A 44,770-nucleotide genomic window follows, 5' to 3' on the forward strand; every position below is an offset into this window, starting at 1 on the left:
CCGGGGGGCCGGGACGCCGGGGGGCCGGGGGGCCGGGGGGCCGGGGGGCCGGGGGGCCGGGGGGCCGGGGGGCCGGGGGGCCGGGGGCTAGGAGAGCCAGGAGTGCCAGGGGGATCGGGGCGACCCGGGGACACGGGGCCACCGGAGGGGGCCGGGAGACCGGAGGGGGCCGGGAGACCGGAGGGGGCCGGGAGACCGGGCGACCGGGCGGGCGGGAGGCCGGGCGAGCGGGGGATCGGGGGATCGGGGCGACCCGGGGACACGGGGGACCCGGGGGACCCGGTCCCCCAGGCAGGCCCCAGGCGCCCCCAGGTCCCCAAAGTCACGGGGTTGCCGGGCCCGCGGGGCACCGGATCACCCGATCACCGGATCACATCACAGGAGCCCGGGCCACGGGATCCCGGGCCGCCGGATCACCGGGATACCGGGCCGCCGGGCCGCGGATCCCGGGCCGCCGGGCCGCGGAGCCCGAGCCGGCGACCGGGTCACCGGGTTCCCGGGTCCCCGGTGAGGTCCAGCCGGAGATCGAGGTGGTGGTCGCCCTCCGCGCGCGGCCGGTCCGGGTCGGGGACCCAGCAGTGGCGGGCGTAGAAGGCCTGGGCCCGGAGGTTGTCCGTGTGCACCCGCAGGACGGCCGTCCGCCGCCCGTCGGCCCGCCACTGCTCTCGGCAGGCCGTGTGCAGGTCGCTGCCGATCCCGGACCGCCAGCGCCCGGGGTCGACATGGAACTGGAGCAGGTCGACCGTGTCCGCGGGCACGCCCCGCACGGTCCGGAAGGAGGCGAGGCCGACGATCCGCCCGTCCTCCACGACGCACAGCACCTGCCCGTCGGTCCGCTCGATGGCGCCCCGCCAGGCCGCCGCCCAGTCGGTGCCGTCGTCCGGGACCCCGTCGGGGTAGTACGCCGCCCGGGCCCGCGCGTGCAGCGCGACGACCGTCTCCGCCTCGGCACGGACGACCGTCCGGATCACCCGGCTCCCCGTCACTCGCTCACTGATCACCCCCCTCAGGACGCGTTTTCGGCCACGCGGGTTCCCCGCTCAGCTGCCGTCCCGCAGATCAGCGGGCCAGTACGGCCGGAATTCGATGTGGTCGTACGTCACCACGCACCCCTCCCCCAGCGGTGCCTGCGCCATGAATCCGACCAGGGCCGCGCCGGTCTCCTGCTCCCCGCCGAGCGTGAACAGCCGCACGAAGGTCCACCGCTCCCCGTCCCGGGACGCGTGGAAGGCGAACGCCCGCCCGGTCCGGCTCACCCGCAGCCACACCGAACTGCCGTCCACGGTGAAGGAGTTGGCGTCGTCGGAGTGGCCCCGGGTGACGACCGTGCACACGGTGGGCACCTCCGGCGAGTACTCCAGGCACAGCTTCGCCCAGGCCCGGTCCCCCACGTGCACGTACAGCACCCCGGCGTCGAAGGCGGAGTTGAAGCCCACGGTGACCCGGGCGATCAGCTGGAAGTCGCCCTCGGGGGCGCCGAGCAGCCGGGGCGCGTCGCAGGCGGGGTCCAGCCCCTCGTCGGTCGGCGGCACGAACCGGTCCTGCCCGGGCCCGGCCCAACCGGTGAGGACCCCGTCCTCGTTCGACCAATGCCCGTCGGGCCCGTATGTGCGCAGGGGGAAGGGAAGTTCGGCAAGCTTGAGATCCATGAGGGAAGTGTCGCAGCGGACGCCCGAAGGGGCGCGGGGAACTGCGCGATCAGCCACAACGCACGCGGCACCCGCAACGGCGCCACCGCATCCGCCCCGCGCGGAGCTACCGCTCGAGCCGCCCGTCGAACCGCCGAGGCAGCCCCAGCGGGTTGCCGTCCCGCAGCTCCACCGGCAGCAGCGCCTCGGGCGCCCCCTGGTACACCACTGGCCGCAGCCACCGCTCGACCGCGGTACCCCCCACGGAGGTCGACGTGGAGGTCGTCGCCGGGTAGGGGCCCCCGTGGTGCTGGGCCGCCGCCACGGCGACCCCCGTCGGCCAGCCGTTCACCAGCACCCGGCCGGCCAGCGGCGTCAGCTCCGCGAGCAGTTCGGGCCCGCGCCCCTGCCCCGCGGCCTCCTCCGCGGACAGATGCACGGTGGCGGTGAGGTTGCCCGGCAGCCGGGACAGGACACTCGTCGCCTCGTCCTCGTCCTCGTAGCGGGCCACGACGGTGACCGGCCCGAAGCACTCCTCAAGCAGCAGGTCGTGGTCGCCCTCGCTCGCCAGCCTCTCGGCCGGGACGGTCAGGAAGCCGGGGCTGACGGTGTGCTCTGGGTCGTCCACCAGCGCGTTCGATATACTGAACGCTGTCTCTGATGCTGAATGGGCTTTCGGAGACTATTTCCCGTCGAACGAAGGGGTCAAGGGCGATGTCGGCTGGAGAGACGGGGGGCGGAGCGCAGGTCAAGTCCGCGGTACGGACGGTCGAACTGCTGGAGTACTTCGCCGGACGCCCCGGTATGCACTCCCTCGCGGCGGTGCAGGAGGCCGTCGGCTATCCCAAGTCCAGCCTGTACATGCTGCTGCGCACGCTGGTGGAGCTGGGCTGGGTCGAGACGGACGCGACCGGCACGCGGTACGGCATCGGTGTGCGGGCCCTGCTGGTCGGCACCTCCTACATCGACGGCGACGAGGTGGTCGCGGTGGCGCGGCCGACGCTGGACCGGCTCTCGGACGACACCACGGAGACCATCCACCTCGCCCGCCTGGACGGCACGAACGTCGTCTACCTCGCCACCCGGCAGTCTCAGCACTACCTGCGCCCCTTCACCCGGGTCGGCCGCCGGCTGCCCGCGCACTCGACCTCGCTGGGCAAGGCGCTGCTGAGCACGTTCTCCGACGAGCAGGTGCGCAAGCTGCTGCCGGAGACGCTGCCGGCGCTCACCGAGCACACCATCACCGACCGGGAGGAGCTCGTCGAGGAGCTGCGCCAGGTCCGCGAGCAGGGGTACGCGGTCGACCGCGAGGAGAACACGCTGGGCCTGCGCTGCTTCGGCGTGGCCATCCCCTACCGCACCCCGGCCCGCGACGCGATCAGCTGCTCGGTCCCCGTGGCCCGGCTGACCCCGGCGCACGAGCAGATGGTGAAGGACGCCCTGTTCGACGCCCGTGACCGGCTGACCCTCGCGACCCGGAGGCTCTGAACGCATGGACGTCGTACTGCGCGCGGTCCACGACAGCGATCTGCCCGTGTTCTTCCGGCAGTCGAACGACCCGGAGTCCCTGCGGATGGCCGCCTTCACGGCGCCCGACCCCGCCGACCGGGCCGCGTTCGACGCGCACTGGGCGAGGATCCGCGCCTCGGACGGCATAGTGCCCCGGACCGTGCTCGCCGACGGGGACGTCGTCGGCCACGCCGCGGTGTACGGCGCGCCGGGCGAGCGCGAGGTGACGTACTGGATCGACCGCTATTACTGGGGGCGCGGCATCGCGACGGCCGCGCTGGGGCGGCTGCTGGCCGAGGTCGGCGAGCGCCCGCTGTACGCCCGCGCGGCGGCGGACAACGCCGGTTCGCTGCGCGTGCTGGAGAAGTGCGGTTTCCGGGTGACCGGGCGGGAGCGGGGGTTCGCGAACGCGCGGGCCGAGGAGATCGACGAGGTCGTCCTCACGCTGGACACCTGACCCACCCGAAGCGGCGGCCCACGCAGGGCCTACCTGGACACAGCCGAAACGTCCCGACCCGGGGACACCTCACCCAACCCGGGGCAGCCCGTCCCGGAGATCGCCGACCCGACCCGGACGGGCGACCGGAACGGGGACCTCACACGCAGCCGACCCCACACGCAGCCGAAGCGACGGCCCGCGCGGAGCGCGCCAGACCCGCCCGAAGCGTCTCGCTCCAGGGACTCCCCCGCCCCGGACGGCGCGTCCCCGGGGGCTGCCTCACCCGGCCGAAGCGACGGCCTACGCCGAGCGCGCCACACCCGCCCGAAGCGTCCCACCCCGGGGACCCCTCCCCCGGCCGAAGCTGCGGCCCATCCCGGAGATTGCCGACCCGACCCGGACGGCACATCCCCGGGGGACGCCGGCCCGACCCCGCCGGCCCGACCCGGAGGTCGCGGACCCGAGTCGGGCGGTGTGTCCCCGAGGCGCCGGCCCCGACCCGGGGAGCGGGCCACGGCGCGGACGGCTCGTCCCGGTGGGCGGGTCCTCCCAGTTGCCGCTCATCCCCGCCGACGTACCCCTCCGCCGTGCGGCGGAGGCGGATCGTCGGGTGGCAGGACGCGCGGGGCGGGGTCGGCGCGGGAGCGTGGAGGCATGACGCAGACAGCTCCCGCCTCCACCCCGGCCGACCATGCCACCGCGACGGTCGGCGCCGACCGGCTGCGCCGTGTCCTGCGGGCGGTCACCGTCGCGGCGTGCGTACCGTATCTGGGCCTGAAGATCGCCTGGATCGCCGGGAGCAGTGTCGGCGTGCCGGAGGGCACCACGCTGCTGGACCACCAGGCCGAGATGGCCGTCGCCAACGGTGTCACCGTGCTGATGGACGCGACGGTGATCGTGCTGGCGCTGCTGCTGACCCGGCCGTGGGGTCTGCGCGTACCGGCGTGGCTGCTGGTGTTCCCGATGTGGGCGGCGACCGGGCTGCTGACCCCGATCATGACCGGGTTCCCGCTCCAGCTCGTCGTGTGGGCGTTCGGCGGGAGCGTGCGGACGGCCGACGAGGGAGGGGAGCCCTTCCTGCGCGAGTGGGTGTTCGGCGTCGTCTACGGCGGGTTCATCGTGCAGGGCCTGGCCCTCGGGGCGCTGTTCGCGCTCTACGCGCGAGGCCGCTGGGGCCATCTGTGGCGGGGCCGGGTCTGGGACCTGCCGCGCGCGGTCGGCACCGCCGACCGGGTCCTCGCCACCGTGGCCGCCGTCGTCGCGCTGCTGCCGCTGACCGCGCACGCGGTGTGGGCGAGCGGCGGCACGACCGCTCTCGCGCAGGGCCGGATCGCCGACCGGACCGCCGACTTCTACGTCCTTCAGGTCCAGAGCGCCGTCCTGCTCGCCGTCGCCGTGACCGGCGGTCTGCTGCTCGCCTTCCGGCGCGGCCGTGCCCTGCCCGTCGGTGTGCCGCTGGTCCTCGCCTGGGTCGGTTCCGCGGCCACAGCCTGCTGGGCGGCCTGGCTGGCGGTCGCTTCTCTGCTCTCCCTCGGCGATGCCGCCCATCGGCCCACGACCGGGACGGTCCTCGCCTACGCTGGCGAGATGATCACCGGCGTCCTCGTCGCGGGCCTCGTCACCAGCTTCCTCACGGCGCGCTCCGCGGCCGCGAACCGGCGTACGCCGTGAGGGCGTTCACCCGGACGCTGTTCGGGCGGCGGGCGCGGCTGCGCTGGATCCATCTGATCCTCGGCGGCGCGCTCGCCATGCCGTACGTGTTCGTCGGACAGCTGATCGTCGGCCCCGCGACCGACTCGCGGTACGTCTTCCACGACCTCCTCCTCCAACTCGCCTCGTTCGCCGTCGGGTTGCCGCTGGCCGCGATCACCTCGCTGTTCCCGCCGACCCGGCCGCTGGAGTCGGGCGCGGCCCGCACGCTGTGCGGCGTCGACGCGGACGGGCTGGCGTACGGGCCCGCGCACGGCTGGGCGGCGAAGGGCCGCACGGCCGCCTGGTTCACACTGCATCTGGGACTCGGCGGGATCGTCTCCGGGATGTCGCTGGCCGTGCCGCCGTTCGCGGCGGTGCTGATCGCGCTGCCGGCCGTTTCCCGACTCGGCGGCACCCGGCTGGGGCTGCCCGAAGTGTTCGACCGGGCCTGGGCGTTGGCGCTGTGCCCGCCGGCCGGCCTGGCGATGCTGGTGGCGCTCGCCGCGGTCGCGGCCGGGTGCGGCGCGCTGCTCGCCCGCTGCGCGCCCGTGCTGCTCGGTCCGGGACCGGAGGACCGGCTCGCGGCGGCCGAGGCCCGCGCCGCCGACCTGGCCGTACGCAACCGGCTGGCGCGGGAGTTGCACGACTCCGTCGGGCACGCCCTCAGCGCGGTCACCCTCCAGGCCGGGGCCGCTCGCCGCGTCCTGGACAGCGACCCGGAGTTCGTGCGCGAGGCGCTCGCCGCGATCGAGGACACCACCCGGCGCACGGTCGGCGAACTGGACGCCGTGCTGGGCGTGCTGCGCGCCGACCACTCCCCCGGGACCGCGCCCGCGCCGACCCTCGCCGACGACCTGGAGGGCCTGCTTCGCCGTACCCGCGCGGGCGGCGCGAGGGTCACCGCCGAGATCGCCGCGGACCCGGCCGCCGTACCGCCGCTGCTGTCCCGGGAGGCGTACCGGATCGTGCAGGAAGGGCTGAGCAACGCGCTGCGGCACGCGGGCTGTGAGGTGCCGGTGCTGCTGCGGCTGGGGGCGGCCGACGGCTGGCTGGAGATCGCCATGGAGAACCCCGTGACCGCGTCCGCCCCCTGCCGCCCGGGCGGCGGACACGGCCTGCGCGGCATCGCCGACCGCGCGCGGCTGCTGGGCGGCACCGCGCGGGCGGGGGCCGAGGCGGGCACCTGGCGGCTGCGGGTGCGCCTGCCGCTGTCGGCGCGCACACCGGAGCCGCGGAAGGGACAGGACAGCGCATGACCCGCACACCGATCCGGATCGTCCTCGCCGACGACGAGCGCATGGTGCGCACCGCCCTGCGCGCGATCCTCTCCGCCGAGCCCGGCCTGGAGGTGGCCGGCGAGGCCGCGACCGGCGCCGAGGCGGTGTCGGTCGTGCGGCAGGTGCGGCCCGACGTGGTGCTGATGGACGTGCGCATGCCGGAGACGGACGGCATCCGGGCCACCGAGCAGATCCTCTCCTCGATGGCCGACCCGCCGCGGATCGTCGTCGTCACCACTTTCGAGAACGACTCCTACGTCTATGACGCGCTGCGCGCCGGGGCGGCCGGGTTCCTGCTCAAGCGGGCGGACGTGGACGCCCTGGTGCAGGCGGTGCGGCTAGTCGCGCACAGCGACACGCTGCTGTTCCCGGCGGCGGTGCGGGCACTGGTGGTCGAGCACGGGCGGGCCGCGGGCGCGCCCCCGGCATGGGTGGCGAGGCTCACCGGCCGGGAGAGCGAGGTGCTGCGGCTGATGGCGACCGGGCTGACCAACGCGGAGATCGCCGGGCGCATGGAGGTCGGTCCCGCGACGGTGAAGTCGCATGTCGCTGCGGTGCTGGCGAAGACCGGGGCGCGCGACCGGACGCAGGCGGTGATCGCGGCGTACGAGGCGGGGTTCCTGAGGACGTCCTGACCCCGTTCAGGAGCGCCGGATGAGAAAAGCGCCGGAAGGGAACGTTCCGGTCGGGTCCGTTCGTCCTGTGATCGGGATGAACAAAACGATCAGGCGTGCGTCGGTCTTCACGCTGCTGCTGGTGTTCGCTCTGCTGTTCAGGGCGACCTGGGTGCAGTTCTACGAGGGCCGGGCGCTGGCAGACGACAAGGACAACCGGCGGAACGCGATCGCGCTGTACAGCGAGCCGCTCGGCGACATCGTCGTGGGCGGCGAGGCCGTCACCGGCTCGGCGCGGACGACGAGCGGCGACCTCAGATACAAGCGCACGTACACGGACGGCGAGCTGTACGCGGCGGTGACCGGCTACAGCTCGCAGGTCTACGGCGCCACGCAGTTGGAGGGCATCTACCAGGACCTGCTGGACGGCACGGACATCCGGCTGAAGAACGTCCTGGGCACGGTCACCGGCAAGCGCTCCGACCCCGGCAAGGTGATCACGACCGTGGACCCGGACGTGCAGAAGGCGGCCTACGAGGCCCTCGGCGGCAAGAAGGGCGCCGCCGTCGCCATCGACCCGGAGACCGGCAGGATCCTCGCGGTCGTCTCCACGCCGTCGTACGACCCCTCCGACCTGGCCACCGGCGACACCTCGGCGTGGCAGGAGCTCCAGAAGGACTCCGACAAGCCGCTGACCAACCGCGCGCTGCGCCGGCCGCTGCCGCCCGGATCCACCTTCAAGCTGGTGGTCGCGGCGGCGGCCCTGGAGGACGGGCTGTACTCCTCGGTCGACGAGAGGACCGTCAGCCCCGACCCCTACGAGCTGGAGCAGTCCGACGACACGCTGACCAACAAGAACCTCTCGGCGCCCTGCGAGAACGCCTCGATCCGGGTGGCCCTGCAGTACTCCTGCAACAACGTCTTCGGCAAGATGGCCGTCGACCTCGGCCAGGACAAGGTCCGGGCGATGGCGGAGAGGTTCGGGTTCAACGACGACGAGCGGGACGTGCCGGTGCGCGCCTACGCGAGCGTGTACCCGAATGACATGGACGAGGCGCAGACCGCGCTGTCCGGCATCGGCCAGTTCGACGTCACCGCGACGCCGCTGCAGATCGCCATGGTGTCCGCGGCCATCGCCAACGGGGGTGAGCTGGTCTCGCCGCACATGGTCTCGCGCATCACCGACAGCAACGGGGACGTGCTGGAGAACTACGACGACAACGCCTCCACCGAGCGGATCGTCTCCTCCTCCACGGCCGAGCAGTTGCAGTCGGCGATGCGGACGGTCGTGGAGGAGGGCACGGGGACGAACGCCCGGATCTCCGGGGTCACGGTGGGCGGCAAGACCGGTACGGCCCAGCACGGCGAGAACAACTCAAGGACGCCCTACGCCTGGTTCACGTCCTACGGGAAGTCGGACGCGACCGGGAAGCAGGTCGCCGTGGCGGTCGTCGTGGAGCAGTCCGACGCGGCCCGCTCCGAGGTCAGCGGCAACGGACTGGCCGCGCCGGTCGCCAAGGCCGTGATGGAGGCCGCGCTGAAGGACTAGTGTCCCGGCAGGCAACTCCGCCCGGGGCGAGCGACGTTGCCTGTTGGGGCACTAGAGCAGCAGCTGCCGCACCGGGTCGATGGCGAAGTACACGAGGAACAGCGCCGAGGCGCCCCACATCAGCCAGTGGACCTCCTTCGCCCTGCCGAGGGCCGTCTTGATGACGACGTAGGCGACGAATCCGGCGCCGATGCCGTTGGTGATGGAGTAGGTGAAGGGCATCACGGCGATGGTGAGGAAGGCCGGGATGGCGATCTCGTACCGGTCCCAGTCGATCTGCTTGACCTGGGTCATCATCAGGAAGCCGACGGCGACCAGGGCGGGCGCGGCCGCCTGGAGCGGGACGATCGTCAGCAGCGGGGTGAACAGCAGGGCGAGGGCGAAGAGGCCGCCGGTGACGAGGTTGGAGAAGCCGGTGCGGGAGCCCTCGCCCACGCCCGCCGCGGACTCGATGTAGGACGTGGCCGAGGAGGACGAGGCCGCGCCGCCCGCCACCGCCGCGGCGCCGTCGATGAGCAGCACCCGGCCGAGGTGGGGCACCTTGCCGTCCTCGTCGAGCAGGCCCGCCTCGGCGCTGATGCCGACGACCGTGCCCATGGTGTCGAAGAAGTCGGACAGGATCAGGGTGAAGACCAGCAGGACGACGGTGATGACACCCACGCCGGGCTCGTCGAAGGCGCCGAACAGGCTGAACTGACCGAGCAGCCCGAAGTCCGGGGTGTCGACGATCTTGTCGGGCCACTCGGGGGTGGTCAGGCCCCAGCTCTTGACGTCGGCCGCGGAGTTGACGGCGATGGCGACCAGGGTCATGGTCACGATGCTGATGAGGATCGCGCCCCTGACCTTGCGTGCCAGCAGGGCGACGGTCAGCAGCACACCGAGACAGAAGACGAGGACCGGCCAGCCGGTGAGCGTGCCGGTGCCGCCGAGCTGGACGGGCACGGTGGTGTTGGCGGCGTCGGGTATGCGGCTGACGAACCCGGCGTCGACGAAGCCGATGAACGCGATGAACAGGCCGATGCCTACGCTGATGGCCTGCTTCAGCGGCTGCGGGATCGCGTGCATGACGGCCTCGCGCAGCCCGGTGACGACCAGCGCGCAGATCAGCAGGCCTTCGAGGACGATCAGGCCCATCGCGTCGTCCCAGCTCATCAGCGGGGCGATCTGGAAGGCGACGACGGCGTTGAGGCCGAGTCCGGCGGCGAGGGCGAGCGGGAGGTTTCCGCCGATGCCCATGATCACGGTCATCACCGCGGCCACCAGCGCGGTGGCGGTGGTGAGTTGGACCGGGTCGAGGGCCTCGCCGTACTTGTCCTTGGCGCTGCCCAGGATGATCGGGTTCAGCACGAGGATGTAGGCCATCGTGAAGAACGTGGCGAAACCACCACGTATCTCCCGGCCGAAAGTCGAGCCACGCTCGGAGATCCGGAAGAACCGGTCGACCCCGTTCGCCGTCGGCGGTACCGGGGTTGGCCGGTCGGTGACCTTTCCTGTTTCGGACATGGCGACACTCCTCGCTGGTGATCGCTGTGCGGATGCTGGCTGGATTGTTCCCCCGTTGAACACGTTTCAGGTTTTCCCCGTGTTACGGAATCGGCGGCATGCCATACGGCGTTCGAGACCCCGCACGGATCGCCGCTACGGTTCCGGAACTCGGCTCGGGCGTACGGCTGTTCGACGACCGGGGAGCCACAGCGAGGAGAGAAGCGCCCGTGGGGACAGTCGTCGACGACGACGCCTCCGTGGAGTTCCATGCCTTCTTCGAGCGGCACTACGCCGAACTCGCGCGCCTCGCAAACCTGTTGACCGTGGAGCCGGACGCGGCCGACGACCTGGCGGCGGACGCGCTGCTCGCCCCGCGGCACCGCTGGGACCGGGTGCGCGCGGCCGACCGCCCGGTGGCGTACGCGCGCGGGGCCTTGCCGGGGCCGGGCGGCGTTCACGCGGCGGCGTCACAGCCGAGGCAGGGGCGGTGCGCAACTCGGCGCCGCCGAAACACCGCCGCGCCCACCCGTGCCGCCCCTAGCGGCACGCATGCCCGCAGCTAGGCGAGACGGCGGCTCACAACCACGTACGCCCCGCAACAGCGGACGTCGGGAAAGCCAAAGCCACCCACGGCGTGACGCGACAGCGGACGGAAGGCCCGAGAAAGCCACACACAGCGTGAAGGGACAGCAGACAGAACGGGCCGGAAAGCCACGCACGGCGTGAGGGGGGCAGGGGACAGAAGGGCGGGAAAGCCGCCCACGGCGGGGAGGGGACGGGGCGGGGGGTGTCCGCCCGCAGCGGCCGCCGCAAACCCCCCTGCACCCCGTAAGCACCCAGAACGGCGGACCGAGGACGGATACCCCCCGGCGCGGCCCCGCACCACCCACCAACAAAGGGCGCTACAACGACCCCCACCGAACAGGAACGGGCCGCCGCAGGCAGGAACAGGCCGCCCCGGACAGAGCCACCGAACAGGAAACAGGCCGCCGCAGGCACCCCCCACCGAACGGGAACAGGCCGCCGCAGGCACCTCCCACCGAACGGGTACAGGTCGTCCCAGGCACCCCCACCGAAGAGGAACAGCCCGCCGCAGGCGCCCCCACCGAGCGGGAACAGGCCGCCGCAGGCGTCACCTCGCCCAGCCCGGGTCCCGCCCGCTCAGCCCCACCGCGCGAGACAACAGCGGCGCCCCCTCCGCGACGGACACAACTGGCCCGAACGCCCCGGCCCCCCGCCCGGCATCCTCCGCCACCGCCAGCAGGAACCCGTGCGCCGACCGCAACGCCGCCCCGTCCGGCTCGTACGCCTGCCCGGTGGCCCGAGCGAGATCCCACCCGTGGATCACGAGCTCGTCCGCGACCACCGCCCCGGCCACCGCCCCCGGCAGATCCACACTCCCGGCCCGAGTCAGCCCCTCCCACGCCCCCGGCTCCCGCCAGGCCACGGCCAGCTCGTCCAGCGCCCGAGGCAGCTCCTCCCGCCACCCCTCCCCCACATCCGGCACGCGCTCCGCAGGACTCGTGTCCGTCGTGGGCCCCAGATCCTTCCGCGCGGCATCCCGAAACGCGACGGACAGCCCGTACAGATGCCCGAGCAGATTCCGCACCGCGTACCCGGGACACGGCGTCTTGTCGGCCAGTTGCTCGTCCCGCACCCCGGCCACCAACCCGGCCACGACCCGCACCTGCGCCCCGAGATCAACGATCGTCGGTTCACTCATGAGCTCCGGCTCCTCCCTGGAAATGGACGCGCCCAGGAACGGACGCGCCACAAGGAAGGACCCCCACCACGCCCGAAACTCATCGCTCCGGACGACCCCCTGCCGTGTCACCCGCCGCTCGGCGTCGAGGTCCGCGTCGGACGCCAACCCGGCGTGATAGAGCCGCAGCGCGTTCGCCCCGAGGTCACGCGCGCGGGCGACATCGGCCCCGAGCGCCTCGGGCCGCCCACCCATCCCCGACACGACAGTGAGGTTCGCGGCGACGACAGCCCCCTCCACCCCCTGCTCGACGAACGGCGTCACCAGCCCGGCCCCGCCCGTGCAGGGCACGACGACCCCGTCGGCAAGCCCCAAGGGGCGCGGGGAACTGCGCCACCGGCCACGACGAGCCCACGGACGGGCACCTGCCAACGGCCCACCACCCCGCCCCCGGTCCGGACACAGGCTCCGTGGACGTCAACGCGCTCGCCGCGCAGCTCGGCGTGGCCAGGAGGACCGTACGGCGTGACCTGCGCGCCCTGTGAGATGTCTTCAGCCCGTCCGGCGCTCGGGGAAGAGGCTCGTTCAGGACCGACCGGGGTCCCAGGGGCAGAGCCCCTGACGGGCGGGAAGGGCGGGGGCGGCGGGGGCGAAATCCAATGGGCCGCAGCCCTCCACCACCCCTAGCATCCCGACCATGCCCCACCCCACCGGCTTCGCCTACGAGACCCACCCCGACGGCACCGTGCTGATCACCCACCACGGCCGCCCCGCCACCACCCTCCGCGCAGACCGGGCCACCCGCTTCCTCGCCGAGGTCACCACCGACCCCCAGCTCGTCATGGCCCGCTGGACCGGAAACTACAAGCGCGGCAACGAACGGACCGCCCGCAACCACCCCCGCAACCGCCACTGACCCGATCGGCCGCCAGGTAAGGGAACGGCAAAACCCCTTCGCTCGTTCAAGGGGCATGACAGCTATGACCCCCGGCTCGAACATCCCGCTGAACGCCGCCCGAGTGACGGTCGACGTGACCGCCCCGGTCCGGCTGGACGTCTCGGGCCTGCTGCTCACCGCCGACGGCAAGGTGCGCTCCGACGACGACTTCATCTTCTACAACCAGCCGGCCGGCCCCGGTGTGACGTACCGCTCCGGCGGCGGCACCGCCCCCGACGCCATCACGGTCGACACCGCAGCCGTTCCCCCGGGCATCGAGAAGATCGTCGTCACCGCGAGCCCGGACGCGGCCGGCCAGAGCTTCCAGGGCATCGAACCCACCGCCACCATCCGCAACGGGGACGACCAGAGCGTCCTGGCCACCTTCACACCCCCGCAGCTCGGCAGCGAGACGGCGCTGGTGATCGTGGAGATCTATTTGCGCGGCGGCGTCTGGAAGGCCCGCGCGGTCGGCCAGGGCTACGCCAACGGCCTGGCCGGCATCGCCATCGACTTCGGCGTCACGGTGGAGGAGCCCGCCGCCCCGGCCCAGCCCGCGGCCCCCGTCCAGCCCGCCGCCCCCGCGGCCCCCGCCTGGCAGCCCCCGGCCGCCCAGGCACCGGCGCCCCCGGCCGCTCCCCCGGCGCCTCCCGCCCCTCCGGCGGCGCCCCCCGCCACCGGGAAGATCAACCTCGACAAGGGCCGGGTCAGCCTCCAGAAGAACCAGACCGTGTCCCTGGTCAAGGGCGGCCGACCGCTGCTCTCCCAGGTCAAGATGGGCCTCGGCTGGGAACCGGCGTACCGGGGCAAGGACATCGACCTGGACGCGTCGGTCATCGCGTTCGGCCCCCAGCGCAACCACATCGACAGCTGCTACTTCGGCAAGCTGACCATCGTGAGCGGCGCGATCCGCCACTCCGGCGACAATCTCACCGGCGAGGGCGGGGGCGACGACGAGGTGATCACCGTCGACCTCGGCCGTCTCCCCCAGGAGGTCAGCGGCCTGGTCTTCACGGTGAACTCCTTCTCCGGCCAGAAGTTCACCGAGGTCGCGAAGGCGTACTGCCGTCTGCTGGACGCCGCCAGCGGTGAGGAGCTCGTCCGCTTCGACCTCACCGGCGCCGAGCCGCAGACGGGCGTGATGATGGCGAAGCTGATCCGCCAGTTCTCCGGCGAGTGGGAGATGACGGCCATGGGCGACTTCGTGAAGGCGCGCACGGTCCGCAACATGGTCAAGCCGGCGGCCCAGGCGCTGTAAGCGGGCGCAGGAGGCCACCGCGGAAAAGATCCACCGCAGGGCAGGGGCGCCCCAGCCAGGGGCGCCCGCCGTGTTCATCCCCGCGGCCGCAGCCCCTCCACGAGCAGGGAGACATACCGTCCGACGCGCACTTCCTGGTCGTCGGCGAGGTCGGAGGCGCTCGCCAGCCCGAGAGCCAGCCGCAGGACGTCCAACGGCTCCACGTCCGCGCGCAGGGTCCCCTCCCGCTGTGCGGCCTCGACGAGCCGCCCGGCCGCTTCCTGGAGGGTGATGCCGCAGACGGTGGCCGCGGCACCCTGGGCGGCGGCCGCGCCCAGCAGTGCCCGCAGTCCGCGGATCTGGATCGTGCCGAGGCCGAGTTCCCGCATCCATTCCGCGAGAGCCTCGCCCGGCGGCAGTCGCTCGCCGATCTCGTCGGCGCGCGCCGCGAGCGCCTCGATCCGGTCGACGTAGGCGGCCTCCAACAGGGCCTGGCGGGTCGGGAAATGCCGGTAGAGCGTTCCTGATCCCACTCCGGCCCGTTTGGCGATCTCGTCAAGCGAGGCGTTCTCGCCGTGCTCGGCGAAGAGTTCGGCGGCGACCCGCAGAAGCCGCTGATGGTTGCGGCGTGCGTCGGCCCGCTTCGGCACAGCGGGCGCGCCGTCCCGGCCGGCCGTTCGGCCCCCCGCTCCCACCTGCGACATTCGGCTGCTCCTCACGGACCGGGGACCGTCCCCGCATCCTATCGCCGCCGTGCCCAGGTCAGGCCCGCGCGGGCCACCTGGTGTCCTCCACCGTACGTGCCGGGCGGAGCCGGGCGAGAGTGCGATCGATACACGTGAAGTACGCCATGATGAATTCCCCCGAATTCGCTGTCGTTTCCGAGGGAGACGCGATGAGGAAGGCGGTGGCTCCGCATATTTCGAGCCGAAGGGAAATGGGCCGGATTCCATTCCCGATCTGTCGCCGACCAACCGGGCACCCGGTTTTTCCGCGGCGCCTCCCGAGTTCTCACTCTAGGAGGACGCCATGGGCTCGGGCGAGTCGATAAGCAACCGTCAGCCGCGCTGCGGAGCAGGCCGGTTGCCGTGCGGTGAAAGTCAGTTCCCTCGCTGGGAGCGGGCCTTGAAGGCGGCCTTCCGCGCCTCCTTGGCGACCTTCTTGTCCGGGTGCAGCCGACCCATCGCCTCCAGCACGTCCGCCGTCGCGGGGTGGTCGACGCGCCAGGCCGCCGCGAAGAAGCCGCTGTGCTGCTCGGCCAGTCCCTCCACGAGCGCCTGGAGCTCCTCGGAGTTCCCCTCGGCGGCGAGCTGTGCGGCGACCGTGTCGACGGTCAGCCAGAACACCATCGTCTCGGACGGCGCGGGGACGTTCGCCGCACCGCGCTCGGTCAGCCACACCCGGGCGAGGCCGCCCAGCTCGGCGTCGTCCAGGACCTCGCGCAGTGCGGGTTCGGCGTCCGGACCGACCAGGGACAGCGCCTGCTGGCAGCGCAGCCGGCGCAGCGGCCCGCCCGGGTCGGCGCCGCGTGCGGCGGCGAGCAGTTCACGGGCCGCGGCGAGGGCCTCGCGGCGGGCCAGCCACTGCTCGGTCTCGGCCTGGGCGGCCCGCGGCCCGAACCCGGCGGTGCCGTCCAGCAGCGTGTCCGCGCCCTTGTCGGCGAGCTCCCCGACGGCCGGGGCGGCGAACCCGGCCTCCAGCAGCCGCGCCCGCAGCCCGTACCGGCCGAGCGGGGTGAGCCGGACCATGCCGTAGCGGGAGACGTCGGTGTCGTCGACGCCCTCGGGTCCCTCGGGGTCGTCGACGTCGGCCATCAGCGCCTCGTCGACGGGCCGGTACTCGACCAGGCCGACCGGTTCCAGCAGTCGGAACTGGTCGTCGAGGCGCATCATCGCGTCGGAGACCTGCTCCAGTACGTCGTTGGTGGGTTCGGCCATGTCGCTGGGGACGATCGCGGAGGCGGCGAGCGCGGGCAGCGGCACGGGTGCGTCGCCGGGGCCGTCCTCGCTGGCGGTGAGCAGATAGAGGTTGGCGAGGACGCCGTCGAGGAAGTCGGCCTCGGCCTGGAAGTCCCAGTCCAGCTGGGAGAGGTCGACGGTGCCGCCCTCGTCGAGCGCGTCGACCAGGCAGTCGAGGTCGGGCACGCTCGCATCGGCGAGCAGCGCCTCCAGGGCGTCCTGCCAGACGCCGAGCACATCGTGCGGGGAGCCGGAGGTGAGCAGGGCGAGGTCGGCGCCGGCCGTGACGGTGCCCCTCTCCTCGTCGGTGATCTCGACGAGCCCGGTGTCCACGGCGACCCGCCAGGCCTCGGCGGTCTGCGCGGCCGCGTCGTCGCCGTCGAGTCCGAGGGCCTCGACGGCCGCGGGGAGTTGCTCCTCGGACAGGCCGCCGTCGGCGTCGACGCGGGTGTCGGGTCCGGCCCAGCGGGCGAGCCGGGCGGCCCTGGACAGCACCGGCGTGGACAGCGCGGTACGCGCCAGCTCCGCTTCGGACGCAAGCCGCACGGGCGGCAGGGGGGAGCTGTCTGACATGGGCCTGCTTCTCCTAGGGCACCTGGACGGCCGTGCGGCACTCACGACGGATGTGAACTGGGCTCAGCCTAGACGGATTTCCACCCATGCCACCCGGTTCATCTCCTCGCCAGGTGCCGTACATGGCCGAAACCTTGACAACCGGCCGGGCCAGGCAGGAAATTGACGCGCGTAGAAAGAGGGGGAACACCTGTGCACCGACGCTGTCAGGGCTGCCTGGCGTCCCGGTCCAGAAACCCCGCCGCCCTCGTCCCGGCGCCAGACCAACGTCCCCGGAGGGATCCCTTTGCCGAGCAAGTCTTCCGCGCGCCTCGCCGCGCTCACCGTCGCCGCCGTGTGCTCCGCGGCGTCCACAGTCGTGCTGACGTCGCCCGCCCACGCCGATGTCGTCCGTGTCCACGACATCCAGGGCACGACCCGGACGTCCCCGTACGCGGGCAAGCAGGTCACCGATGTGACCGGAATCGTCACCGGTGTGCGGACCTACGGTTCCTCGCGCGGCTTCTGGATCCAGGACCCGGAGGCGGACGCCGACCCGGCCACCAGTGAGGGCGTCTTCGTCTTCACCGGCTCCACCCCGAAGGGCGTGGCCGTCGGTGACCTGGTGAAGGTCTCAGGCACGGTCTCCGAGTTCGTCCCGGGCGGCACCGCCTCGGGCAACCAGGCGGTGACCGAGATCACCAAGCCGGTGACCACCGTGGTCTCCAGCGGCAACGCCGTCCCGGCCGCCGTGACCCTGGACGCCGACTCCGTGCCGGACGCCTACGTCCCGGACGGCGACCGCACCGCCGACGGCTCGGTGGGCGGCCTCACCCTGGAGCCCTCGGCGTACGCGCTGGACCTGTACGAGTCCCTGGAGGGCATGAACGTCCAGGTCGCCGACGCCCGCGTGGTCGGCGCGACCGACCCGTTCACCGAGCTGTGGGTCACGGTGAAGCCGCAGGAGCACGACAGCCGCCGCGGCGGCACGGTCTACGGCTCCTACGCCGCCCAGAACAGCGGCCGGATCCAGATCCAGTCGCTCGGCGCGGCCGCCGACTTCCCCGTCGCGAACGTCGGCGACACCCTGGCCGGCACCACCGCCGGCCCGCTGGACTACAACCAGTTCGGCGGCTACACCCTGGTCGCCGGCCGGCTCGGCACCCTGGAGAGCGCCGGTCTGGAGCGGGAGACCACGCGTCGGCAGCAGCCGGGCGAGCTGGCCGTGGCCACCTACAACGTCGAGAACCTCGACCCGTCCGACACCAGCTTCGACGCGCACGCGAGCGCGATCGTGAACAACCTGAAGTCGCCCGACATCGTGTCCCTGGAGGAGATCCAGGACAACAACGGCGCGGTGAAGGACGGCACGGTCGCCGCCGACCGGACGGTGCAGAAGCTGATCGACGCGATCGTCGCGGCGGGCGGCCCGGCCTACGACTGGCGCTCGATCGACCCGGTGGACCTCGCCGACGGCGGTGAGCCGGGCGGCAACATCCGCCAGGTGTTCCTGTTCAACCCGCAGCGGGTGTCCTTCACCGACCGCGCGGGCGGCGACGCCACCACCGCGGCCGGCGTCACCGAGGTGCGCGGCAAGGCGGCCCTGACCCTCTCGCCCGGCCGTATCGACCCGGCGAACGCCGCCTGGGCCAACAGCCGCAAGCCGCTGGCCGGTGAGTTCGTCTTCCGTGGCCGTACGGTCATCGTGGTCGCCAACCACTTCAACTCCAAGGGCGGCGACCAGAGTCTGACCTCGCAGTTCCAGCCGCCGGCGCGCAACTCGGAGACCCAGCGTCACGCGCAGGCGACGGTCGTGAACACGTTCGTCAAGGACGTCCTGGCCGTGCAGCGCAACGCGGACGTCGTCGTCCTCGGCGACATCAACGACTTCGAGTTCTCCGGCACCGCGCAGATCCTCGAAGGCGACGGGGAGCTGTGGTCGGCGATCAAGTCGCTGCCGCGCAAGGAGCGTTACTCGTACGTCTACCAGGGCAACGCCCAGACGCTGGACCAGATCCTGGTCAGCCCGTCGGTGCGCCGCGGCTGCGACTTCGAGTACGACAGCGTGCACATCAACGCGGAGTTCAACGACCAGATCAGCGACCACGACCCGCAGGTGCTGCGCTTCCACCCGTGAGGTCCCCCGGGGCCGGCCGACACCGTTGTCGGCCGGCCCCGGTCCGGTCAGCCGCCGTCCTGTTCCCCGAGCCGCGCCGGCCGGGTCTGGAACCAGTCGAGCCGCGCCTGCAACAGGGCGGCCTCCGCGGCGAGTTCGGGCACCCCGAGCGTGTCCTCCTGGTCGGGTGCGGCCGGTACGGCGGGACCGGCCAGGCCCGCGATCACCCGCAGCCCGTCGCCGGCCAGCCGTGCGAACGAGGCGAGCGACACGGCCGTACGGCCGCGCAGGCACGTCGCGCAGGCCGCGGTACGGCCACTCCGACCCGACCGTCCCCAGCCCGCGTCGGCCAGGGCCACGGCGGCCGCGCCGCAGGCGCACGGCCCGACGGTGGCGCTGCGCACCCGCCGGCGGGCGTGGCGGAAGCCCAGCTCGAAGCGGATGTACCGGCCGAGCACGGTGACTTCGAGCAGGTGGCGAGTGCCGTGCCGAGCCTCGTGACGCCTCCCATGACCGTTGGTGGACGGACCGTCCCGCCCATTGGTGGCCCATGACGGGCGGGTTGGGCAGAGGGCATCGCGCCGATCCGGAAGCACCGCTTATCCGTACCTCGTAGGAGATTTAAGTGGAGCTTCATCGGGCTCGCGCCGACACTGCCGTCATGACGTTTCCTCCCTTCGGCAGCGCCCTGTGCGCGATGATCACGCCCTTCACCGAGTCGGGCACGCTCGACCTCGACGGCGCGCAGCGGCTCGCCGACCGGCTGGTGAGCGAGGGCTGCGACGGGCTCGTGCTGTCCGGCACGACCGGCGAGTCGCCGACCACGTCGGACACCGAGAAGGCCGAGCTGATCAGGGCGGTGCGGGAGGCGGTGGGCGAGCGGGCCTCGCTGGTCGCGGGCGTCGGCACCTTCGACACCCGGCACACCGCCGAACTCGCCCTCCAGGCCGAGAAGTCGGGCGCGGACGGGCTGCTGGTGGTCTCGCCGTACTACAGCAGGCCGCCGCAGGACGCGCTGGAGGCGCATTTCCGGGAGGTCGCGGACACCACCGGCCTGCCGGTGCTGCTGTACGACATCCCCGGCCGCACCGGCACCCGTATCGAGGCGGACACCGTCCTCCGCCTCGCCGAGCACCCGCGGATCGTCGGTGTCAAGGACTGCTCCTACGACTTCCTGGCCGCCCAGAAGGTGTTCTCCCGCACCGATCTGGCGTACTACGCGGGCTGCGACGAGCACAACCTCGCGCTGTACGCGGTGGGCGGCGCCGGATACATCAGCACGGTCGCCAATGTGGTCCCCCGGCATCTGCGGTCCGTGCTGGACGCGTTCGACGCGGGCGACACCGCGGGGGCCGCCCGGCTCCAGCAACAGGCGATCGGACTGGTCGAGTCGATGATGTCGTCCGGACTGCCGGGCACGGTCACCGCCAAGTCCCTGCTGAACGGCCTCGGTCTGCCCGCCGGACCGGTGCGCGCCCCGCTGCGGCCCGCCGGTCCGGAGGCGGCCGACGGGCTGCGGGCGGCGTACGAGCGGCTCACGGCCGGCTGACGTCTCCCGGCCCGCCGGCGGTCGCGGGGGATCGCGGGCGCCGTGGGCTCAGCGCCGGGCGAAGACGGGCGTCCAGGTGTCCTCGAAGGGGTACCTGCCCTGCTCCGACACTCCGCTCAGGGGTACCGTCTCGTCGCTGCCGATCGTGACCAGCACGAGGCGGGGCCGGTACGGCTCGTCGAGGCCCGTCACCCGTTCCCAGGCGATGAGCCGCCGGTCGTCGGCCCAGGCCAGGAGCTGCGCACCGCGCACCTTGGCGACCTCGTCGCCGGTCCGCGGGTCGAGGATCGAGGAGTAGGACCTGCCGGGAGGCAGCTCCTCGCTCAGTCCGAGGGCGGCGAGCCGTCCGTCGGGGGAGAGCCGGGCGGGCACGTCCGAGCGCAGATGCCGCTCGCCGGCAGGCGCGGCGCGGGGCCGCCCGTGGAGGTCGTAGAACTGCTGGAGGCCGTCCCGGGCTCCGATGACCTGGCAGTACACCGTCCGTCCGTCCCGTCCGAAGGCGAAGTCCTGGCGGCCCAGGTCGTCGTCACGGTCGGCGACGGCGCTCCAGGAGCCCTGCCCCGAGGCCACGTCGAGGACGTGGAAACCGCTGCGGCGGGGGTCGGGGGGCGGGAGGACATAGCCGCCCTCGACGTCGGTGTCCGACGGGGCGTACGGGTCGGGGTGGCGCTCGTACGTCGTCGCGACGAGCTTCGTGGCGTCGTTGGAGAACTCCAGCCCGCCGACGGCGTGGTCCACCGGGATCCACCGCTCGACCTCGCGCGTGCGCAGGTCCAGCAGGCCGATGCGCGAGGCGGGCAGCTTCCGTTCGAGCACGGCGGCGGTCCGCAGGCCGGGCGCGACGGCGACGACGGACCAGCGGGCGTCCTTCTCGTACCGGCCGCTGACGGGATCGAGCAGCCAGTACGTCCGCTGGACGACCGACTGCCGCTCGGACACCTGGACGGTCCGAATCCGGTAGTAGGCGGCGAGCGCGGTGTCACCGGCCGCGATCAGCTCGCGCGGCGGCGACTGGTCGGCATGGGCGCTGTCGCCGTACCCGGCCGCTACCGGGTACGGCTCGCCCCGGCCGCCCGGGAGCAGCGGCGCGGCCACGGCGACGGCGACGACGGCCGCGCCGGCCGAGACGAGGGCGGCGAGCCGTCGCGCACGCCGTCGGCGGCGTGCGCGCAGCACCCGCTCGGCGAACCCGGGCGCGGCGCCCGGCTGCGCCTCGGCCAGCTCCCGCAGGGAGTCCCGCACCAGTTCCTCGACATTCACGGACGCACCTCCACGGGCGAGAAGTCACGGGGCCGCCGGGCCCTGTCCTCCAGGGCGGCCAGCTCGGGGGCCACGGCTCGCAGCCGGGCGAGGGAGCGATGGGTGGTGGAGCGCACCGTGCCGACGGAACAGCCGAGCAGCCGGGCCACCTCGGCCTCGGGCAGGTCCTCGAAGTACCGCAGCACGAGCACGGCGCGCTGCCGGGCGGTCAGCCGGCCGAGCGCCTCGCGCATCACCAGGCGCAGTTCGGCCGCGGTGGAGCCGTCGGGCACGGGGTGTTTCTCGGGCGGCTCGGCGACGGTCAGTTCGAGCCGCCGCCACTTCAGCCGCCAGCGGCTGATCTGCTGCCGGTACAGGATCTGCCGGACGTACGCCTCCGGCTCGTCGATGCGCCGCCACCGCCCGGCCGCCTTGACCAGGGCGTTCTGCAGCAGATCCTCGCCCGCGTGCCGGTCACCGCCGCTGAGCAGCACCGCCGTCCTCAGCAGCGCGGAGGACCGGCCGGCCACGAACTGTCGGAACTCCTCATGAGCCTCGGCATCCATCGCCACCTTCTTCACCCCGGGCGAACCCGTCGTCCGCCCCCCGTACCCCTACTGACGCGCGCGGGGCGGCGCGGCTATGCGAGGCGGGCGACATTTTCCCGGCCGTGAACACAAAAACGGCCCGGAGCCCGCATGACCATCCCCTCGTAGCGTAGAGACCTTGACTGCAGGGGAAGTTGAGGGTCATGGCGGGCAAGAAGCGGAAGTTTGAGGTGGAGTTCCGTGAGGGGGCTGTGCGGATCGTGGCGGAGACCGGCAAGCCGATCCCACAGGTCGCGAACCCTCGGGATCAACGAGACGACGCTGGCCACCTGGGTGTCGAGGGCACGGGCGGCCGCCAAGGCCGGTCCGAAGGGCGAGAGCGAGGAACTTGCGCGGTTGCGACGGGAGAATGCCCAGCTCAAGCGGGACAACAAGGAGCTGGTCATGGAGCGTGATGTCCTCAAACGCTGCATGGTCCTGTGGGTGAAGTAGCTGTTGCGGACCCGGCGGCGCTCGTCGGGGTGATCAGCGGCCAGAGGACCGGTTTCAAGATTCCGCATCGCACCTCCTGTCGAGCCCTGGGGGTGTCGGAGGCGTGGTTCTACAAGTGGCGGCGCAGACCGTCCGAGCCGACGAAACGCGAGGTCAGACGGGCACTGCTGGCCGAGCGGATCTCGTACTTCTTCGATCGGTCGGGCCGCACCTACGGCTCGCCGAGGATCACGCTGGACTTGTGGGAGGAGGGCTGGCAGGTGTCGCAGAACACCGTCGCCGACATCATGGCCGAGCTCGGCCTGCAGGGCCGCAAGGCACCACGCCGCCGGCGTTCGCTGACCCGTCCCGGGAAGCGGAAGACGGCACGTAACCTGGTGCTGCGCAGGTTCGACGCGATCGCGCCGAACATCTTGTGGTGGGGCGACATGACCGAGATCGACACCGACGGGGGCAAGCTCTACCTCGCGAGCGTGCACGACGCGTTCTCCCGCCGGGCCCTGGGCTACGCGATGGGTGACCGGCACGACACGACGCTGGTCAGCGCCGCCCTGCAGATGACGATCGCGACCAGAGGCGGTCAAGTGGACGGCGTCATTTTCCACACCGACCGCGGATCGGAGTACAACTCCGAGGCATTCAGGCAGCTTTGTGGCAGGTGGGGCATGGTGCAGTCGATGGGCTGTGTCGGCTCCGCCCTGGACAACGCCGCCGCGGAGTCGTTCCACTCGGTCCTCAAGGTCGAATGCGTCCACCGACACCGTTTCGCCACCCGCGCCGAGGCGCGACTGAAGACCGCCGCCTGGATCGCGGACTTCTACAACACCAAACGACGCCACAGCGCGGCCAGCGGGCAACCACCCGTCGAGTTCGAACGGATCATCCAACAAGCGCGAGCTCGGCCCGATCAACAAGACCATGCCGCATAACCAACGTCTCTACGAAATCTGGGGATTGACAGCCGATCACGGTGACGTCGTCGTGCCGCTTGGGCCGCGTCGGCTTGCGGGTGTAGCCCTCCCACAGGTCACTCTCGTCCAGAAGCCGCTGGCTCAGCTCGACCGAAGGGAGTCGTCAGACGATGGGTCCAGGGCTCCCCGGCGGGTGAGGAACAGCGGTCCAGGTCCACGGGCGAGGGCCGTTGAGTCCGCGCAGGCAAGCAACCCTGTGGCGTGCCTCATCGGCGGTGTGGGGGTGGTCGATGGCCGTCTGAATGGCATAGGTCGTCATGCGGAGCTCGCGGATTCCGCGCATGATCTCGAAGCCCTCGTAGTCAGTGACGTCGTATCCACCGTAGGCGTTCACATAGCGCTCGTACTCGGCCGCGGTGATGGTGGCAGTAGTGGTGACCTTCACGGCCGTGGATGTCAGGTCCCATTCGGGCGCGCCGACGGCGGCAGAGTCGAGGTCGAGAAGGTAGACATGCCCGTCGTGAGTGCGGGCGACGTTGCCGGCCCAAGCGTCTCCGTGGAGCGGGGCAGGGGTGAGCCCCCGGGGCAATGAGCTCCAGGCTGTGGCGAGTTCATCGGCGTAGTCGGCGAGCCAGGCCATGTCGTCGTCGCTGGTGACGCCAGCGTGGTGAACGGTTTCGAGGCGCGTGCGGGCCTTGGCCGCCGGGTCGGTCAAGGACCGGAGATGGTCGGGGGCGGGCAGCCGGTGGAGCAGGCGCAGGAGATGGGCGACGTCTTCGTGGCGGCCGACAGTGTGGTCGGGCAGCCGTTCCCAGAAGGTAGCCGCGCGGTCCTCGGGCAAGTTCACCGCAGAGGGGAGAGCGGGGCGAACCGCGGGGACGCCACACTCGGCAAGCCATTGGGCGGTGAGGAGCTCACGGTGTGCGGCGGCTCGGCGGCCGGGGCGCGTAACGCGGACGACGATGTTGCCGGGTATGGACCAGATGGCGTTGTCGGCGATCCTGACTGGCTCGGCGCCCACGGGATCAAGGCCGGCCTTGCGGCAGGCGTCTACGACGAGCGGCCAGGTCGCCTGTGCTGCCACATCGCTGGTGCTGACCGTCACGTAGTCGTCCCCTTGCTGATGGTGCGGGTGATCCGTTCGCTCAGTTCGCTGGCCTCGGCCACCATGCCTCGCTCTTGAGCGGCGGTACGAGCGAGTTCTACCAGCCCCGCTTCGGCTCGGCCAGAGCGGACGCGGGCGGCCTCCTCCAAGGCGGTGGTCCCGATCCGGACGGCTTCGGCAGGGTCGCCGGTCGCCATGGCCAGGGTGGCCAGTTTCGTACGGGAGAACACGCGTGAGCGGATGTAGGTGTCGGTGTGCTGGGAGCACGCCGCGGCCAGCCGTTCAGTGGCGGCCTGGACGTGGTGCCGGTTGCGGGTGGTCATGGCGAGGTCGAACAGGGCGTGCCCGGTGTCGCCTTGGTGTTGGGCGTAGTCGTAGTACGACATCCATGGAGGGTCGTCAGCGGGGTGGGTGTGGCTGTACGCGTCGTCGGCCTCGCCCACGGCGATAAGGGTGGCCTGCACGTCGCCGGCCTTGGCATGGGCCCGTGCGCGGGCGATGTAGAGCATGGCCCGTTCGGTGGGGGTGAGCCGGTCGGAGCGGATGACGCCGACCTCGGTGTGGGTCAGTGCCATGTCGGGGTCCCCCATCCACACGGCGTGCCGGGCACGCCAGCTGTAGATCTTCCCGCGCAGGTGCCACTCGTCGGCTTCCTCGGCGCAGGCTGCCGCGAAAGTGAAGGCGCGGCGGGCATCGTCATGGGCGAAGGCGTCGAAGCAGGCGACGCCGGCGACCATCCCGAGGTGTGCCACTGAGGCGAACAGCGGTTGGCGTAAGACCTCGGAGCACGGCACATCAAGCAACCTGGCGGCCCAGGCCAGTTGGGCAGTTCCGGTCTGCCGGACGAGACCACCGCCACCGTGAAGGTTGTGCCATGTAGTCAGGGTCAACGCCGCCTGCTGGACTTCTTGGATGTCGCCCGGCCGCACCTGCGCGGGAAGCTCCGGCGTCGAAAGGCTGGCGAAGACTGTGAGCGGAGAGGCCGTCTCCAAACTGGGTGCAAGTGTGGCAACGGCGCCGCGCTGCGCCACCTGGCTGTCCGCTGGCGGCGGGGCGGCGGCCGGGTCCAGGCTCAGGACCCGGGCGATGTAGGGCCACCAGTACTTGGGTTCACGCTCGCCCGTCATCCACCTGCGGGCGTTCGCCCGCTGCACACGATCTGGGTCGCCGGATTCAGCGACCCCGACGGCGCGGGCGAGATCGCTCGGACCCCAGCCTCGTACCTCGACGGTCTGGCGGATCAGCTCCGCGAGCGCCGGGTTCTTGGGCACCTCGCAACCTCCGTCATTCCTGGACTACGCGGGACTACGCAGGACTCCATCCTGAACTCTCCCCACGAGCCGTGACCTGTCGTTGACTGAACATCACCAACCGATCTTCGGCCCCAATTCGGTTGCGGTGCAACAGCGTTCGTCATGCCGAGGCAACTCAGAGTGCAGAGAGACGGTCCCTGTGATGCAGAGAGCAGGAGCAGGAAGAAACAGTGCGGCGGCGTACGTGATAGCGGCTGGTACGCCCGCCGGCGAGACGCTCCACCGCACCTCCACCCCCGCAGCCTTCCTCATGGTCAGCCGAGCTGTCCCACGGAATGGCGAGATCACGTACGCCCGCGTCGCCACTGAGGCGCGGTGGCCGGTCGAGACCATCCTCAGCAACGGTCTGCGGCGCGTTCCCACGCGCCAGGCGCCTTCGCGCGGCGACAGCTGAGTTCGCATCCGTCAGCCGACTCGGAAATTCCGAACCGAAATTCATGAGCTGACGGCGTAGAGAGAGTCCACGCACCGCCTTCATTGCCATAAGGGCCTGTGATGGCGTGCGCCAAAAATCAGCCTCACGTTCGCGCGCTCCGGACCCAGTGGAAAGGCAGTTCCGTGATATCTACCCATCACCTCATCGTGGTCGGTTTCGATGAGATCGTCGCCAACAAGTACCTGCCGTGCATTCGTGATGCCATCATGTCCGGCCACATCGACTCCTACTCCATCATCGACCTGGAGTCACAGCGCCCGGAGATCGAAAGGCGTATACAGGCGGCGAGCGTAAAGCCCAGTGGAGTCGTCTACCTGCCGAATTCCGGCGACCGAGTCCAGGAGACGCCGCAAGAAGTCATCGCTGCCGCTGTCCAGCGCCTGCGAGTACCCGGCGTACCCACAAAGGTATACATCGCGACGGAGGTACGAGCCCATGAGGCATACCTCCGATTCTGCGTGGAGAACCACATCGACTCGCTGGTCGAAAAGCCCGTATTAGCCCCGCTCGTCGACGGGCGGTTCAAGCCGTCGTACATCACGAAGACCATGGAGGAACTCATCGGCGTTGCCGCCGACTCCTCCGCGAAGCATTCCGTGATGACGCTGAGCCGGTACCACCAGATCTACAACCAGCAGGTCATCGCGTCGCTCAGGGACCGGATGGAGAGGTGGGAAGCGCCCCTGACCTCCTTCCACCTCCGGGCCGCCGGCGGTGTGTGGAACCTCCAGCGGGAGTTCGAAAGCCGCGACGACCACCCGTACAAGTACGGCTACGGGATGATGATGCACGGCGCGTACCACTACGTGGACCTTGCGACCCAGATCCTGTCGCTCAACGCGGAAGTCTTTCCTGAGCGCCAGCTCAAGCTGGAGATCAGCGCCTTCGGTGCTTTTCCCATCGACCAGCACCAGCGCATCTCGCAGCCGATCGCCGGCAGGTTCCAGGACGACGGCGCGCGATGGTCGGCTGACTCCGATGCGAGCTTCCGCTTCGGCGAAACCGACGTAACCTCCGCGTTCCGCCTCGTGGACGCCGCGAACGGAAGGACCGTCTCGCTCGGGACCTTGTCCTTCGAGCAGACCACCCCCTCCATTCGTGACTGGGGCGAACTCCCGGAGTGCCTCTACAACGTCAATGGCCGCACGTCGAGCGTCGACTTGGAGGCTCAGCTGTCGACGCTTTTCTCCACTCACGTCCACTGCTACGACATTCCCCGTGGTGTCAGCGCAGACGGAATCGACGCATTCGCCCGCGTGACCACGCGCGCCAACGCCGCGCTTCTGCCCGACGAGCGCTACGTGTCGGAGGACTCGTTCGACGGGCTGTTCCACAGCGACAGCAACCGCCAACTCATGGAGCACTGGTTGCGCGGCTCCGAGCAGCGCAGCTCCCTTGCGAGCCATCTGCGGCCCATGCAGGTCACCGAGGCACTCGCCTCTTCGGTGCTCACTCCTGGGCGCTTGGCCACGGTGCCCTTCTAGGCGCCGGCCTCTCCAAACCACCCAAGCGACAGAGGAGTTACCCATGAACCAGCCGGTTACGAGGGCATCCGTGTACGCCTTCTATACGGACGCGCTCCAGCGGGGCCGCAACACCGCGGAGAACCTCCAGGCCGCCACCTCGGAGCGGTTCAACACCCTCCTGGAGTCCATCACAGAGGCGACCCCACGTACCGCCCTGGATCTCGGATACGGGGCCGGGACCTACACCATCGCCTTAGCGCGCGCAGGATTCGACGTGGTAGCCGTCGATCAGATCCCCTGCGACCCGCTTCTTCGCCGCCTCGACGGCGCAGGCGATTGGGCCCACCGGATCGAACCCCGACAGTGCCTCGCCGAGGACTTCACCATCGACGAGAACTTCGGCGTCCTCGTCGCCAAGGACGTCCTGCACTACCTCGCAAGGCCCAGCGTCGAGGCCCTCCTCACGAGCGCAGTCGCTCATGCACGCGGGGAGAACTACCACTACCTCGAAGTGTTCACGGCGATCACCCGCAGATCCGCGGACGGCCAACTGCTGCGTATCGAAGGGGAGGCCAGCTACTCCCCGGAGTCTTTCCGCCGGCGCATCCAGCGTATCTACCAAGGGTGGGACCTCACTCTGCTCTGGTCCAAGCACGCGGAACAGGACAGCAGAACCGGGCTCAACTGCTTCGAAGCGATCCGGGCCACCGTCATTGCAGCCAACCAGGCAGCATGATCAGCGACAGGGAGAACGCCATGATGTCGAGCATGCCCGAGGGAATCAGCTTCGTCGTCCCCTGCTTCAACTCTGGGAACTACCTCGTCGAAGCCGTGGAGTCCCTCATCCAGCAGCCCCACGCCTTCCCGTACGAAGTCGTGGTCGTGGATGACGGCTCCGACGACCAGCAGACGCTGCGTGCCATCTCGCTGTGCGCCGAGCGCGCCGAGGTCCGCGTCCTCCGCCAGGAGCACAGTGGCCACCATGCCGCCAGGAATGCCGGCATCGATGCCGCGAGCTTCAAGTACGTGATGCAGCTCGACGCCGACGACCGGCTCGCCATGGACCCGGAGCTGCTGAAGTCTGGGAGCTACCCGGACCGCGCCGTCAGGTTCCTGAAGACGCACCAGCACGTGGCCTTCGTCCACACCATGTCGCGGATGATCGGCGACTTCGACGGGCTCACCATCTCCTCCTACCCGTGCCGCGAGGAGCTGATCCTGCGCAAGCACCACGTGCCCACCTCGATCGTCTACCGCCGCGACGATGCGATCCGCGGTGGCTTCTACGACCCGCATGTGCGGAAGTGGGGGGACTGGGCGTTCGCCGTGAACCTCCTCGCCGGGCGTTTCCGCGGAGGCGACCACAACAGCGTCGTCTGCATTGCTGGTCCACTGCACGAGTACCGGGTCCACTCTCGTACGCGGCGGGTCTCCAACGTGGAGACCTCCGAGTTCGACATGACCCTGCTGGTGGTCGAGAAGAACCTCGACTTGTTCCGACACCACTTCGGCCGCGACGACTCCGCCGAGGACATCACCCGCGACGTGCTCGCCTCGAAGCCGTCTCGGCTCGTGGATCTGATCCGGATGGCCGAGTTCGATCTCGAACAGGCCCTGACGGTCGCCCGCCAGCGAGAATTTTCCCTGTCGAGCCCCTTCGAGAGCCTGGGAATCCCGTAACGGGAGTCCCCCACGAAGGAAGCCCCGGACGAACACGTCCGGGGCTTCCTTCACTGGCTGGGCTACTACGCGGCCGGCAGGCTGCTGATCTGGTTCTGCAGCCGAACGATCTCCTCCTCCGCCTTCGCGAGACGGGTCCGGATCTTGTCGACCACGTTTTCCGGGGCCTTCGCCAGGAACGCCTCGTTGCCGAGCTTGCCCTCCGCCTGCGCCTTCTCCTTCTCGGCAGCGGCCAGGTCCTTGGCGAGACGCTTGCGCTCCGCGGCGACGTCGATCGTGCCCGACAGGTCGAGCGCGACCTCCGCGCCAGCCACCGGCAGCGACGCCGTGGCGCTGAAGCTCTCGCCTTCCGGCTGCAGCCGGAGCAGCTGGCGGATGGCGGCCTCGTGCGGGGCGAGTGCCGTGCAGTCCAGGTTCAGGCGGGCGGGAACCTTCTGGCCCGGCTGCAGGCCCTGGTCGGAGCGGAACCGGCGGACCTCGGTGACGACCCGCTGGACCAGATCGATCTCCTGCTCGGCGGCGTCGTCGCGGAAGCCCGAGTCCTTCGGCCAGTTAGCGATCACGATGGACTCGCGCCCGGTGAGCGTCGTCCACAGGGTGTCGGTGACGAACGGGACGATCGGGTGGAGCAGGCGCAGGGTGACGTCGAGGACCTCGCCCAGGACGCGGGCCGAGACCTTGGCCTGCTCGCCGCCCTCGAAGAACGTCGTCTTGGAGAGTTCGACGTACCAGTCGAAGACCTCGTCCCACGCGAAGTGGTAGAGGGCGTCGGCGAGCTTGGCGAACTGGTAGTCGTCGTAGAGCGCGTCGGCCTCGGCCACGGTCTTGTTGAGCCGCGAGAGGATCCAGCGGTCGGTCGCCGACAGTTGCTCGGCGGGCGGAAGGTCGCCCTCGACGGTGGCGCCGTTCATCAGCGCGAAGCGCGTGGCGTTCCAGATCTTGTTGGCGAAGTTGCGGGACGCCTGGACCCAGTCCTCGCCGATCGGGACGTCGACGCCCGGGTTGGCGCCGCGGGCCAGGGTGAAACGCAGGGCGTCGGAGCCGTACTTGTCCATCCAGTCCAGCGGGTTGACCGTGTTCCCGAACGACTTCGACATCTTCTTGCCGAACTCGTCGCGGACCATGCCGTGGAACGCGATCGTGTGGAACGGCTGCTGGCCGTCCATCGCGTACAGACCGAACATCATCATCCGGGCGACCCAGAAGAACATCAGGTCGTAGCCGGTGACCAGGACGGAGTTCGGGTAGAACTTGGCGAGGTCAGGGGTCTGCTCGGGCCAGCCCAGCGTGGAGAACGGCCACAGGCCGGACGAGAACCATGTGTCGAGGACGTCGGTGTCCTGGGTCCAGCCTTCGCCGGTCGGAGGCTGCTCGTCGGGGCCGACGCAGACCAGCTCGCCGTTCGGGCCGTGCCAGACCGGGATGCGGTGGCCCCACCACAGCTGGCGCGAGATGCACCAGTCGTTGAGGTTGTCGACCCAGTCGAAGTAGCGCTGCGACATGTCGGCCGGGTGGATGTTGACCCGGCCGTCGCGGACGGCGTCGCCGGCGGCCTTGGCGAGGGTCTCGACCTTCACCCACCACTGCATGGACAGGCGGGGTTCCAGCGTCGTCTTGCAGCGCGAGCAGTGCCCGACCGAGTGGACGTAGGGGCGCTTCTCGGCGACGATCCGGCCATCGGCGCGCAGCGCGGCGACGATGGCGAAGCGGGCCTCGAAGCGGTCCAGGCCCTCGAAGGGACCGTGGACGGTGATGATGCCGCGTTCGTCGAGGACCTCGATGGATTCGAGGTTGTGGCGCTGGCCGATGGCGAAGTCGTTCGGGTCGTGCGCCGGCGTCACCTTGACGGCGCCGGTGCCGAACTCCGGGTCCACGTGCGTGTCCGCGACGACCGGGATCGTCCGGTCGGTCAGCGGCAGCTTGATCTGCTTGCCGACGAGGTGCGCGTACCGCTCGTCATCGGGGTGGACGGCGACCGCGGTGTCGCCCAGCATCGTCTCGGCGCGGGTGGTGGCGACGACGATGGTGTCCTCGCCCTCGCCGTACGTCATGGAGACGAGCTCGCCGTCGTCGTCCTGGTAGTCGACCTCGATGTCCGAGATGGCCGTCAGGCAGCGCGGGCACCAGTTGATGATGCGCTCGGCACGGTAGATGAGGCCGTCGTCGAACATCTTCTTGAAGACGGTCTGGACGGCGCGCGAGAGCCCCTCGTCCATGGTGAAGCGGTCACGGCTCCACGCGACGCCGTTGCCCAGACGCCGCATCTGCCCGGCGATCTGGCCGCCGGACTCGGCCTTCCACTGCCATACCCGCTCGACGAACGCCTCGCGGCCGAGGTCGTGCCTGGACTTTCCTTCCTTGGCGAGCTCGCGCTCGACGACGTTCTGCGTCGCGATGCCGGCGTGGTCCATGCCGGGCTGCCAAAGCGTCTCGTGGCCCTGCATGCGCTTGCGGCGGGTGAGGGCGTCGATCAGCGTGTGCTCGAAGGCGTGGCCCAGGTGGAGGGAGCCGGTGACGTTCGGCGGCGGGATGACGATGGTGTACGGGGGCTTGTTGCTCTTCGCGTCAGCCTCGAAGTAACCGCGCTCTACCCAGCGCTCGTACAGCGTCTCCTCTACCTCGGCCGGCGTGTACTGGGTCGGCAGTTCGGGGGCGCTGTTCGGCCCGCTGTCGGGGCGCTGAGTGTTGTCGGTCACAACGGCCATTCTATGGCCCTGGCGCCTCGCGCTTCGCCGGACTATTGCGGCCCGGCCGCACCATGGCCAGGACACAAAAGTGGCCGCACGAGGCAATTTCAAGTGTGACCAAGAACTCGCTCGTGCGACCACGGCTTAGCTAGTCCGGCGCCCACCCAAGTTGCTTCGGGACGAAGAGGTCAACCTCCCTCGGGGGTCGGACCCAAGGTTCAGACTGGCGCGAACTTTTGATGGTCTTGTCAGACCCTCTGACTAACCTGGCGGCATGGATGAGCGATGCATACACGACTTAGTCGTCCAACACTGCGTGGACTGCGCTCCTGTCCCCGAGGGCCTGATCAAGTTCGTCTACATCACAGCCGGGGGCGAGGTCTTCCACCGCTCTTCGGCCTGCAAGGCCCTGGAGGATGGGCAGGAGTACGCCCTGAGTATGGGCATGGACACTCATCCTCGACGTCGTGTCGCGCTGGCCGAAGCCACGGCGGAGGGACGTGGCGCGTGCGCCTATTGCTTCTGGGACTACCAACCCAGATGAGGAGCAAGGGGTGAAGCCTGGCTCGCTCGGATCGAACTCCTGGTGCAGTGCTCACGCACGAGCGCCCTCCCGGGCCATACTCGGGCCGTGGAAGGGCGCTCAATGGTGACCACCATCGACAGGTGCCGACAACTCAGCAGCAGGTCAGGGCGCTGATCGGTTAGGCGGCCGCAGGTCACGGCCGCCGGTGATCAGTTGTGGCTGTGCAGGATCTCGTTCAGGCCGCCCCACTCCGCGTTGTTGGGGACCGCCTGGACGGCGCCGGTGACGGAGTTGCGGCGGAAGAGGATGTTGTTGGCGCCGGAGAGCTCTCGGGCCTTGACGGTCTGGCCGTCGGGGAGGGTGACCTTGGTGCCGGCGGTGAGGTAGAGGCCCGCCTCGACGACGCAGTCGTCGCCCAGGGCGATGCCGACGCCCGCCTCGGCGCCGACCAGGGAGCGCTCGCCGATGCGGACGCGCTCCTTGCCGCCGCCGGACAGGGTGCCCATGGTGGAGGCGCCGCCGCCGATGTCCGAGCCGTCGCCGACGACGACGCCCTGGGAGATGCGGCCCTCGACCATGGAGGTGCCGAGCGTGCCCGCGTTGAAGTTGACGAAGCCCTCGTGCATGACCGTGGTGCCCGAGGCGAGGTGGGCGCCGAGGCGGACGCGGTCGGCGTCGGCGATACGGACGCCCGCCGGGGCGACGTAGTCCGTCATGCGCGGGAACTTGTCCACGCCGAACACACTCACGTGCACTCCGCGGGCGCGGGCCGCGAGGCGGACCGTCTCCAGGGTGTCCACGGCGACCGGGCCGAGCGAGGTCCAGGCGACGTTGGCGAGCAGGCCGAAGACACCGTCCAGGTTCTGCTCGTTCGGCTTCACCAGGCGGTGCGAGAGCAGGTGCAGCCGCAGGTAGGCGTCATGGGTGTCGAGCGGCTTGTCGTCCAGCGAGGAGATGACCGTACGGACCGCGACGATCTCCGTACCGCGGATGCCGTCCTTGCCGAGCGCGGCCACACCGTGCTCGCCGAGCAGCGCGGCGGTGCGCGCGGCGTCCAGCCGCTCGGTGCCCGCGGGGCCGGGCTCGGCGGTCAGCTCCGGGGCGGGGAACCAGGTGTCCAGGACGGTGCCGTCGGCGGCGATCGTGGCGAGGCCGGCGGCCACGGCGCCGGTGGTGCGGGGAGCAGTCGTGTCGGTCATAAGGGCAACTTAACGTGACCGGGCCGCCCCGGGCCAACCGCCCACGACCCGTCTCACGTGCCGGGCGACAGGACCCTCACCCGCCCTCACCCGCCCCCGCGCCCTCGGCCCCCGCACCCCCGCACCCCCGCCCCCCCGCGCCCCCGCGCCCCCGCGCCAGCCAAGCCCGCCCCGCCCGGCCACTCTCCCGCCCGCCCGCTCTCACAGCTGCCTCCCCTCCTTCTCCACCACACCCACCGCGACCCGCGCCCCGCTGATCACCGCGTCGCCCCGCTCCCAGCCGTCGCCGTCCGTGGTGGCCACATAGCGGAATCCCCGGTACAGGTACGTCACCGGGTCGAGAAGGATCTCGCTGCGGTCCGCGGAGGGGTGGGTTCCCTTGAGGTAGAGGGCGATCGCGGCCCGCCCCGTGACGTCGGTGACGTCGGCGGCCTGCACGCCGGGGATCGAGGCCAGGGCCCGGTAGACCTTGGCGAGGCCCTCGGGATCGTAGGGGTAGGCGCGGGCGAGGACGGCGCCGAGGGCGCGGTACTCGTGCTGGACGCGGGACTCGGTCGAGTCGGTGGCGTCGTAGAACTGCCGGGCGCGTGCCCGGACCTGCTGAACGTCGTCCGGCAGCGTCCGCAGGAACTCGTACTGCTCCCGGGGGGAGTGGTCGTCGCCCTGCCTGCCGTTCTCGAAGGCCGGGTCGGCGTACTTCGTCCACGCCTCGCTGGTCCGCGGGCCCGGCCTGTCGTCCTCGGTCAGGTTGGTCTCCACGGTCCTGGAGTAGACCCACTGACCTGCGCGCGCGCTCGTGCCGGGAGAGGCGGCGATCACGTCCGCGGCCTGGTTCAGCAGATCCTTCGCGCTGCCCAGTTCGATCGTGTACGAGGGCAGGGAGCCCGGCCGGGTGTCCCCGGAGCCGTCGCCGACCACCTGTGTACCGATCAGCGCCACCGCGGTGATCGCCGCCGCGCCGACCGCCGCGAGCCGCCAGTCGGCCCGCAGCCTCCGGGAGCCGCGGCCCGCCTCCCGGAGCAGCCGGTCCCGGCCGGGGACGAGGTCGGGGCGCTGGGCGACGGGCGCCTCGGAGCGCAGGTAGCGGACCGCTGTCATCTCGTCCATGTCAGAGCACCTCCGTGGGGTCGAGGGTGAACGCGGGGTCGGCACCCAGTGCCGAACGCACCTTGCGGCGGGCGCGGTTGAGCCGGGAACGGACCGTGCCGACGGGGATGCCGAGCGCCTCGGCGACCTCCTGGTAGCTGAGGTCGGCCCAGGCCACGAGGAGCAGCACATGGCGGTCGCCGGCCGACAGCGCGGCCAGTGCCCCGGCCAGCGGGAGGTGCGCGCTCCCGGCGGCGAGCCGTTCGTCGGCCCGCTCCGACCAGGACTCGGCGACCGGGTCGTGGCCGGTGCGGGCCAGCGCCCGCAGGGACCGCACCTCGGCGCGGCGGTGCTTGCCGATGAGGTTGCCGGCGATGCCGTACAGCCAGGGCCGGGCGTTGCCGCGGGTGATGTCGTAGCGGGCGCGGGTGCGGAAGGCGATGAGGAACGTCTCCGCTGTGATGTCCTCGGCCGGGCCGGCGCCCAGGCGGCGTGCTGCGTACCGGTGGGTGTCGGGCGCGTACCGGTCGTACAGCCGCGCGAACAGCTCGGGCTCCTCCAGCGACTGGGCGACCAGGTCGCCGTCCTCGCACAGCACCGGCGGTCCGGTCACGTGGCCTCCAGGAACAGGTTCTCGCTGAGCATGTCACCGGCTGTTCCCCGTTCCCCCTCAAAGAGTTCACGCCCCCCGCAGCACCCGCCCCAGCATCTCCCGTGCGTACGCCTCGTCGTACGGCGCTCCCGTCAGCAGCACCTGGAGGCACACCCCGTCCAGCATCGCGACCAGGGCCCGCGCGGTGACGGGGTCGGTGTGCGCGGCGAGGAGGGTGCCGACGCTCTGAGCCCACTCGGCGGCGACGGGCCGCAGCGCGGGTCTGCGCAGGGCGGCGACATACAGCTCGTACTCCAGCTCTACCCCCTCCCGGTCGCCGGCCAGCCACTCGCCGACCAGCGCGGCGAGCCGTGCGGCAAGGTCGGCGTCCGGGTCGTCGAGTCCGCCGCACTCGGCGATCAGCGTGGCGAAGCCCTCGCCGGTCTGCCGCAGGGCGGCGACGAGCAGGTCGTCGAGGGTGGCGAAGTGGTAGGTCGTCGAACCGAGGGGCACATCCGCCTCGGCCGCGACCGTGCGATGGGTCAGACCGGCGATGCCGCGCTCCCCCACGACCCGGATCGCCGCGTCGATGATCCGCTGCCGTCGCTCGGGGTCGTGCCGACGGGGCATCAGTGCGCGCCTCCCATGTTGAGCACGACCACCCCGACGATGATCAGCGCGATCCCGGCGGCCTTGGCGGCGTTCATCCCCTCCCCGAGGAAGAACACTCCGATGGTGGCGATGACCGCGGTGCCGGCCCCGGACCAGATCGCGTACGCCGTGCCGACGGAGACGGTCCGCAGGGTCTGGGCGAGCAGCAGGAAGGAGACGACGTAGCCGAGCACGGTCAGCAGGGACGGCAGCAACTTGCTGAAGCCGTCGGTGTACTTGAGCGCGGTCGTGGCGCAGACCTCCGCGGCGATGGCCCCGGCCAGCAGTAGATATCCCATGTGTACGAGCGTACGCAACGGTCGGTTCCGGCTCCACGGCCGGCCGCTCACGCTCGACCCGGCGTCAAGTGCGCCGGGACATCGGTCCGTCGGAGGGGACACGGAGGAACGGAACCCTCAGGTCGCCCCCCGTGACGCGGATCGCCCCCCGTGACGCGGATCGCCCCCCGTGACGCGGATCGCCCGCTGAACGCGTGAAGGGGCGGCACCCCCGTCAGGGTGCCGCCCCTTCCACGTCAGGCGGGTCTCAGACGTTGAACCCGAGCGCCCGCAGCTGATCGCGGCCGTCGTCCGTGATCTTGTCCGGGCCCCACGGCGGCATCCAGACCCAGTTGATGCGCAGCTCGCTGACGAGGCCGTCGGTGGCCGACTTGGCCTGGTCCTCGATGACGTCCGTCAGCGGGCAGGCCGCGGAGGTCAGGGTCATGTCGATCGTCGCGATGTTCGCGTCGTCGATGTGGATGCCGTAGATCAGGCCGAGGTTGACGACGTCGATGCCCAGCTCGGGGTCGACGACGTCGTACAGGGCCTCGCGGATCTCCTCCTCGGAGGCCGGCTTCATCTCCACGGTGTCACTCATGCCGTCTTCCTTTCGGCGTCGGCTCCGCCCAGGGCCTGCGCCGTCGCGTCCTTCCACGCCATCCAGCTGAGGAGGGCGCACTTGACCCGGGCCGGGTACTTGGAGACACCGGAGAACGCGACCGCGTCCTCCAGCACCTCCTCCATCGCGTCGTCGGGCTCGATCCTGCCCTTGGACTGCATCAGCTCCAGAAACGTCTCCTGGATCTTCTGCGCCTCGGAGAGGTCCTTGCCCACGAGGAGCTCGTTCAGTACGGAGGCCGAGGCCTGGCTGATGGAACAGCCCTGGCCCTCGTACGAGACGTCCTCGATCTTCGTACCGGCGTACTTCACGCGGAGCGTGATCTCGTCGCCGCACGTCGGGTTCACATGGTGCACCTCGGCGTCGCCGTCCCGCAGACCACGCCCGTGCGGGTGCTTGTAGTGGTCCAGGATGACGTCCTGGTACATCGAATCCAGCTTCATACGATCGCTCGTCCCGTCAGCCGAAAAAGTTCCGGACGTGCTCCAGCCCCTCGACCAGCGTGTCGATCTCGGCCGGAGTGGAGTACAGATAGAACGACGCTCGGGTGGTCGCGGGAATTCCGTACCGCAGGCAGACCGGGCGGGCGCAGTGATGGCCGACCCGGACCGCGATGCCCTGCTCGTCGAGCACCTGGCCCACGTCGTGCGGGTGGATGTCGCCGAGGGTGAAGGAGATCGCCGCGCCCCGGTCCTCGGCCGTGGTGGGGCCGATGATCCGCAGGTCGGGGACCTCCTGCAGGCGCTGGACGGCGTACTCCGTCAGCGCGTGCTCATGGGCGAGGACCTTGTCCATGCCGATCGAGCTCAGGTAGTCGATGGCGGCGCCGAGGCCGACCGCCTGAGCGATCGGGGGCGTGCCCGCCTCGAACTTGTGGGGCGCGGGGGCGTAGGTCGAGGAGTGCATCGACACCGTCTCGATCATCTCGCCGCCGCCCAGGAACGGAGGAAGGTCCTCCAGCAGTTCCTGGCGGCCCCACAGGACGCCGATGCCGGTCGGGCCGCACATCTTGTGGCCGGTGAAGGCCACGAAGTCGGCCTGGAGGGCCTGCACGTCCAGCGGCATGTGCGGGGCGGCCTGGGAGGCGTCGATGCAGACCAGCGCACCGACCTCCTGGGCGCGGCGCACGATCGCCTCGACCGGGTTGACCGTGCCCAGGATGTTGGAGACCAGCACGAAGGAGACGATCTTCGTCTTCTCGGTGATGATCTCGTCGATGTTGGACAGGTCCAGACGGCCGTCGTCGGTGAGGCCGAACCACTTCAGCTTCGCGCCCGTGCGCTGCGCGAGCAGCTGCCACGGCACGATGTTGGAGTGGTGCTCCATCTCCGTGATGACGATCTCGGTCTCGCGGTCCACGCGGTAGGGCTCGTCGGCCCAGCCCAGCATGTTCGCGACGAGGTTGAGCGACTCGGAGGCGTTCTTGGTGAAGATCACCTCGTCGCGGCTGGGCGCGTTGATGAACTGGGCGACCTTGTCGCGCGCGCCCTCGTACAGCGCCGTGGCCTCCTCGGCGAGGACGTGCACGCCGCGGTGGACGTTGGCGTTGTAGCGCTCGTAGTACTCGTTGAGCGCGTCGAGCACCTGGCGCGGCTTCTGGCTGGTCGCCGCGTTGTCCAGGTACACGAGCTTCTTGCCGTCGTGGAGCACCCGATCCAGGATCGGGAAGTCCTTGCGGAGCGCCTCTGTGTCGAGGAGGCCCGGCAGCTGTGTCACTCGGATGCGCCACCCTTCGTGTCGACTTCGTCGCGCTTCGCGTAGCCCTCGTAACCCTCGGCCTCAAGCTTGTCGGCGAGCTCGGCGCCGCCGGACTCGACGATCTTGCCGCCGGCGAACACGTGGACTTGGTCGGGCTTGATGTAGCGCAGGATGCGCGTGTAGTGCGTGATCAGCAGGGTGCCGACCTCGCCGGTCTCGCGGACGCGGTTGACGCCCTCGGAGACGATGCGCAGCGCGTCGACGTCCAGGCCGGAGTCGGTCTCGTCGAGGATCGCGACCTTCGGCCTGAGGAGCTCCAGCTGGAGGATCTCGTGGCGCTTCTTCTCACCGCCGGAGAAGCCCTCGTTGACGTTGCGCTCGGCGAAGGAGGGGTCCATGTTGAGGCGCTCCATGGCCTCCTTGACCTCCTTGACCCAGGTGCGCAGCTTGGGGGCCTCGCCGCGGATCGCGGTGGCGGAGGTGCGCAGGAAGTTGGAGACCGAGACGCCGGGGACCTCGACCGGGTACTGCATGGCCAGGAAGAGGCCCGCGCGGGCGCGCTCGTCGACGGACATCTCCAGGACGTCCTCGCCGTCGAGCAGCACGGTGCCGCCGGTGATCGTGTACTTCGGGTGGCCCGCGAGGGAGTAGGCCAGGGTCGACTTGCCGGAGCCGTTGGGGCCCATGATGGCGTGCGTCTCGCCCTGCTTCACGGTGAGGTCGACGCCCTTGAGGATCTCCTTCGTGGCGTTGTCGGCCTCGACGGTGACGCGCAGGTCTCGGATTTCAAGCGTAGCCATGGGTGCCTCAGGACTCCTGGTTGAGGGAGGCGCGTACGTCAACAAGGACGCTGCCCCCTTCGATCTTTACGGGGTATACGGGAACGGGGCGCGTCGCGGGAAGGCCGGACGGCTTGCCGGTGCGGAGGTCGAAGCTGGAGCCGTGCAGCCAGCACTCGATCTGGCAGTCCTCCACCTCGCCCTCGGAAAGCGAGACGTTCGCGTGCGAACAGATGTCGTGGATCGCGAACACCTCGCCCTCGGTGTGCACGACGGACACCGGCGTGCCGTCGAGTTCCACCCGCTTCGGGGTGTCCTCCTCCAGCTCGCTCAGCGCACAGACGCGTACGAAGGTCATGCGACCGACGCCTCCAGCTCCTCTTCGATCTTGGCGAGGAGGCGCTCCTCGATGTCGGCGACACCGATCTGCTGGACCAGCTCGGCGAAGAAGCCGCGGACCACCAGACGGCGGGCATCGTGCTCCGGGATGCCGCGGGCCATCAGGTAGAACAGCTGCTCGTCGTCGAAGCGGCCGGTGGCGGAGGCGTGGCCGGCGCCCACGATCTCGCCGGTCTCGATCTCCAGGTTGGGCACCGAGTCGACGCGGGCGCCGTCGGTCAGCACCAGGTTGCGGTTCATCTCGTACGTGTCCGTGCCCTCGGCCGCGGCCTCGATCAGCACGTCACCGATCCACACCGCGTGCGCGCCGTCGCCCTGGAGCGCGCCCTTGTAGACCACGTAGGACTTGCAGTGCGGGGTGTTGTGGTCGACCAGGAGGCGGTGCTCGTGGTGCTGGCCCTTGTCGGTGAAGTACAGGCCGAACAGCTCGGCCTCGCCACCGGTGGAGGCGTAGGAGACCCGCGGGTGGATGCGGACCAGGTCGCCACCGAAGGTGACGACGATGTGCTTGAAGGTGGCGTCGCGGCCGACCAGGGCGCTCTGCTGGGCGACGTGGACGGCGGTGTCGTCCCAGTCGACGACCGTGACGACGGTCAGCTTGGCGCCGTCGCCGACGACGTACTCCACGTTCGCGGCACGCACGGTGTCGCCGGTGTGGTCGATGACGACGGTCGCCTCGGCGAAGGCGCCGAGCTCGAAGACGGTGTGGCCGTAGGTGACGCCGCCCTCGCCGTGCAGGCCGAGGCGGACCGGCTCGCTCAGCACGGTCTCCTTGGGCACGGTGACGACCATGGCCTGCTCGAAGGAGGAGTACGCCTGGGCGGCGACCCGGTCCACGGGCGTGCCGGCCCGGCCGAGCCGGGCGTCGTCGCGGCCGACGCTCTCGATAATGACGCCGTCGGGCGCGGAGAACTCGGCCTTGATCGTGCCGCCGGGCAGCGCGGTGCCGTCGTGCAGGCCGCGCAGCCGCTCCAGCGGGGTGAACCGCCACTCCTCCTCGCGGCCGTGCGGCACGGGGAAGTCCGCCACGTCGAAGGACGGGGGCGCGCTCATGCGCGTGGCGACGGTCGACTCGGCGGCAACCGCGATCGAGCCGGCGGTGGTGGCACCCACCGGGATGTTGGCACCCGCCGGGATGTTGTGAGCCTCAGCCATGGCTGTCGGTCTGCTCTCTTTCCTACGTTGCGATCTCGGCCCGCTACCGGTGCGGGCCGCCTGCTGCTGAACCGGGGGCGGGTCTTAGCCGACCGCGCCTTCCATCTGCAGCTCGATCAGCCGGTTGAGCTCGAGGGCGTACTCCATGGGCAGCTCCTTGGCGATCGGCTCGACGAAGCCGCGCACGATCATGGCCATGGCCTCGTCCTCGGACAGGCCGCGGCTCATCAGGTAGAAGAGCTGGTCGTCGGAGACCTTGGAGACGGTCGCCTCGTGACCCATGGAGACGTCGTCCTCACGGACGTCGACGTACGGGTAGGTGTCGGACCGGGAGATGGTGTCGACGAGCAGCGCGTCGCACAGCACGTTGGACTTGGAGCCGGAGGCGCCCTCGCCGATCTCGATCAGACCGCGGTAGGAGGTGCGGCCACCGCCGCGCGCGACCGACTTGGAGACGATGTTCGACGAGGTGTTCGGCGCCATGTGGACCATCTTGGCTCCGGCGTCCTGGTGCTGGCCCTCGCCCGCGAAGGCGATGGACAGGGTCTCGCCCTTGGCGTGCTCGCCCATCAGGTAGACGGCCGGGTACTTCATCGTCACCTTGGAGCCGATGTTGCCGTCGACCCACTCCATGGTCGCGCCCTCGTAGGCGACGGCGCGCTTGGTGACCAGGTTGTAGACGTTGTTCGACCAGTTCTGGATGGTCGTGTAGCGGCAGCGGGCGTTCTTCTTGACGATGATCTCGACGACCGCGGAGTGCAGCGAGTCCGACTTGTAGATCGGGGCCGTACAACCCTCGACGTAGTGCACGTAGGCACCCTCGTCGACGATGATCAGGGTCCGCTCGAACTGGCCCATGTTCTCCGTGTTGATACGGAAGTAGGCCTGGAGCGGGATCTCCACGTGGACGCCCGGCGGGACGTAGATGAAGGAGCCACCGGACCACACGGCGGAGTTCAGCGACGCGAACTTGTTGTCGCCGACCGGGATGACGGTGCCGAAGTACTCCTTGAAGAGCTCCGGGTGCTCCTTCAGCGCGGTGTCGGTGTCGAGGAAGATGACGCCCTGCTCCTCCAGGTCCTCGCGGATCTGGTGGTAGACGACCTCCGACTCGTACTGCGCGGCGACACCGGCGACCAGGCGCTGCTTCTCCGCCTCCGGGATGCCGAGCTTGTCGTAGGTGTTCTTGATGTCCTCGGGCAGGTCCTCCCAGGACTCCGCCCGCTTCTCCGTGGAGCGCACGAAGTACTTGATGTTGTCGAAGTCGATGCCCGACAGGTCGGAACCCCAGTTCGGCATCGGCTTCTTCTCGAAGAGCTTCAGGCCCTTGAGGCGCAGCTTGGTCATCCACTCCGGCTCGGACTTCTTGCCCGAGATGTCGCGGACGACAGCCTCGCTCAGACCGCGCTTCGCCGCGGCACCGGCCTCGTCGGAGTCGGCCCAGCCGTATTCGTACTTGCCCAGGCCTTCCAGCTCAGGGTGGGCGGTCTCCGTGGGGAGAGTCATGCGGGGTTCCTCCCGGCCGTGCTTGCAGATGCGTTGTGGGAAATCTTGGGGATGAACGTCGTGCACACGCCGTCGCCATGGGCGATCGTCGCAAGCCGCTGGACATGGGTCCCGAGCAGCTCGGCGAAGAACTCCGTCTCCGCCTCGCACAGCTGGGGGAACTGCTCCGCGACATGCGCCACCGGGCAGTGATGCTGACACAGCTGCTCACCCACGGGCGCGCTGCGCGCCGTAGCAGCGTACCCGTCGACGCTCAGGGCCTTGGCCAGGGCTTCGGCGCGCTGGTCGGGGTCGGCGCCCTCGACGGCCTTGCGGTAGGCGTCGGCCTGCGCGGCGATCCGGGCGCGGGCGAAGGCGGCGACGGCTTCGCTGCCGCCTTCCTGGTCGGCGATCCAGCGCAGGGCGTCCGCGGCGAGCTTGTCGTAGGACTGGTCGAAGGCGTCGCGGCCGCAGTCGGTGAGCGCGAAGACCTTGGCGGGGCGGCCCCGGGTGCGGGTGCCGTACACCCGCTGTTCGCGGGCTTCCACGACGTCGTCGGCGACGAGCGCGTCGAGGTGGCGGCGGACGGCGGCCTGGGTGAGGCCCAGCCGGGCGGCCAGCTCGGCGACGGTCGACGGCCCGTGGTCCAGGATGGACCGCGCGACCCGGTTGCGCGTCGAACGCTCACCGGTCGCTAGCTCTTCGTGAGCGGCCCCCGTGGGGGTCTCCCGAGCCTCGCCGACGTTTTTCACAACGCCATTGTTGCGTAATTCATCGGAACCGGGCAAGCGACCCATGCCACCTTGATCGGTGCCCTGCATCACTTAGGCATACCTAATCTGACCTGCAGAAACGATCTTTGATCGATCGGGACGAGCCATGTCCGCGACCCCCTCCCCCCACCCCCGCACCCCCTCCGACCGGCCCTGTTGTCGCTTGAGCCGCCGTGGAGGGCGGCTCCGGCGCACGTCCCCGGAAGTTCGCGCACCCGGCTGCCTGAGCCCCCGCGAACGTACCTAGACTCTTGGCCCATGCGAACCGATCCCGTACTCCAGGTGCAGTCCCTGGTGAAGCGGTACGGCGACACGACCGCGGTGGACGGCCTCGATCTGGTGGCCAGGCCCGGAGTCACCGCCGTGCTCGGACCCAACGGCGCCGGAAAGACCACCACGATCGAGACATGCGAGGGCTACCGCCGACCGGACTCCGGCACGGTCCGGGTCCTGGGCCTGGACCCGGTGCGGCAGGGCGGCGAGCTGCGACCGCGGATCGGCGTGATGCTCCAGTCCGGCGGCGTCTACTCCGGCGCCCGCGCCGGGGAGATGCTCCGCCATGTCGCCCGGCTGCACGCGCACCCGCTGGACGTGGATGCGCTGATCGAGCGTCTCGGGCTCGGATCCTGCGGCCGCACCTCCTACCGCCGGCTGTCCGGCGGCCAGCAGCAGCGGCTCGCCCTGGCGATGGCCGTGGTCGGCCGCCCCGAGCTGGTGTTCCTCGACGAGCCCACCGCCGGGCTCGACCCGCAGGCCCGCCGCGCCACCTGGGACCTCGTGCGCGACCTGCGCGCCGACGGCGTCTCGGTGATCCTCACCACCCACTACATGGACGAGGCCGAACAGCTCGCCGACGACGTCGCGATCATCGACACGGGCAGGGTCATCGCCCAGGGTTCTCCCGAGGAGCTGTGCCGCGGCGGCGCCGAGAACACCCTGCGGTTCACCGGCCGCCCCGGTCTCGATGTGAACTCGCTGCTCAAGGCGCTGCCTGCGGACAGCGCGGCCGCCGAGCTGACCCCGGGCTCCTACCGGGTCACCGGCAAGGTCGACCCGCAGCTGCTGGCGACCGTCACCTCCTGGTGCGCGCAGCACGGCGTGATGCCGGACCGTCTCTCGGTCGAGAGGCACACGCTGGAGGACGTCTTTCTTGAGCTGACCGGTAAGGAGCTTCGATCGTGATGCCCGCTCGCACCGGCGCCTGCCGGGGGTCCGGGGGTCGCCCCCCGGGAAGACACAGCCTTGAGCTGACCGGCAAGGAGCTTCGATCGTGACGCGCGCTTCGATCGTGACGCCCGCTCGCACCGGCCTCTGCCGGGGGTCCGGGGGTCGCCCCCCGGGAAGACACAGCCTTGAGCTGACCGGCAAGGAGCTTCGATCGTGACGCGCGCTTCGATCGTGACGCC

Annotated in this window: 40 protein-coding genes and 4 pseudogenes; 18 read left to right on the forward strand and 26 right to left on the reverse strand. The window is 70.7% G+C overall.

Translation table 11 applies throughout. From position 1 onward, the window contains the following. Positions 1-485: 485 nt before the first annotated feature. From ABZZ79_RS35700 to ABZZ79_RS35710, 3 genes and pseudogenes are all read right to left on the reverse strand, one after another. On the reverse strand, positions 486-1,001 hold the full coding sequence (locus ABZZ79_RS35700; RefSeq protein WP_356696124.1) for a GNAT family N-acetyltransferase: 516 nt from the start codon (positions 999-1,001) through the stop codon (positions 486-488). 39 nt (positions 1,002-1,040) lie between these two features. Further along, complete coding sequence (locus ABZZ79_RS35705; RefSeq protein ID WP_356696126.1) at positions 1,041-1,649, reverse strand: DUF1349 domain-containing protein; 609 nt, start codon at positions 1,647-1,649, stop codon at positions 1,041-1,043. Positions 1,650-1,755: 106 nt separating this feature from the next. Further along, positions 1,756-2,244, reverse strand: a pseudogene (locus ABZZ79_RS35710) (aldehyde dehydrogenase (NADP(+))); the annotation flags it as partial. Between the two features lie 98 nt (positions 2,245-2,342). Between ABZZ79_RS35710 and ABZZ79_RS35715 the strand changes: the two are divergent. The 6 genes from ABZZ79_RS35715 to ABZZ79_RS35740 all read left to right on the forward strand — a co-directional run bounded on the left by ABZZ79_RS35715 (position 2,343) and on the right by ABZZ79_RS35740 (position 8,708). Continuing rightward, positions 2,343-3,116 carry an IclR family transcriptional regulator gene (locus tag ABZZ79_RS35715; protein WP_356696128.1) on the forward strand — a complete coding sequence of 258 codons (774 nt, stop codon included), beginning with the start codon at positions 2,343-2,345 and terminating at the stop codon, positions 3,114-3,116. Positions 3,117-3,120: 4 nt separating this feature from the next. Continuing rightward, positions 3,121-3,594, forward strand: a complete 474-nt coding sequence (locus tag ABZZ79_RS35720; RefSeq protein WP_356696130.1) for a GNAT family N-acetyltransferase — start codon at positions 3,121-3,123, stop codon at positions 3,592-3,594. Between the two features lie 636 nt (positions 3,595-4,230). Continuing rightward, positions 4,231-5,247: a hypothetical protein gene (locus tag ABZZ79_RS35725; RefSeq protein ID WP_356696132.1), complete on the forward strand. Its 1,017-nt coding sequence runs from the start codon at positions 4,231-4,233 to the stop codon at positions 5,245-5,247. Continuing rightward, positions 5,244-6,524, forward strand: coding sequence for a histidine kinase (locus ABZZ79_RS35730; RefSeq protein ID WP_356696134.1), 1,281 nt, complete (start codon positions 5,244-5,246; stop codon positions 6,522-6,524). The genes ABZZ79_RS35725 and ABZZ79_RS35730 overlap by 4 nt, the downstream gene beginning before the upstream one ends. Next, positions 6,521-7,180 (forward strand): response regulator transcription factor, encoded by a 660-nt coding sequence (locus ABZZ79_RS35735; protein WP_356696136.1) that lies wholly within the window; start codon positions 6,521-6,523, stop codon positions 7,178-7,180. The genes ABZZ79_RS35730 and ABZZ79_RS35735 overlap by 4 nt, the downstream gene beginning before the upstream one ends. 76 nt (positions 7,181-7,256) lie before the next feature. Further along, positions 7,257-8,708 (forward strand): penicillin-binding transpeptidase domain-containing protein, encoded by a 1,452-nt coding sequence (locus tag ABZZ79_RS35740; RefSeq protein WP_356696138.1) that lies wholly within the window; start codon positions 7,257-7,259, stop codon positions 8,706-8,708. Positions 8,709-8,759: 51 nt separating this feature from the next. Here the strand turns inward: ABZZ79_RS35740 and ABZZ79_RS35745 are convergent, their stop codons facing one another. Further along, positions 8,760-10,211 carry an NCS2 family permease gene (locus ABZZ79_RS35745; protein ID WP_356696140.1) on the reverse strand — a complete coding sequence of 484 codons (1,452 nt, stop codon included), beginning with the start codon at positions 10,209-10,211 and terminating at the stop codon, positions 8,760-8,762. Between the two features lie 209 nt (positions 10,212-10,420). On the opposite strand from ABZZ79_RS35745, the pseudogene ABZZ79_RS35750 reads away from it, so the two are divergent. Next, positions 10,421-10,624, forward strand: a pseudogene (locus ABZZ79_RS35750) (SigE family RNA polymerase sigma factor); the annotation flags it as partial. A gap of 701 nt (positions 10,625-11,325) precedes the next feature. On the opposite strand, the gene ABZZ79_RS35755 reads toward ABZZ79_RS35750, so the two are convergent. Continuing rightward, positions 11,326-11,916 carry a TIGR03086 family metal-binding protein gene (locus tag ABZZ79_RS35755; RefSeq protein ID WP_356696228.1) on the reverse strand — a complete coding sequence of 197 codons (591 nt, stop codon included), beginning with the start codon at positions 11,914-11,916 and terminating at the stop codon, positions 11,326-11,328. A gap of 404 nt (positions 11,917-12,320) precedes the next feature. Here ABZZ79_RS35755 and ABZZ79_RS35760 point away from each other — a divergent pair. The 3 genes and pseudogenes from ABZZ79_RS35760 to ABZZ79_RS35770 all read left to right on the forward strand — a co-directional run. After that, positions 12,321-12,437, forward strand: a pseudogene (locus tag ABZZ79_RS35760) (DeoR family transcriptional regulator); the annotation flags it as partial. 155 nt (positions 12,438-12,592) lie between these two features. After that, the gene (locus ABZZ79_RS35765; RefSeq protein WP_356696142.1) at positions 12,593-12,811 is read left to right on the forward strand and encodes a hypothetical protein; all 219 of its coding nucleotides are present in this window, start codon (positions 12,593-12,595) and stop codon (positions 12,809-12,811) included. 64 nt (positions 12,812-12,875) lie between these two features. Beyond that, a complete protein-coding gene (locus tag ABZZ79_RS35770) occupies positions 12,876-14,090 on the forward strand; it encodes a TerD family protein (protein ID WP_356696144.1) in 1,215 nt (404 codons plus the stop codon). A 74-nt stretch (positions 14,091-14,164) separates the two neighbouring features. On the opposite strand, the gene ABZZ79_RS35775 is transcribed toward ABZZ79_RS35770, so the two are convergent. Next, positions 14,165-14,773 (reverse strand): helix-turn-helix domain-containing protein, encoded by a 609-nt coding sequence (locus ABZZ79_RS35775; RefSeq protein WP_356696146.1) that lies wholly within the window; start codon positions 14,771-14,773, stop codon positions 14,165-14,167. 396 nt (positions 14,774-15,169) lie between these two features. Beyond that, positions 15,170-16,600 carry a hypothetical protein gene (locus ABZZ79_RS35780; RefSeq protein ID WP_356696148.1) on the reverse strand — a complete coding sequence of 477 codons (1,431 nt, stop codon included), beginning with the start codon at positions 16,598-16,600 and terminating at the stop codon, positions 15,170-15,172. Positions 16,601-16,886: 286 nt separating this feature from the next. On the opposite strand from ABZZ79_RS35780, the gene ABZZ79_RS35785 reads away from it, so the two are divergent. Further along, positions 16,887-18,716 carry an endonuclease/exonuclease/phosphatase family protein gene (locus ABZZ79_RS35785; RefSeq protein ID WP_356696150.1) on the forward strand — a complete coding sequence of 610 codons (1,830 nt, stop codon included), beginning with the start codon at positions 16,887-16,889 and terminating at the stop codon, positions 18,714-18,716. Between the two features lie 47 nt (positions 18,717-18,763). Here the strand turns inward: ABZZ79_RS35785 and ABZZ79_RS35790 are convergent. Beyond that, a pseudogene (locus tag ABZZ79_RS35790) lies at positions 18,764-19,168 on the reverse strand (hypothetical protein); the annotation flags it as partial. A gap of 188 nt (positions 19,169-19,356) precedes the next feature. Here ABZZ79_RS35790 and dapA point away from each other — a divergent pair. Next, complete coding sequence (gene dapA / locus ABZZ79_RS35795; protein ID WP_356696152.1) at positions 19,357-20,244, forward strand: 4-hydroxy-tetrahydrodipicolinate synthase; 888 nt, start codon at positions 19,357-19,359, stop codon at positions 20,242-20,244. A gap of 48 nt (positions 20,245-20,292) precedes the next feature. Here the strand turns inward: dapA and ABZZ79_RS35800 are convergent, their stop codons facing one another. Beyond that, positions 20,293-21,504, reverse strand: a complete 1,212-nt coding sequence (locus ABZZ79_RS35800; RefSeq protein ID WP_356696154.1) for a WD40 repeat domain-containing protein — start codon at positions 21,502-21,504, stop codon at positions 20,293-20,295. Next, a complete protein-coding gene (locus ABZZ79_RS35805; RefSeq protein WP_356696156.1) occupies positions 21,501-22,049 on the reverse strand; it encodes a SigE family RNA polymerase sigma factor in 549 nt (182 codons plus the stop codon). Before ABZZ79_RS35805 ends, ABZZ79_RS35800 begins: the two co-directional genes overlap by 4 nt. Before the next feature lie 315 nt (positions 22,050-22,364). Between ABZZ79_RS35805 and ABZZ79_RS35810 the strand changes: the two genes are divergently transcribed. Both ABZZ79_RS35810 and ABZZ79_RS35815 read left to right on the forward strand, forming a co-directional pair. Next, positions 22,365-22,523 (forward strand): hypothetical protein, encoded by a 159-nt coding sequence (locus tag ABZZ79_RS35810; RefSeq protein WP_356696158.1) that lies wholly within the window; start codon positions 22,365-22,367, stop codon positions 22,521-22,523. Then, positions 22,511-23,452 carry an IS3 family transposase gene (locus ABZZ79_RS35815; RefSeq protein ID WP_356696160.1) on the forward strand — a complete coding sequence of 314 codons (942 nt, stop codon included), beginning with the start codon at positions 22,511-22,513 and terminating at the stop codon, positions 23,450-23,452. The genes ABZZ79_RS35810 and ABZZ79_RS35815 overlap by 13 nt, the downstream gene beginning before the upstream one ends. A gap of 145 nt (positions 23,453-23,597) precedes the next feature. Here the strand turns inward: ABZZ79_RS35815 and ABZZ79_RS35820 are convergent, their stop codons facing one another. Together ABZZ79_RS35820 and ABZZ79_RS35825 are read right to left on the reverse strand one after the other, a co-directional pair. Then, positions 23,598-24,539, reverse strand: a complete 942-nt coding sequence (locus ABZZ79_RS35820) for a phosphotransferase (RefSeq protein ID WP_356696162.1) — start codon at positions 24,537-24,539, stop codon at positions 23,598-23,600. Continuing rightward, positions 24,536-25,810 (reverse strand): XRE family transcriptional regulator, encoded by a 1,275-nt coding sequence (locus tag ABZZ79_RS35825; protein WP_356696164.1) that lies wholly within the window; start codon positions 25,808-25,810, stop codon positions 24,536-24,538. Before ABZZ79_RS35825 ends, ABZZ79_RS35820 begins: the two co-directional genes overlap by 4 nt. A 624-nt stretch (positions 25,811-26,434) precedes the next feature. Here ABZZ79_RS35825 and ABZZ79_RS35830 point away from each other — a divergent pair. From ABZZ79_RS35830 to ABZZ79_RS35840, 3 genes are read left to right on the forward strand one after another with little or no spacing between them, the layout of a single operon-like run. Beyond that, a complete protein-coding gene (locus ABZZ79_RS35830) occupies positions 26,435-27,772 on the forward strand; it encodes a hypothetical protein (protein ID WP_356696166.1) in 1,338 nt (445 codons plus the stop codon). A 43-nt stretch (positions 27,773-27,815) separates the two neighbouring features. Beyond that, positions 27,816-28,490, forward strand: coding sequence for a class I SAM-dependent methyltransferase (locus ABZZ79_RS35835; protein ID WP_356696168.1), 675 nt, complete (start codon positions 27,816-27,818; stop codon positions 28,488-28,490). After that, positions 28,487-29,434 (forward strand): glycosyltransferase family A protein, encoded by a 948-nt coding sequence (locus ABZZ79_RS35840; RefSeq protein ID WP_356696170.1) that lies wholly within the window; start codon positions 28,487-28,489, stop codon positions 29,432-29,434. The genes ABZZ79_RS35835 and ABZZ79_RS35840 overlap by 4 nt, the downstream gene beginning before the upstream one ends. A gap of 65 nt (positions 29,435-29,499) precedes the next feature. Here the strand turns inward: ABZZ79_RS35840 and ABZZ79_RS35845 are convergent, their stop codons facing one another. The 14 genes from ABZZ79_RS35845 to ABZZ79_RS35910 all read right to left on the reverse strand — a co-directional run bounded on the left by ABZZ79_RS35845 (position 29,500) and on the right by ABZZ79_RS35910 (position 43,343). Further along, positions 29,500-32,130 (reverse strand): valine--tRNA ligase, encoded by a 2,631-nt coding sequence (locus tag ABZZ79_RS35845; RefSeq protein WP_356696172.1) that lies wholly within the window; start codon positions 32,128-32,130, stop codon positions 29,500-29,502. A 726-nt stretch (positions 32,131-32,856) separates the two neighbouring features. Beyond that, entirely contained in the window at positions 32,857-33,846 is a 990-nt protein-coding gene (gene dapD / locus ABZZ79_RS35850; RefSeq protein WP_356696174.1) for a 2,3,4,5-tetrahydropyridine-2,6-dicarboxylate N-succinyltransferase, read from the reverse strand. A 201-nt stretch (positions 33,847-34,047) separates the two neighbouring features. Next, positions 34,048-34,953: a CU044_5270 family protein gene (locus tag ABZZ79_RS35855; RefSeq protein ID WP_356696176.1), complete on the reverse strand. Its 906-nt coding sequence runs from the start codon at positions 34,951-34,953 to the stop codon at positions 34,048-34,050. 1 nt (position 34,954) lies between these two features. Further along, the gene (locus ABZZ79_RS35860; RefSeq protein WP_356696178.1) at positions 34,955-35,545 is read right to left on the reverse strand and encodes an RNA polymerase sigma factor; all 591 of its coding nucleotides are present in this window, start codon (positions 35,543-35,545) and stop codon (positions 34,955-34,957) included. A 66-nt stretch (positions 35,546-35,611) separates the two neighbouring features. Further along, complete coding sequence (locus ABZZ79_RS35865) at positions 35,612-36,154, reverse strand: TetR family transcriptional regulator (protein ID WP_356696180.1); 543 nt, start codon at positions 36,152-36,154, stop codon at positions 35,612-35,614. Continuing rightward, complete coding sequence (locus tag ABZZ79_RS35870) at positions 36,154-36,474, reverse strand: multidrug efflux SMR transporter (protein WP_356696182.1); 321 nt, start codon at positions 36,472-36,474, stop codon at positions 36,154-36,156. Before ABZZ79_RS35870 ends, ABZZ79_RS35865 begins: the two co-directional genes overlap by 1 nt. Before the next feature lie 247 nt (positions 36,475-36,721). After that, positions 36,722-37,054, reverse strand: coding sequence for a metal-sulfur cluster assembly factor (locus tag ABZZ79_RS35875; RefSeq protein WP_356696184.1), 333 nt, complete (start codon positions 37,052-37,054; stop codon positions 36,722-36,724). Beyond that, positions 37,051-37,518, reverse strand: coding sequence for a Fe-S cluster assembly sulfur transfer protein SufU (sufU, locus tag ABZZ79_RS35880; RefSeq protein WP_356696186.1), 468 nt, complete (start codon positions 37,516-37,518; stop codon positions 37,051-37,053). Before sufU ends, ABZZ79_RS35875 begins: the two co-directional genes overlap by 4 nt. Before the next feature lie 16 nt (positions 37,519-37,534). Then, on the reverse strand, positions 37,535-38,791 hold the full coding sequence (locus ABZZ79_RS35885) for a cysteine desulfurase (protein WP_356696188.1): 1,257 nt from the start codon (positions 38,789-38,791) through the stop codon (positions 37,535-37,537). After that, the gene (sufC, locus tag ABZZ79_RS35890) at positions 38,788-39,573 is read right to left on the reverse strand and encodes a Fe-S cluster assembly ATPase SufC (protein WP_356696190.1); all 786 of its coding nucleotides are present in this window, start codon (positions 39,571-39,573) and stop codon (positions 38,788-38,790) included. The genes ABZZ79_RS35885 and sufC overlap by 4 nt, the downstream gene beginning before the upstream one ends. 7 nt (positions 39,574-39,580) lie before the next feature. Continuing rightward, entirely contained in the window at positions 39,581-39,910 is a 330-nt protein-coding gene (locus ABZZ79_RS35895; protein ID WP_356696192.1) for a bifunctional 3-phenylpropionate/cinnamic acid dioxygenase ferredoxin subunit, read from the reverse strand. Next, positions 39,907-41,106, reverse strand: coding sequence for a Fe-S cluster assembly protein SufD (gene sufD / locus ABZZ79_RS35900; RefSeq protein WP_356696194.1), 1,200 nt, complete (start codon positions 41,104-41,106; stop codon positions 39,907-39,909). The genes ABZZ79_RS35895 and sufD overlap by 4 nt, the downstream gene beginning before the upstream one ends. Before the next feature lie 84 nt (positions 41,107-41,190). After that, a complete protein-coding gene (gene sufB / locus ABZZ79_RS35905) occupies positions 41,191-42,612 on the reverse strand; it encodes a Fe-S cluster assembly protein SufB (protein ID WP_356696196.1) in 1,422 nt (473 codons plus the stop codon). After that, complete coding sequence (locus ABZZ79_RS35910) at positions 42,609-43,343, reverse strand: metalloregulator ArsR/SmtB family transcription factor (RefSeq protein ID WP_356696198.1); 735 nt, start codon at positions 43,341-43,343, stop codon at positions 42,609-42,611. Before ABZZ79_RS35910 ends, sufB begins: the two co-directional genes overlap by 4 nt. A 279-nt stretch (positions 43,344-43,622) precedes the next feature. On the opposite strand from ABZZ79_RS35910, the gene ABZZ79_RS35915 reads away from it, so the two are divergent. Further along, positions 43,623-44,546 carry an ABC transporter ATP-binding protein gene (locus ABZZ79_RS35915; RefSeq protein WP_356696200.1) on the forward strand — a complete coding sequence of 308 codons (924 nt, stop codon included), beginning with the start codon at positions 43,623-43,625 and terminating at the stop codon, positions 44,544-44,546. Positions 44,547-44,770 lie beyond the last annotated feature (224 nt).

It is taken from the genome of Streptomyces sp. NPDC006458 (assembly GCF_040612135.1).
Taxonomy (GTDB): Bacteria; Actinomycetota; Actinomycetes; order Streptomycetales; family Streptomycetaceae; genus Streptomyces.

What these genes read in the sequence shown, in the direction of transcription:
- sufC (WP_356696190.1), bottom strand. Translation starts at nt 39,573, where the DNA reads ATGGCTACGCTTGAAATCCGAGACCTGCGCGTCACCGTCGAGGCCGAC.
- ABZZ79_RS35755 (WP_356696228.1), bottom strand. Translation starts at nt 11,916, where the DNA reads ATGAGTGAACCGACGATCGTTGATCTCGGGGCGCAGGTGCGGGTCGTG.
- ABZZ79_RS35875 (WP_356696184.1), bottom strand. Translation starts at nt 37,054, where the DNA reads ATGAGTGACACCGTGGAGATGAAGCCGGCCTCCGAGGAGGAGATCCGC.
- ABZZ79_RS35775 (WP_356696146.1), bottom strand. Translation starts at nt 14,773, where the DNA reads ATGTCGCAGGTGGGAGCGGGGGGCCGAACGGCCGGCCGGGACGGCGCG.
- dapD (WP_356696174.1), bottom strand. Translation starts at nt 33,846, where the DNA reads ATGACCGACACGACTGCTCCCCGCACCACCGGCGCCGTGGCCGCCGGC.
- ABZZ79_RS35805 (WP_356696156.1), bottom strand. Translation starts at nt 22,049, where the DNA reads ATGGATGCCGAGGCTCATGAGGAGTTCCGACAGTTCGTGGCCGGCCGG.
- ABZZ79_RS35725 (WP_356696132.1), top strand. Translation starts at nt 4,231, where the DNA reads ATGACGCAGACAGCTCCCGCCTCCACCCCGGCCGACCATGCCACCGCG.
- ABZZ79_RS35855 (WP_356696176.1), bottom strand. Translation starts at nt 34,953, where the DNA reads ATGGACGAGATGACAGCGGTCCGCTACCTGCGCTCCGAGGCGCCCGTC.
- ABZZ79_RS35745 (WP_356696140.1), bottom strand. Translation starts at nt 10,211, where the DNA reads ATGTCCGAAACAGGAAAGGTCACCGACCGGCCAACCCCGGTACCGCCG.
- ABZZ79_RS35765 (WP_356696142.1), top strand. Translation starts at nt 12,593, where the DNA reads ATGCCCCACCCCACCGGCTTCGCCTACGAGACCCACCCCGACGGCACC.
- sufU (WP_356696186.1), bottom strand. Translation starts at nt 37,518, where the DNA reads ATGAAGCTGGATTCGATGTACCAGGACGTCATCCTGGACCACTACAAG.
- sufB (WP_356696196.1), bottom strand. Translation starts at nt 42,612, where the DNA reads ATGACTCTCCCCACGGAGACCGCCCACCCTGAGCTGGAAGGCCTGGGC.
- ABZZ79_RS35735 (WP_356696136.1), top strand. Translation starts at nt 6,521, where the DNA reads ATGACCCGCACACCGATCCGGATCGTCCTCGCCGACGACGAGCGCATG.
- ABZZ79_RS35705 (WP_356696126.1), bottom strand. Translation starts at nt 1,649, where the DNA reads ATGGATCTCAAGCTTGCCGAACTTCCCTTCCCCCTGCGCACATACGGG.
- sufD (WP_356696194.1), bottom strand. Translation starts at nt 41,106, where the DNA reads ATGGCTGAGGCTCACAACATCCCGGCGGGTGCCAACATCCCGGTGGGT.
- ABZZ79_RS35915 (WP_356696200.1), top strand. Translation starts at nt 43,623, where the DNA reads ATGCGAACCGATCCCGTACTCCAGGTGCAGTCCCTGGTGAAGCGGTAC.
- ABZZ79_RS35740 (WP_356696138.1), top strand. Translation starts at nt 7,257, where the DNA reads ATGAACAAAACGATCAGGCGTGCGTCGGTCTTCACGCTGCTGCTGGTG.
- ABZZ79_RS35715 (WP_356696128.1), top strand. Translation starts at nt 2,343, where the DNA reads ATGTCGGCTGGAGAGACGGGGGGCGGAGCGCAGGTCAAGTCCGCGGTA.
- ABZZ79_RS35870 (WP_356696182.1), bottom strand. Translation starts at nt 36,474, where the DNA reads ATGGGATATCTACTGCTGGCCGGGGCCATCGCCGCGGAGGTCTGCGCC.
- ABZZ79_RS35840 (WP_356696170.1), top strand. Translation starts at nt 28,487, where the DNA reads ATGATCAGCGACAGGGAGAACGCCATGATGTCGAGCATGCCCGAGGGA.
- ABZZ79_RS35895 (WP_356696192.1), bottom strand. Translation starts at nt 39,910, where the DNA reads ATGACCTTCGTACGCGTCTGTGCGCTGAGCGAGCTGGAGGAGGACACC.
- ABZZ79_RS35770 (WP_356696144.1), top strand. Translation starts at nt 12,876, where the DNA reads ATGACCCCCGGCTCGAACATCCCGCTGAACGCCGCCCGAGTGACGGTC.
- ABZZ79_RS35865 (WP_356696180.1), bottom strand. Translation starts at nt 36,154, where the DNA reads ATGCCCCGTCGGCACGACCCCGAGCGACGGCAGCGGATCATCGACGCG.
- ABZZ79_RS35720 (WP_356696130.1), top strand. Translation starts at nt 3,121, where the DNA reads ATGGACGTCGTACTGCGCGCGGTCCACGACAGCGATCTGCCCGTGTTC.
- ABZZ79_RS35780 (WP_356696148.1), bottom strand. Translation starts at nt 16,600, where the DNA reads ATGTCAGACAGCTCCCCCCTGCCGCCCGTGCGGCTTGCGTCCGAAGCG.
- dapA (WP_356696152.1), top strand. Translation starts at nt 19,357, where the DNA reads ATGACGTTTCCTCCCTTCGGCAGCGCCCTGTGCGCGATGATCACGCCC.
- ABZZ79_RS35835 (WP_356696168.1), top strand. Translation starts at nt 27,816, where the DNA reads ATGAACCAGCCGGTTACGAGGGCATCCGTGTACGCCTTCTATACGGAC.